This is a genomic window from Staphylococcus gallinarum (genome assembly GCF_000875895.1).
GTDB lineage: Bacteria > Bacillota > Bacilli > Staphylococcales > Staphylococcaceae > Staphylococcus > Staphylococcus gallinarum.
The window spans coordinates 1-45506 of the sequence record NZ_JXCF01000050.1 but is presented as its reverse complement, the minus strand read 5'-3'; the positions used below and the strand labels follow the sequence as shown (position 1 = coordinate 45506).

Annotated in this window: 42 protein-coding genes and 4 tRNA genes; 11 read left to right on the top strand and 35 right to left on the bottom strand. The window is 30.1% G+C overall.

Annotated features, from left to right (window positions below; all coding sequences use genetic code 11):
- Positions 1 to 19 precede the first annotated feature (19 nt).
- The 7 genes from SH09_RS12865 to hemE form a co-directional block, all read right to left on the bottom strand.
- Positions 20 to 92 (bottom strand) — tRNA-Phe (locus tag SH09_RS12865).
- 11 nt (positions 93 to 103) lie between these two features.
- Positions 104 to 179: transfer RNA gene (locus SH09_RS12860), tRNA-Asp, on the bottom strand.
- Between the two features lie 13 nt (positions 180 to 192).
- Positions 193 to 266: transfer RNA gene (locus SH09_RS12855), tRNA-Met, on the bottom strand.
- Between the two features lie 422 nt (positions 267 to 688).
- Entirely contained in the window at positions 689 to 1243 is a 555-nt protein-coding gene (locus tag SH09_RS12850; protein ID WP_042740039.1) for an RBBP9/YdeN family alpha/beta hydrolase, read from the bottom strand.
- Between the two features lie 169 nt (positions 1244 to 1412).
- Positions 1413 to 2816, bottom strand: a complete 1404-nt coding sequence (gene hemY / locus SH09_RS12845; protein WP_042740038.1) for a protoporphyrinogen oxidase — start codon at positions 2814 to 2816, stop codon at positions 1413 to 1415.
- Positions 2817 to 2833: 17 nt separating this feature from the next.
- Positions 2834 to 3757 (bottom strand): ferrochelatase, encoded by a 924-nt coding sequence (gene hemH / locus SH09_RS12840; RefSeq protein ID WP_042740037.1) that lies wholly within the window; start codon positions 3755 to 3757, stop codon positions 2834 to 2836.
- 83 nt (positions 3758 to 3840) lie between these two features.
- Positions 3841 to 4875 (bottom strand): uroporphyrinogen decarboxylase, encoded by a 1035-nt coding sequence (hemE, locus tag SH09_RS12835; RefSeq protein WP_042740036.1) that lies wholly within the window; start codon positions 4873 to 4875, stop codon positions 3841 to 3843.
- Between the two features lie 263 nt (positions 4876 to 5138).
- On the opposite strand from hemE, the gene SH09_RS12830 reads away from it, so the two are divergent.
- Positions 5139 to 5642, top strand: coding sequence for a signal transduction protein TRAP (locus SH09_RS12830; RefSeq protein ID WP_042740035.1), 504 nt, complete (start codon positions 5139 to 5141; stop codon positions 5640 to 5642).
- A 59-nt stretch (positions 5643 to 5701) separates the two neighbouring features.
- Here the strand turns inward: SH09_RS12830 and ecsB are convergent, their stop codons facing one another.
- Together ecsB and ecsA are read right to left on the bottom strand one after the other, a co-directional pair.
- Positions 5702 to 6925 (bottom strand): ABC transporter permease EcsB, encoded by a 1224-nt coding sequence (ecsB, locus tag SH09_RS12825; protein ID WP_042740034.1) that lies wholly within the window; start codon positions 6923 to 6925, stop codon positions 5702 to 5704.
- The gene (gene ecsA, locus SH09_RS12820; RefSeq protein WP_042740033.1) at positions 6922 to 7659 is read right to left on the bottom strand and encodes an ABC transporter ATP-binding protein EcsA; all 738 of its coding nucleotides are present in this window, start codon (positions 7657 to 7659) and stop codon (positions 6922 to 6924) included. Before ecsA ends, ecsB begins: the two co-directional genes overlap by 4 nt.
- 127 nt (positions 7660 to 7786) lie before the next feature.
- On the opposite strand from ecsA, the gene SH09_RS12815 reads away from it, so the two are divergent.
- The 4 genes from SH09_RS12815 (at position 7787) to prsA (ending at position 10766) form a co-directional block, all read left to right on the top strand.
- The gene (locus tag SH09_RS12815) at positions 7787 to 8212 is read left to right on the top strand and encodes an HIT family protein (protein WP_042740032.1); all 426 of its coding nucleotides are present in this window, start codon (positions 7787 to 7789) and stop codon (positions 8210 to 8212) included.
- A gap of 78 nt (positions 8213 to 8290) precedes the next feature.
- The gene (locus tag SH09_RS12810; RefSeq protein WP_042740031.1) at positions 8291 to 8662 is read left to right on the top strand and encodes a YtxH domain-containing protein; all 372 of its coding nucleotides are present in this window, start codon (positions 8291 to 8293) and stop codon (positions 8660 to 8662) included.
- A 237-nt stretch (positions 8663 to 8899) separates the two neighbouring features.
- Complete coding sequence (locus tag SH09_RS12805; RefSeq protein WP_042740030.1) at positions 8900 to 9460, top strand: DUF3267 domain-containing protein; 561 nt, start codon at positions 8900 to 8902, stop codon at positions 9458 to 9460.
- Positions 9461 to 9773: 313 nt separating this feature from the next.
- Positions 9774 to 10766 carry a peptidylprolyl isomerase PrsA gene (prsA, locus tag SH09_RS12800; RefSeq protein WP_042740029.1) on the top strand — a complete coding sequence of 331 codons (993 nt, stop codon included), beginning with the start codon at positions 9774 to 9776 and terminating at the stop codon, positions 10764 to 10766.
- A 424-nt stretch (positions 10767 to 11190) separates the two neighbouring features.
- Here prsA and SH09_RS12795 read toward each other — a convergent pair whose 3' ends face one another.
- On the bottom strand, positions 11191 to 12132 hold the full coding sequence (locus SH09_RS12795; protein WP_042740028.1) for a helix-turn-helix transcriptional regulator: 942 nt from the start codon (positions 12130 to 12132) through the stop codon (positions 11191 to 11193).
- An 82-nt stretch (positions 12133 to 12214) separates the two neighbouring features.
- On the opposite strand from SH09_RS12795, the gene SH09_RS12790 reads away from it, so the two are divergent.
- Positions 12215 to 12853 carry an FMN-dependent NADH-azoreductase gene (locus tag SH09_RS12790; RefSeq protein ID WP_042740027.1) on the top strand — a complete coding sequence of 213 codons (639 nt, stop codon included), beginning with the start codon at positions 12215 to 12217 and terminating at the stop codon, positions 12851 to 12853.
- A gap of 113 nt (positions 12854 to 12966) precedes the next feature.
- On the opposite strand, the gene yhaM is transcribed toward SH09_RS12790, so the two are convergent.
- From yhaM to xdrA, 6 genes are all read right to left on the bottom strand, one after another.
- Complete coding sequence (gene yhaM / locus SH09_RS12785) at positions 12967 to 13908, bottom strand: 3'-5' exoribonuclease YhaM (protein WP_042740026.1); 942 nt, start codon at positions 13906 to 13908, stop codon at positions 12967 to 12969.
- Complete coding sequence (locus tag SH09_RS12780; RefSeq protein WP_042740025.1) at positions 13908 to 16841, bottom strand: ATP-binding protein; 2934 nt, start codon at positions 16839 to 16841, stop codon at positions 13908 to 13910. Before SH09_RS12780 ends, yhaM begins: the two co-directional genes overlap by 1 nt.
- Before the next feature lies 1 nt (position 16842).
- A complete protein-coding gene (locus tag SH09_RS12775) occupies positions 16843 to 18027 on the bottom strand; it encodes a metallophosphoesterase family protein (RefSeq protein ID WP_042740024.1) in 1185 nt (394 codons plus the stop codon).
- A gap of 312 nt (positions 18028 to 18339) precedes the next feature.
- A complete protein-coding gene (locus SH09_RS12770; protein WP_042740023.1) occupies positions 18340 to 18684 on the bottom strand; it encodes a YlbF/YmcA family competence regulator in 345 nt (114 codons plus the stop codon).
- 68 nt (positions 18685 to 18752) lie between these two features.
- On the bottom strand, positions 18753 to 19883 hold the full coding sequence (locus SH09_RS12765; protein ID WP_042740022.1) for a DUF445 domain-containing protein: 1131 nt from the start codon (positions 19881 to 19883) through the stop codon (positions 18753 to 18755).
- A gap of 271 nt (positions 19884 to 20154) precedes the next feature.
- Positions 20155 to 20619 carry an XRE family transcriptional regulator XdrA gene (xdrA, locus tag SH09_RS12760; protein WP_042740021.1) on the bottom strand — a complete coding sequence of 155 codons (465 nt, stop codon included), beginning with the start codon at positions 20617 to 20619 and terminating at the stop codon, positions 20155 to 20157.
- A gap of 428 nt (positions 20620 to 21047) precedes the next feature.
- Here xdrA and purU point away from each other — a divergent pair, with 428 nt between their 5' ends.
- A complete protein-coding gene (gene purU, locus SH09_RS12755) occupies positions 21048 to 21899 on the top strand; it encodes a formyltetrahydrofolate deformylase (RefSeq protein WP_042740020.1) in 852 nt (283 codons plus the stop codon).
- 587 nt (positions 21900 to 22486) lie between these two features.
- Here purU and SH09_RS12750 read toward each other — a convergent pair.
- From SH09_RS12750 to SH09_RS15835, 4 genes are all read right to left on the bottom strand, one after another.
- The gene (locus SH09_RS12750) at positions 22487 to 25132 is read right to left on the bottom strand and encodes a CDP-glycerol glycerophosphotransferase family protein (RefSeq protein ID WP_042740019.1); all 2646 of its coding nucleotides are present in this window, start codon (positions 25130 to 25132) and stop codon (positions 22487 to 22489) included.
- Positions 25133 to 26144: 1012 nt separating this feature from the next.
- On the bottom strand, positions 26145 to 26540 hold the full coding sequence (locus SH09_RS12745) for a replication initiator protein A (RefSeq protein WP_042740018.1): 396 nt from the start codon (positions 26538 to 26540) through the stop codon (positions 26145 to 26147).
- Between the two features lie 63 nt (positions 26541 to 26603).
- Complete coding sequence (locus SH09_RS12740; RefSeq protein ID WP_042740017.1) at positions 26604 to 27533, bottom strand: proline dehydrogenase family protein; 930 nt, start codon at positions 27531 to 27533, stop codon at positions 26604 to 26606.
- Between the two features lie 780 nt (positions 27534 to 28313).
- Complete coding sequence (locus tag SH09_RS15835; protein WP_052495454.1) at positions 28314 to 29171, bottom strand: hypothetical protein; 858 nt, start codon at positions 29169 to 29171, stop codon at positions 28314 to 28316.
- A gap of 178 nt (positions 29172 to 29349) precedes the next feature.
- Here SH09_RS15835 and SH09_RS12730 point away from each other — a divergent pair, with 178 nt between their 5' ends.
- Positions 29350 to 29658, top strand: coding sequence for a hypothetical protein (locus SH09_RS12730; protein ID WP_052495453.1), 309 nt, complete (start codon positions 29350 to 29352; stop codon positions 29656 to 29658).
- A 158-nt stretch (positions 29659 to 29816) separates the two neighbouring features.
- Positions 29817 to 30617 carry an ABC transporter permease gene (locus tag SH09_RS12725; RefSeq protein ID WP_042740016.1) on the top strand — a complete coding sequence of 267 codons (801 nt, stop codon included), beginning with the start codon at positions 29817 to 29819 and terminating at the stop codon, positions 30615 to 30617.
- Positions 30618 to 30748: 131 nt separating this feature from the next.
- Here the strand turns inward: SH09_RS12725 and SH09_RS12720 are convergent, their stop codons facing one another.
- Both SH09_RS12720 and SH09_RS12715 read right to left on the bottom strand, forming a co-directional pair.
- The gene (locus tag SH09_RS12720) at positions 30749 to 31156 is read right to left on the bottom strand and encodes a sporulation protein (protein ID WP_042740015.1); all 408 of its coding nucleotides are present in this window, start codon (positions 31154 to 31156) and stop codon (positions 30749 to 30751) included.
- Positions 31157 to 31380: 224 nt separating this feature from the next.
- A complete protein-coding gene (locus SH09_RS12715) occupies positions 31381 to 32673 on the bottom strand; it encodes a dicarboxylate/amino acid:cation symporter (protein WP_042740014.1) in 1293 nt (430 codons plus the stop codon).
- Between the two features lie 317 nt (positions 32674 to 32990).
- Between SH09_RS12715 and SH09_RS12710 the strand changes: the two genes are divergently transcribed.
- Complete coding sequence (locus tag SH09_RS12710) at positions 32991 to 33206, top strand: hypothetical protein (RefSeq protein ID WP_042740013.1); 216 nt, start codon at positions 32991 to 32993, stop codon at positions 33204 to 33206.
- Positions 33207 to 33386: 180 nt separating this feature from the next.
- Here SH09_RS12710 and SH09_RS12705 read toward each other — a convergent pair whose 3' ends face one another.
- Together SH09_RS12705 and SH09_RS12700 are read right to left on the bottom strand one after the other, a co-directional pair.
- Entirely contained in the window at positions 33387 to 34010 is a 624-nt protein-coding gene (locus SH09_RS12705) for a response regulator (RefSeq protein WP_042740012.1), read from the bottom strand.
- A gap of 2 nt (positions 34011 to 34012) precedes the next feature.
- Positions 34013 to 35140, bottom strand: a complete 1128-nt coding sequence (locus SH09_RS12700) for a GAF domain-containing sensor histidine kinase (protein ID WP_042740011.1) — start codon at positions 35138 to 35140, stop codon at positions 34013 to 34015.
- Between the two features lie 170 nt (positions 35141 to 35310).
- Between SH09_RS12700 and SH09_RS12695 the strand changes: the two genes are divergently transcribed.
- Positions 35311 to 36138 carry an RluA family pseudouridine synthase gene (locus SH09_RS12695; RefSeq protein WP_042740010.1) on the top strand — a complete coding sequence of 276 codons (828 nt, stop codon included), beginning with the start codon at positions 35311 to 35313 and terminating at the stop codon, positions 36136 to 36138.
- A 227-nt stretch (positions 36139 to 36365) separates the two neighbouring features.
- Here SH09_RS12695 and fumC read toward each other — a convergent pair whose 3' ends face one another.
- The 11 genes from fumC to SH09_RS12640 all read right to left on the bottom strand — a co-directional run bounded on the left by fumC (position 36366) and on the right by SH09_RS12640 (position 45504).
- On the bottom strand, positions 36366 to 37751 hold the full coding sequence (gene fumC, locus SH09_RS12690) for a class II fumarate hydratase (RefSeq protein ID WP_042740009.1): 1386 nt from the start codon (positions 37749 to 37751) through the stop codon (positions 36366 to 36368).
- Positions 37752 to 37937: 186 nt separating this feature from the next.
- Positions 37938 to 38357, bottom strand: coding sequence for a hypothetical protein (locus tag SH09_RS12685; protein WP_042740008.1), 420 nt, complete (start codon positions 38355 to 38357; stop codon positions 37938 to 37940).
- Between the two features lie 176 nt (positions 38358 to 38533).
- Positions 38534 to 38722 carry an SAS053 family DNA gyrase inhibitor gene (locus SH09_RS12680; protein ID WP_042740007.1) on the bottom strand — a complete coding sequence of 63 codons (189 nt, stop codon included), beginning with the start codon at positions 38720 to 38722 and terminating at the stop codon, positions 38534 to 38536.
- Positions 38723 to 38743: 21 nt separating this feature from the next.
- On the bottom strand, positions 38744 to 39343 hold the full coding sequence (locus SH09_RS12675; RefSeq protein WP_042740006.1) for a sugar phosphate isomerase family: 600 nt from the start codon (positions 39341 to 39343) through the stop codon (positions 38744 to 38746).
- Between the two features lie 179 nt (positions 39344 to 39522).
- On the bottom strand, positions 39523 to 39993 hold the full coding sequence (gene trmL, locus SH09_RS12670; protein ID WP_042740005.1) for a tRNA (uridine(34)/cytosine(34)/5-carboxymethylaminomethyluridine(34)-2'-O)-methyltransferase TrmL: 471 nt from the start codon (positions 39991 to 39993) through the stop codon (positions 39523 to 39525).
- A gap of 4 nt (positions 39994 to 39997) precedes the next feature.
- On the bottom strand, positions 39998 to 41125 hold the full coding sequence (gene queG, locus SH09_RS12665; protein ID WP_042740004.1) for a tRNA epoxyqueuosine(34) reductase QueG: 1128 nt from the start codon (positions 41123 to 41125) through the stop codon (positions 39998 to 40000).
- Between the two features lie 155 nt (positions 41126 to 41280).
- Complete coding sequence (locus SH09_RS12660) at positions 41281 to 42003, bottom strand: amino acid ABC transporter ATP-binding protein (RefSeq protein WP_042740003.1); 723 nt, start codon at positions 42001 to 42003, stop codon at positions 41281 to 41283.
- Positions 41996 to 43459, bottom strand: a complete 1464-nt coding sequence (locus tag SH09_RS12655; RefSeq protein ID WP_042740002.1) for an ABC transporter substrate-binding protein/permease — start codon at positions 43457 to 43459, stop codon at positions 41996 to 41998. Before SH09_RS12655 ends, SH09_RS12660 begins: the two co-directional genes overlap by 8 nt.
- A gap of 168 nt (positions 43460 to 43627) precedes the next feature.
- Positions 43628 to 44692, bottom strand: coding sequence for a PTS transporter subunit IIC (locus SH09_RS12650; protein WP_042740040.1), 1065 nt, complete (start codon positions 44690 to 44692; stop codon positions 43628 to 43630).
- A gap of 214 nt (positions 44693 to 44906) precedes the next feature.
- A complete protein-coding gene (locus SH09_RS12645; RefSeq protein ID WP_119198946.1) occupies positions 44907 to 45224 on the bottom strand; it encodes a hypothetical protein in 318 nt (105 codons plus the stop codon).
- A gap of 196 nt (positions 45225 to 45420) precedes the next feature.
- Positions 45421 to 45504 (bottom strand) — tRNA-Leu (locus tag SH09_RS12640).
- Positions 45505 to 45506: the final 2 nt, after the last annotated feature.

Below are 45506 nucleotides of genomic sequence, written 5' to 3'. Positions count from 1 at the left end.
CCGCCACAAAAATCAGTAATGGTTCAGGACAGAGTCGAACTGCCGACACATGGAGCTTCAATCCATTGCTCTACCAACTGAGCTACTGAACCATAATATGTAATGGCGGTCCCGACGGGAATCGAACCCGCGATCTCCTGCGTGACAGGCAGGCGTGTTAACCGCTACACTACGGGACCAAAAACTATGTAATTGCGGGAGGCGGATTTGAACCACCGACCTTCGGGTTATGAGCCCGACGAGCTACCGAACTGCTCCATCCCGCGTTAATATTATTTATAACGCCTACCCAATTAATATATCATGTTTGTTAAGTTAATGTCAACACTTTTTTAAAAATAATTTACAATCACTTAATAACTTATTAAATATTAAATGCGATAATTGTCGTTTGGACATCGCGTCTATCTCTTAAGACTTTATTAGTATATAAAGTTTTCGGCGTATAGTCAACAACTTCAAGAAAGTATTTTGTGTAAAAAAGGAACATAACAATATATTTTTACTTTTAGTTCCTTATTTATACAAAAATTATTGGTAAATAAGGATTAAAACCCTATTTTTTTCTAATTTTTTAGCTTTAAATGAACATGACATTTTAGTTCAAAGCTATTTTTCGTCATATATTATATTGAAATGAGTTACTTTTTCTTTTCAGATTATAAAATTATTCATATTTATTAATACTTTATTTCGTCATTATAGCTTGCATTTTCATTTGTAACGCATTAAAAGTGTCAAAGCCATCAGATTCTAAAAAATGTCCCCCATGGCTCGTAATTTTACAGCTACCACCTAATGTATCCATCAAACGTTTTGTTTCTTGATAGTTAACATATTTATCATCGACTGCACATAATCCATAAAATTGTTCTACTTTAGACTTAACATCTTTATAATCAATAGATACATCTAACTCTATATTTTCATCTATATCATGGGCATCCTCTTTGAAACCTGAAATACTGAATAACCCTTCAACCTTGCCAATCGCTGTCTTTTCAATATATTTTAGTGCTGCCAATGTTCCGTATCCGTGAGTTACAAAATATGTTTCATATTTTTGTACTTGTATTTGCTCTTCCATTCGCTTAACCCAAGTATTCATATTTTCTCGATCTTCTACCGGTATATTGAATAAAGTCACATTATACCCCTCTAATATTAAATTATTGGCTAACCATTCGTACCAATGATTTGTTGCATCGCCATATTTTGAATGGACTATTATTATATCTGTCATTATAAGTCCCCCGCATCACTAAATTAAAGCCTATCTTATCCTTTTTTATTACTATATTAATATGTATATCACTTTATTATTATCTCATATCTTCTTTATGTTTTTAAATTTTTTAATTAAAAAAGTCATTTCTAACTCTTTTAAATATTGAGTAGAAATGACTGTCTGTTTATAAATTCAAATCTATGAATAATTCTTCAACTGCATCTTTACCTTGTCTAATACAGTCAGGTAAACCGACTGCTTCAAATGAAGCGCCTGTAATTCGTAGGTTTGGATAAGTTTTTTTCACATGCGTTTGAATGTCTTTTATTTTATCTATATGGCCAACTTTGTATTGAGGCATACTTTTTGGCAATCTATTTACAATACTAAATTCTGGATCACCTTTAAATTTCATCATTTGACTTAAATCACGTCTCACAATCGATACGATTTCTTCATCTGTATGATCTTGAACTACTGTATCACCTGGTTTACCAATATAGGCCCTTATCAATACTTTTCCATCCGGAGTAGTAAAAGGCCATTTCTTCGTTGTCCATGTACAAGCTGTAATATCAGTTTGACTTGTACGCGCAATTACGAATCCAGTACCGTCATGAGTGTTTTCAATATTCTGCTGATCAAATGCCAAGACAACAGTAGCCACTGAAGTCGAATCCATCGATTTAAAATAATCAAATACTGGGTCGTTTTCAAACCATTTTGTAAATGTTTCATGAGGTGTAGTAATTAGTAATCCATCATGACTAAATGTAGAATTGTCATCTATAACTAAGTCATAACTTTTTTGATTTTTACGTATTGTTGATACTGGCGTATTATATTTTATTTCAACACCTTGTTTAATAACATAATCAACTAAATGCTCAATAAATGAACTTAAACCATGTCTAAATTGTTTAAATTGACCTTTTGGTGCACCTGGATATAATTGACGCTGTTTTTGACGTTGTTCCTTTTCATATTTCATACCTTTAATTAGGCTACCAAATTGTTCTTCTCTTTGTTTAAACTCAGGAAAGGTACTCATTAAACTTAAATCATCAATATCTGTACCATATATGCCACCCATCAATGGTTCAATTAAATTTTCAAGTATTTCATCGCCTAATCGTTCACGGAAAAACTGACCTACAGAGATATCATTATCGATATTTAATGATGGTTTAATTAAATCTTTACCCGCACGTAACTTACCTAATGGAGAAATTAATTTTGTCTTTAAAAAAGGCTTTATATCTGTTGGTATACCAAGTATTGAACCACCGGGAATTGGATATAGTTTATTTTTAGCATAAATATATGATTGCCCTGTTTGGTTTGTGATTAAATCCTCACCTAATCCAATCTCTTCAGCAATTTCTGTCATAATTTGCTTTCTGCCTAAATACGATTCTGGTCCCAATTCAATCGTATATCCATCTTTTCTATAGGTTTGTATCTTACCGCCTGCTCGATTCGATGCTTCATAAATTGTCACCGAACATTCTGGGTGTTGCTTTTTAATAAAGTAAGCACTAGACAAGCCAGTGATACCTGCACCGATGATTGCAATATTTTTACTCACAGTATTTCACGCTTCCTTTAATAAACATTTTTAACTTCGTCTACGATTGCACCTATAAATAAGGGGTCTGTATTTGGCATAGTCGGTCTATAATAATTTACTCCTAATTCATCACAGACGACCTTACATTCATAATCATTATCAAATAGTACTTCTAAATGTTCACACACAAATCCAACTGGTGTGTAAATAAAGTGTTTGTATTTATATTCATCATACAATTCACGTGTAAGGTCTTGCACATCAGGTCCTAACCAAGGTGTTCCAGTATTACCTTCAGATTGCCAACCTTCAGCAACATGTATAATATTTGAATGTTGTTGCAATAATTCTGCAGTATGATGTAATTCTTGTGGATATGGATCATTATTTCTTTCGATTAATCCTTTAGGTAAACTATGTGCAGATACTACAAGCACTGTATCTTCATGTTCAGTTGAAGGTATCTGTGTCAAAGTTTCGTTGATTTTTTGAGTCCAGTATTGAATAAATTTCGGTTGTTCATAATAATGTTCAACATGTTTGAAAGTTATATTATATTGTTCTGCTGCTTCTACTGCACGTTTATTATAAGAGCCTACAGAAAAGCTTGAATAATGAGGCGCTAAAACAACTGTAACCGCTTCAGTAATACCATCGTTATGCATCGCTTTTACTGCATCTTCGATAAATGGATGAATATGTTTCAATCCGATATAAAGTTCAAATTCGACATCTGAATATGCTTCATTTAATGCTTTACATAATGCTTCTGCTTGATTATTTGTAGTTCCCGCTAATGGTGATAAACCACCGATGAATTTATATCTATCTTTTAGGTCTTGCAACTCAGCTTCAGTTGGTTTTTTACCATGTCTAATATCAGTGTAATAAGCTTCAATATCACTTTCTTGATATGGAGTACCGTACGCCATAACTAATAAGCCTATTTTTTTTGTCATTTTAATATCATCCTTTGTATTGTTTTTATAGATGGACATGACATAATTACTTGTCTTTCTTGCTCGTTATATTTTATGCCTTACTATCTTTGTGTATATTGGTGAACAAACTGAGTTACCTTTTTCAAGGTCTCAGGATCAACTTGTGGGAATACACCGTGTCCCAAATTAAATATATGTTTACCGTGATTTAAACCTTCATCTAGTATCGGTTTCAATCTTTCCTCTATTACATCCCATGGTGCTAATAAAATAGAAGGATCTAAATTACCTTGTAACGTCTTATTAATATTCAAATTATTTGCTTCTTTAATCGACATTCTCCAATCCAAGCCCAACACATCGATAGGCAAATCATTCCATTCATTAACTAAATGACTTGCACCAACACCGAATAGAATAACAGGGACATCATGTTTCGCCTTTATGCCACTAATTAATTTGTTCATTGCTGGTTTGATATAATAACGATAGTCTTGGACATTTAATGCACCAACCCAAGAATCAAAAACTTGAATTAACTCAGCGCCTGCTTCTATTTGAGCAGATACATAGTTAATTGACATTTCTACAAGGTGATCCATTAAAGCAAACCACGTAGCTTCATCTCTATACATCATCGCTTTTGTGAAATTGTAATTCTTAGAAGGTCCTCCTTCTATCATATAACTCGCAAGTGTAAAAGGCGCTCCAGTAAATCCGATTAATGGTACATTTAATTTTTCTTCTGTTAATAATTTAATTGTATCTAATACATATGGTACATCTCGTTTTGGGTCAATCATCCCTAACTTTTCGACATCTTGAATGTTTTTAATAGGATTATGAATAACAGGGCCGATACCTGATTTGATTTCAACATCTACACCAATGGGTTGCAACGGTGTCATGATATCTTTATAAAGCACTGCAGCATCTGTATTGTAATTGTCTACAGGTAAGTGCGTAACGTATGCACATAACTCTGGTTGATGCGTGATTTCGAATAGTGAATACTTTTCTTTTAACTTTCTATATTCTGGCTGTGACCTTCCTGCCTGACGCATAAACCATACTGGCGTGTGAGTGACATCTTCACCATTTATCATATTTAAAATTGTATTATTTTTGTTATGCACCTTAATGCCCTCCTACATTATAATCATTCTTATCTATAATACCACATTGGCATATATTGCGTATTTCTTTGTGCTTAAATGTCATAAAAAATTCAAATCAACTTACATATATGTCTCAATCATTTGACTATTGTTTTCTAGTGAAAATCTATTATAATGTTATCTAAGCATATTTTATAATTATTTGGGAAAATAGATAGAAGTATATAAAAAGCATTTTATTCCTATTATATATTGTAAAACAAAGCAAGGGGGAAAATCTCATGAAAGTTTATGCATCATATGGTACATTTGGTTATTTAAATCAAATTAGACTTAACAATCCTGATCACAATTTATTACAATTCTCAGCATCTGATTCTTCAGTTATTATAGAAGAAACAGAAGACAAATCAGTGTTAAAACAGCCATTAGTTTACGATGTGTTGAAATCAGAAGGTGAATTAAATAAAGATCATTTCTTCTCAGTGATATTTATTCCAACATCTGATGATCACGCATATCAATTAGAGAAAAAATTAGAAAATGTTTCTACAGATTTTAACCAATACGCTGGTTATCGAAGCTATCGCTTTTTAAAACCCGAACAAGGTCTAACTTACAAAATTTATTTCGGTTTTGAAAGTAGAACAGCATATGAAGATTTTAAAGCATCTGATGTATTTAAAGATAATTTTGACAAACTTGCTTTAAGTCAATATTTCGGTTCAAGTGGTCAACATTCAAGTTACTTTGAGCGTTATTTATTCCCGATTGATGACAATTAATATTTAAAAATCAAAAAAAGTGGTTACTATTCATTTAAAATGAGTAGCAACCACTTTTTTTAGTCTCTTAAAAGTGTTTCTTGATATTTTAATTTTTTCACTACATTTCTAACTGTAAGCCAGCCTACTAGGAAAAAGATTACCCCAGCAAAACCATAAGTAGGATTTACAATAAAGTAAACGATTAGGAATATGATCCCTATAATGAACATAAGTCGATTTAAAAATTGCTCATATCCCCTAATCACTTTACTATCAGGAACTGGCCATACTTGAGGCCAAAGCCCATATGCTTGTTGTGTATAGAATTGTGCCATTTGCAGTAAGATAATATACATAAACAAACTACCTATGATGAGTGCTACCACTGGTTGTTGTAACCAAATGATTAATATAATTGCAATCACTACAAGACGCAATATAATATGAAATGCATCCTTCCCCCTAGCAAAGCTGCGCGTAAATAAATATAAATACATATGCTGTGCATTGAACTTTTTCTGTTTCGGTGTAGTTAATAATGGATCTAAATAACTTCGTCTTACCGCAGTCTCTTTTAAATGTTTGACGTCAGTAAACATATTTACAAATTTATAATAATTCATGTGATGTTGTTGTTCTATTTTAATTAATTTTTCCCAAGGGAATAAATGTTTATCTGTACTTTTGTATAAAATAATGGCTAACCCAATAAGGATAAATACTGCTACTATACTTGCTATGCTTTTCACTCCTAAAGCAACATAATAACTCGATGTATATATAATCAGGAGTAAGGTATATAATGACCAGCTTTCTAGTTTATATTTATACCATAACCATTTTAATACAAGGCCTAATAAAGGTAATAATAATGCCAAGATTGCAAATATAACGTAAAAACCAAATGTTTGACCATTTAAGACATAGAATAATGGAAACAATATCACTATCATTAATATCTGTAACCCAATTCGAGTAAAATAACTATAACTTATACTTTGTTTCATATATTCTGACATGTGTTTTTCAAATGGTAGTAAGAATAATCGATCTGCGTCTTTTAATAATGTTCTAATTGGAAAAATTGAAATCACAGCCATAACTACGCTAGCAATTAAGGCATAATTTATATGTTTAGGTATCGATTGTAACCAACCAGCATACCCCATAATAAAGGCACCGAGTAAAATAACTAGAAATACAGAGAAGTGGCCATTAAAAATAAATTTATTATAATATCTCTTCTCTTTTGCTATTTCACGTTTGCGTTGGATAAATAATTGTTTCGCATTTGTGGTCATCTATCGTGTCCACCCTGTGTAACATGAATATATATTTCATCTAATGTTTTTCCATGTAATCCAGTTTGTGCTCTTAATTCTTCTAAATTTCCAAACGCAACACGTTCACCTTTATCCATTATTAAAAATTGGTCGCAATATCGCTCGGCTGTAGCTAAAATATGCGTACTCATTAATACAGTTCTGCCTTCTTCTTTCTTTTCAACCATTAAATCTAACATTGATTGAATACCAAGTGGATCAAGACCTAAAAACGGTTCATCAATGATATATAACTCTGGATCGACGATAAAGGCACAAATAATCATCACCTTTTGCTTCATGCCCTTTGAGAAATGACTCGGAAAAATATTGAGTTCGTTTTCTAAGCGAAATGTTTTTAATAAAGGTAGTGCACGCTTCATCGCTTCTTCCTTATCTATATCATATGCCATAGCAGTCATATAAATATGTTCTTGTAAAGTCAATTCTTCATAAATAACGGGCGATTCTGGTATATAAGATAATTTCCTTCTATATGTTTCTACATCTTCTTTAATATTTATATCAGAAATCGTTAATTCGCCTTCCATTGGTGTCAACAATCCAAGCATATGTTTGATAGTTGTACTTTTTCCTGCACCATTGAGTCCAATTAAGCCTACAATTTCACCTTTTTTTAATTCAAAATTCATATTTTTAATAACAGGTCGTTTACCATAACCGCCTGTTAAATTTTCTACTTTTACTGTCATGAGGCACCTCCATAAATTATATTGTATCAAAAAATGCGTGTTCTTCATAAATTTACAATGATAAATGACGGAAAGAAACGACTAATGCTATAATAGTCAGTAACTATCATAGAAGGAGTGAAGATTTATGTCAGAAACAATCTTTAGTAAAATTATAAATGGCGATATTCCTAGCCATAAAGTATACGAAGATGATTATGTTTATGCTTTTTTAGATATTTCACAAGTAACTAAAGGTCATACATTATTAGTTCCGAAAAAAGTTTCTGCTAATATTTTTGAAACAGATGAAGAAACTATGAAACATATTGGGGTTGCTTTACCAAAAGTTGCAAATGCAATTAAGAAAGCTTTTAATCCTGATGGACTAAATATTATACAAAATAACGGTGAATTTGCCGATCAATCTGTTTTCCACCTTCATTTCCACCTGTTACCAAGATATGAAAACGATGTTGATGGTTTTGGTTATAAATGGACAACACACGAAGATAGTATCGATGATCAACAAAAAGCAAAAATTGCAAAAGAAATCGCTGCTCAATTCAACTAAACATGCTTACCACATAGTATAATGGGTATATAAAAAATGTTAATGAATAAGAGATATTTAGAAATGAGGAGAATTTTTATGAAAACAGCTCAAATTTTATTAGGAATTAGTGCTGGAGTTGCAACTGGTCTAGGTGTTGCATTAATGAATCGTGATAAAAAAGAGTCGATTGAATTAAACGCCCAAACTAGAAAGCCAACTGGCGCTGAATCAGAAGTAAGCAGAGAAATTAATTCTATCAAACAAAATATTAATGATATTGTAAATTATGTAGCTCAAATCAAATCTGAAAGTACAGAATTTGGTAGCTCAATAGGCGACGAAGTAAAAACAATGATTGGTGACTTTAAATCAGATATTGATCCTAATATTAAACGTCTGCAATCTCACATTGAAAACCTTCAAAATCGTGGCGAAGAAATCAGCAAAACATTTGAAAGTGATAAATAACTCTTATTGAATACTAAGCTACATCGTTTTATTATTATAAATCAAATCCAACTTACTCCTATTCTCTATGGAGTAAGTTTTTTTATTTCAATTTTAAACACTAATTTTCTATGAACACATTAATACCCTTTCGCTTGTAATTTGTAGGAAATTATAGCTTGACGTTTGAGACTTTAAGTTAGATAATACGAAAGTATATTAACTGTTCTTATTAATCAAAAGGAGTATGGTGTTTAAATGTATTTATGCTCTCGTCAAATTGATATAAATGCACGTTTCGGACTACCTAGAATTGCATTTCTAAGTATCGTTACAACGATTATTACTTTTTTAATTGCTTATGAAATTTTGTACTTCTTTTCAGATACAAAGTTAACGGATCGATATTTTATAATATTTTTAATTTTCGTCGTTTTTTTATATCCAATTCATAAGGCCATTCACTTAGCCTTTTTATTTCCGTATTATAAATCCTTTCGAAAATACAAATTAATTAGAGGTAAGTATGTCCCATTTTATAATACCTATGTAAACACTCCTGTGAATAAGTATTATTTTTGTTTTGATTTAATCACACCTGTGTTAGTCATCACACCGATTTGTGCATATATTAGTGCTTTATTTCCACAATATGGTCATTACCTCATGTTTATCATCGCTTTAAATATGGGTTACTCAGTGATGGATTTTCTTTATTTAAAAATAATTCTTTTTTCTAATGAAGGAAAATTTATCGAAGAGCACCAAACAGGTATAAATATTTTAAATAAAGTAGAAATGAATCAAAATTTACAATAACAATTTTATGTAACAAATTATCTGTTAACATAATTACAAAGCAACTTCTATTACATGGATATAGAAGTTGCTTTTTTTGTTTTTTAATTGTCATTAATACTTTGCTCAATTTATTATTTATTAATATTACGCAAACACTATCAAATTATCGCTATGCTATATCTTCTAACTAACTTTAGTACATTTATTTAAATTACTTCCAAAATTGCAATTCCTCCTAGTACTATAGTCTTATTAACGGGGTTTCTAATTGGTGTATAATCAATAATATGTTATATTTACGTTGTTATTATTACAAAAGGAGTTTCCAACTATGAAATCATTTAAAAAAGTTTTACTTCCAATTACGGCAAGTGCCTTATTATTAAGTGCTTGTGGTAATAGTGCTACAGATTCTAAAGATGATACAATTATTTCTTCAAAAGCTGGCGACGTTAAAGTCGAAGATGTAATGAATAAATTAGGCGACGAACAAATCGCAAATAGTTCATTCTCTATCTTGTTAAACAAATTATTGGCAGATAAATACAAAGATAAAGTTGATACTAAAGATATTGATAAAGAAGTTGAAAAAGAACAGAAGCAATATGGCGGTAAAGACCAATTTGAAAGCATGTTAAAACAACAAAAAATGACACTTGATGACTACAAAGAACAGAAAAAATTACAAGCTTATCAAAAGGCATTGTTAAATGACAAAGTAGATATATCTGACAAAGATATTAAAGAGAATACTAAAAAAGCTTCACACATCTTAATCAAAGTTAAAGAAAACAAAGATGATAAAGAAGGCCTTTCAGATAAAAAAGCAAAAGCAAAAGCTGAAGAAATTCAAAAAGAAGTTGCTAAAAATCCTGATAAATTCGGAGAAATTGCTAAGAAAGAATCAAAAGATACATCATCTGCGAAAAAAGATGGTAGCTTAGGTTACGTAATCAAAGGTCAAATGGACAGCACATTTGAAAAAGCATTATTTAAATTGAAAGAAGGCGACGTATCTAAAGTCGTTAAAACAGATTACGGTTACCACATCATCAAAGCTGATAAAGAATCAGACTTTGATAAACAAAAATCAAAACTTAAATCACAATTAATCCAACAAAAAGTGCAAAAGAATCCTAAATTACTAACAGATGCATACAAAGAATTACTTGATGAATATAAAGTTGACTACAAAGACAGAGATATTAAAAAAGCTATTGAAGATTCAATCTTAGATCCAGATAAGATTAAACAACAGCAGCAACAGCAGCAACAACAACAAGCTATGCAACAAAGTGGTTCTAGCATGTCAACTGGACAATAACGTATTATATCAAGAAATTATTGGTTCATTAGACAAGACGCTTATGCTACACATAGTAGACACTAAGACAACTTAATAAATATATACGTATGATATATATAATACAAATCAAATCATTAAAATCATTAATGTAGTCAGTGACTTAATTACTTCTAACTACAAAATAAACGTCAATTTCTATCTTTTACTAATAGAAATTGACGTTTTGTTTTTCTGAACAGTTATTTTTCGTCACACTGCCCTAGTCTGATACTATACAACAAAATTGAACAATTTATAGATCAGTACATAGCGATATCTAACATAAATCAGATATGTACAATATATAATTAAGCTGTATACAGATTAGCATACTATCCTTTTAAAATTCACGTACCTTCAACCATGCTCTACACATCTATTATTATCAGCTAGCTCCAAATCATCATTTTTGATATTGATTCAATATCGCCTTCAACTTCGTCATATAATTTATTTTTAATGATTCAGGGTATAGAATTTTAACATTTTCACCAAGTGATATTAAATAATCAATCATGTACTGTAGTTCACCTTCATTATATCCACCAACAATAAATGGTTTGTCCTCAATATATTCTAATGACATATTAGGATAGGACTTTTTTAAAAATAATTCCACTCCAAAGGCTGTTAATTCACATTTAAAGTTTATATCGTGATAGTTCTGTTCATAGTCAATTTCTAAATCAGACAATTGTGAGCGTGTATATTTAGCTAAATTATCTTCTACTTTTTCAAGCATATCTACATAATCACAGCGATATATGCCCCACTGACCACGAATCAAGTCCATGCCACTAAAAAACCATACACCACTTCTATAAAATAATTCATAAATCTGTATACGTTCATAAATAATTGGTTCATGTTGGGAATAATGTATCATTACAACATCATTACTCTGGATAACTTCTAATATCGTAGCTAAATATTTTGTTTTTTTCACAGGTGAAACTGTATGAAAATGTATGTAATTTAGTGTTTCAGTAATTTCATCCCTTAAATTTGGCGATATTGTTGCGGACAATTTTTCACTAAGTTGAGCATACGTTTTTTCAAAAGGAGTTGTAGTTAATGCGCTCATTGATTTTAATGCATAAAATATTGCCAACATCTCATTATTATTGAAGTAAATTGGAGTCAATAAATTTTCAGAAATTATTTTATAACCACCGAATCGACCATTTTCAACATACAATGCTAATCCCATTTCTTCTAAAGCTTTTATATCTCTTATCGCTGTACTTTTCGAAATATTAAATTCGACCATAAGATCCTTTAAATGAAAGCTTGATTTATCTTTTAAAAAAATGAGCTCCATATTTAAACGTTCTGATTTTTTCATAAAATACTCCTTTCAATGGTTTCATATTCTGACACCTTTGAATAATATACTAAGTATATCAAATGAATAAGGAGCTATTACAATGAAAACACTATTAATTAATGCACATCCAAATTACTATAATATGAATACGTATTCTGCTAAATTACAAAATTTATTCAAGCACGAAATCGCAACACACTTCCCTGATACAGAAATAACTACTTTAAATATATATGAAACTGTAATTCCTAAGTTAGATAATCAACAATTATTAAACATTTGGGAAAAGCAAAATAATCATCAAAAACTTGATACCATTGAATCTCAACTGTTTAATATTTGGACCGAATTAATTACTCAATTTAAAGAGCATCACCGTATTGTAATTGTGATGCCTATGCACAATTTTAATATACCTTCAAAATTGAAGGACTATATGGACAACATTTTAATTGCTCGAGAAACATTCAAGTATACTTCTGATGGTTCAGTAGGATTAATGACTGATAATTATAAAGGCTTATTATTACAAGCGAGTGGATCCGTCTATACTAATAATGATCGTTATACCAAACTTGAATTTTCATATGACTATTTAAAAGCGATGTTTGAAGAAATAATGGGCTTTGATTCATTTAATATCGTTCGTGCAGAGGGTACAGCGATTTATAGCGATAATGAAGTAATGACAAATGCCCAACGAGAAATGTTTAACAAATTGCCAGCATTTTATAAATAAAAAAGTAACAATCGCTGTTTAAATGACTTATAACGCTTCTACAACAACTTATTTAAGCACATAAAAATCCCACTATAATCTATAATAATCACAGTTTATAGTGGGATTTTGTATTAATCGATTGACTTCGGATTATAAAATTGACGGCCTTCTAAACCAAAGATACGTTCAGTAAATTGACCTTTGTCAGTCTTTTTATAGGCTTTTTCAAACATATTCATCTTAGCATCTATGTTATCGATAAAGAATAATATTTCCGCTTCCTTTAAATGTGGTAATTTCGGTGATCCGAACTCCATTTTACCATGGTGGGCCAATATCATGTGTCTTAGTAACATAACTTCTTCACCATCAATTTTCAATTCTCTCGCTGCTTCTGCAACTTCATCACTCGCAATTGAAATATGCCCAAGTAAATTCCCTTCTACTGTATAAGAAGTAGCCACTGGACCACTTAGTTCTTTTACTTTACCTAAATCGTGCAAGATAATCGAACTGTATAACAAACTACGATTAAGTAACGGATAAATATCACATATTGACTTAGCCACACGTAACATTGTTAACACGTGATAGCTTAGACCACTAGAGAAATTATGATGATGCGTACTCGCAGCTGGAAATGTGAAAAATGCCTCCTGATACTTTCGGATTAAATGACGTGTAATACGTTGTAAACTCGCATTTTCAATTTCTAACATAAAGTGAGCAATTTCATCTTGTATTTCATCTGGCGATAATGGTGCTCCATCAATAAAATCGTGTGGTTTAAGGTTTTCTTCAGATGTTGCAAGACGAATTTTATTGATCTTCATTTGCTTTCTACCACGATAATTAATGACATCACCTTGTACATGCACAATTTTTTCTGGTTCTAATATTTTCATATCATCCTTAGTAACTGTCCACAATTTCGCCTCTATATCACCACTTTTATCTTGCAAGTAAAGTGTCATATAATCTTTCCCTTGTGCAGTAACACCCTGTGTCGCTTTGTGAATTAAGAAAAAGTGATCTACAGCATCTCCTGGGTTTAATTTCTCTACATTTCTCATTATTTACCGCCTTCCTCATATTTGTTCAGTGTGATTATTTGTTTTGAAGGCACACTTGTATCTTTCACACAAGTAAAGTATAACATTTGATAATTTGACGGCATTTGTCTTAAATAGTTCATCATGATTTCCTTTCTGCGCTTATCAAAATGAACAAATGCATCATCTATGATAATTGGAAATGGATAGTATGGTTTTAACGTCTTAATTAAACTAAGTCTTAATGCAATATATAAAATTTCTTTCGTTGACTGACTCAATTCAACAGGCTCATACATTTGTCCATTATAATGTTTAACCATTAATTCATCATTGGCATAAGTTACTTGTACATAATTACCATTTGTTAAATGACTAAAAATATCTGTTGCTTCATTTATCACTTGTGGCAAACGTTTATCTTTTATTTGCTTAATGTGGCCTTCTACTAATGACTGTAAGTAACTTAGGCTAGCCCAATCTTTGGCTTCATCATTAACCTTATTTTTGAGAATGTGGAACTTATGACGTAAGTCTGCTAAAGTCTTATCGGTCTCCATATCTGTAATTTTAGCATTTAAGTCACTCACTTCTGCCTGCATTTCTAAATATTGGTCATTATAATCATCTACTTGACGTGATAATGTTTCATCCTCTTCTTGAAGTTGAGCCAATGTTTTCTCACTCAATTTAGAACTCACATCATATGAATAATTTTGATTTTCAAGATATTTAGATAAATCATTAAATCTTGACATTTGTTGTTGATACGTTTGATATTGTACATGGTGTTGATAGTAGTCCTCTTCATTTTGAACATTTACAAATCCAAAGAGTTCACTAATTACATTATTATTTTCTGTCAAACGCTTTTGTAATTGACCAAGTTCACTTTGTAATAATTTAATTTGTTCATCATTGCGGTTCCATTTATCAACATTATTTGTCTCTTCTTTCAACCACTGATTCACATCGTGAAATAATGACAAATCACTTACATAAGTAAACTGATTTTTAGTAACTTCCTTTGCATGATTATAAAATGCTATAATTTCTTCTTTCAATTGACGCGCCTGTTCAGATAACTCAATAATGTGCGTGTCATGTTCTTTTACTTTATTCATTGTTGCAATACTATCTATGATTAATTCATCTGACATTTTATCAGAAAGGTATAAATCGGCTTTCACACTATTAATATTATTATCAGCAGTTTGATAGTGTTTTTTAGCTTGTTCTAAATTCGTCGTTAAATAGTTTGCTTTTTTATCTAATGCCTCTTTAGTCTTAATTGCATTTTGTAATTGTTCTCTAACTCTATATTGATCATCTAAGTCAAAGTCTAAATCATAATTATCTTCTAAATGCTTAATTTTATGTTGTAGGTCATCAATTTCTTTAGAAAAAGTTTCACTATGTCCAACTTCTTTTGATTTAACCATAAAAATACCAATTATAAAGATTACAGATAAAAATGCAAATATAACACCGAAAATGATATTTGCTGATACAAATGAAAATATAGTTAATCCAATGCCTATAACCGCTAAGATAATTAAACTCATACGGAATAGATTTTGTTTCCTCTCATTTTCACGTTGTTCAATATCAAAAGCTTCTTTCATTTTCTGATATAAATTATTTTTTTCTTGTAATTCAAATACACGCTTATTATATTGTTTCTTTTTCTCAAAGTTTTCTTCAGGAACAATATCCTTTTCTAATGCATCCATCTCTGCATTATTCGTATCTTTATCTATTTTATTTTCTTCAATATTGCGTTCTAACTGTTGAATAATAGCTGTTTGTTCTTGTTTATGCTTAATTTGATTACTAATATGACTCTTCATTGCTTCAGAACTATCAACGTGATGATGTACATCTTGCCAACCAATATTTGATTTTAAACCTGTTTTTTCGCGTTCTTTATCTGAAATGTCTTTTTCTAAGGATTTTAATTCATATTCCTTTTGCTTTATTTCATTTTCTTGTTGCTGAATATGATTAAATGAATCAATATCACTTTGCTTTGGTAAGTTAATTTTGTCGTTTTCTGCTGTTAAATGCGCTAAGCGTTCTTCACGTAAACCAATATCTCTTTTTAAGTTTTGTGTTTGAAGTTTAGCAGCTTCATATCGATCAATACCTTGTTCTGGAAATTGGATTGGTTCTATATTTAAATCCGCTTCCAATGCTTTCCATTCTTGAGTTTGTTCATGTAAAGCTAATTCTTTTTGTTTTTGATCGTGCATTTTAGATAATTGGGTTAAATTTTGTTTCAAATGATTCAAACGGCGTTCTGACTTATCTTTATCATCGACATAACGTTTATAGTTTGTTAGCTTTGCTTCTTCTTCTCTAATTTGAGTTTCTAATTCTCTCAATTGCTCAATTTGTTGATTAATTATAGGGTTACGACCATTTTTCTTATACAACAATTCCTTCTTCTCATTCACTAGTTCACGCATACTTGTGAATTCTGTCGAACCTAAAGCGCCTGCTTGTAATAAATAATTTTGAAGCTGTGTTTCATCCATTTTCTTATGAATATCTTGTAAGCCCAATACATCAAAAGAAAATATGCCTTGATATGTACGTTTAGAGATATAATTCAACTCTTTTTTCAGCCATGCCTCATCTTTAATCATACCATTTGGTAAATAAACCTTTACATCGCCTACTGCACTACCTTTAATACGTTCAACCTCTACTTGTGAGCCATCATCTTGGATTAAGGTTAACTTTCCACCATATTGATTGCCCATACGTGGTTCTAATCTTGGTTCATTTTCCTTTTTAGTCGGGAAACCGAATAGTATTGAGTGAATAAAGGCTTGTATTGTAGACTTACCAGTTTCATTTTCACCATAAATCTCCGTAAAATGATCATCAAAATCAATTTTCCTCTCTACAAAACGACCATAACCATAAATTTCTAATGATTTGATTTTCATTTTATTCCCCCCTCATATCTGACTTCAATAGTTGTTCAGCGTGTTCAATCAACTGACGTCGATCAAAGTCATTATAATTTTCAAGGTACTTAGAAGCTTTAGGGTTTAAATATAAGTCATTCATCGCTTGATCGAAAACACTATTGTCTGCTATAAGTTCTGGCGCAAACTCTTTAACTAACGTATTTTGATCTTCAAATTGGTTGCGGATAGTCAAGTCTTCAATAAATACAAAATTATGTTCATTTTCTTCATAATCACTAATCATTTCTTCAACTTGAATTAAATCTTGTTCAGACACAAATTGGTCAGTGGTAATTTCTACTGTAAGTTGATAAATTGATTTACCATTCTTTCTTACTTGTTCCTTGAAGGCCTGTATCACTTCAAATAAACCTTGCTTCGAGGTTTTATCCGTTTCTATTGTTGCCTTTTCAAAACGAATAAATTGAGTAGGTACAAATGTTACGTTTAGCTTTAAATTGTCTCCTTCTACTAGTAAGCAGCCTTTCTCGCCAAGTTCCTTAAAATGACGACCTTGAATATTACCAGCATAATGAATTTGAGGCATATCACTTAATGCTTGCCTTTCATGAATATGACCGAGTGCCCAATAATGATATAACTTACTATTTAAATCTTCTAATCTAAATTCCGTATATCGATCTTTTGAATTTGTCTTACTGTATGTTCCATGTAAGATACCTATATGAATACCTTTTTGACCTTGACTTGATGGATAAGCATCTATTTTATTTTCATAACTGGCATCATTTTGGTAACTGAAACCATGTAAATAGATTTCTTCTCCACTTTTAGTAATAGTTTGATATGTTTCAACATTTTCAGAAAACACCGACACATTTTCTGGCCATTCAGTACCAATATTTGCAGATAATGGATCGTGGTTTCCATGACATATATATACAAAAATTTGCTCTTTTGCTAATCTATTAAATTGTTCTTTTAAAAATACTTCTGCTCGCAATGTACGATTCTCTTGATCAAATAAATCACCAGAAATAATTAGAAAATCAACTTCTTCATTCAATGCTAAATCTATAATTTTTTTAAAGCTTTCATAAGCACTATTTTGCATATCTTCAAATATAGACTGACTCAAATAACTTCTAGATTTAAAAGGGCTATCTAGATGTAAATCAGCACAATGAATAAATTTAACCATATGATATATGTTCTCCTTTATAGAAAGGTATTTGTAGCTATGTATGCTATGCTATAAAATTAATTTTAACAAAAATAATTTGCTTATTAAAAAGCACACATGTCACCACCTAGTATCTATATATTTTACCACAATGGTAAAGCATCAGTCGATAAAACAAGTAATGACAATATATTACATTTACTGTTGATGAAATCACTCAATACAAAAAAAGCTGTCGACAAAGTTTGAAACTTTGTCGACAGCTTGAAAGTTGTACAATATTAACTATATGTTAACTTTCACAAATCATTTCCACGATAAAATTTTGTATTAGTCAGCGTAGATTTCGTCTAAAGGTTTAACGATGATTTGGTTGATTTCTTGGAATACTTGGCTCATGTTTTGCTCAGCAGCCATTAATTCAGAAATATTAGAGTCATTTTCGATTTTTTGAGCTTGTTCTTGTGCTTTTTGTAGCTCTTCTTCACCGATTTCTTCACCTTGCATTTGTTTTTGTTGGAAGCTTAATTGAGTTTCACGGAACTCATCGAATAAGTCTTTTGATTCTTGATTTTCTTTAACTTTAGTATAAGCGTTTTGAATTGCTTTGTATTCATCACTTTCTCTTAAAGCTTGTTCTAATTGATTAGCATGATCGTATAAATTTACTGCCATTCTGCTTCACTCCTTTTGTGTTTATGTGTTAAAACCACATCGCTATTACAATAACATAATTTATTATGTTATACAAAGATAGCAATTACGCCTTGTAATAGACCAATAATACCACCCAATAAAAAACCAAGAAACATGATTAATTTTAATTCTTTATTGGCGATATCAATAATTAATTTTTCAATATAGTCTAAATCGAATGTGTTGATTTGTTCCTCTACCAATTGTCTTAAATTGATCTTTTTCATTATTGGTGAAAGATGTTCTGATGCATTTTCTATAATTACATCTGTTAATTTCTTTGCTACTTTATTTTCTAAGAAAGATATAAAGTTTGGCATTAATTGATGTAATGGTTGTTGCGCTTTGTCATCTATAGCTAGATAGCTTACTGCTAAATCACTTGCTGACTGCTTAAACGAATCAAATTGAGTGGCAGTCACTAATTCAGATAGGTGTTTGGTTTTCATCGTCTGATATTCACTATCAATCACTTGAGTTGCAATTGACTTCGCTTTCGGATGCTGTGTCAATCTAATTAATTCTTGCTGTATACGTTCAGCGATACTTTCCTTCGTCATAAACATTTGTAATAACCCTACGATTTTCCCCTTTTCTTGGAAAAATGTATCTAACATCGATGCAATATCTGTTGCACCTTTATCAGATTGTAAATAAACACGTGCCCTCGAAAATAATAAATCCGGTAATAACGTAACTTTTTCATCAATTGCTTGTTCAATTTCTTCAGGCAAAATCATATTCACTGGTTGGTCTTTATGTTCTAAATAAAATTTATCCAAATTAGTATGAACTAACTGTTGTAATTTATCGTTTGTATAGTCAGTGACATCAACGTCTAACTTATTTGCAAAATATTGTATTGTTGTAGAATCTTGTTTTAATTTAGCTATTTGTTGTAGTAATAATGCCTCTATCGCTTCTTTAGAAGACGGTGCATTTAATTTTGATTTAAATACTGATTCTGTAAGTAAATGCTCCTCTACAACTTGTCCTATTTTATCTGCGATTTCACCACGTCTTTTAGGAATAAGACCTGGTGTGAATGGTACTCTTTTTTTAAATATATAGTATGTTTTAAAAGGATGGAATAACATTCGAACTGCAATAACATTTGTTACACCACCAATTAACGCACCTATAACCATCATAAATATTATGATCAGAAATGCATGCATTTACATAAACTCCTTTAAATATTATCTTTATAAGTCTTATTAATACGTAAAACTATTTTCACATTGTATAACATACCATACTTAAATGTGTAGCATAACACCTTTTTATGTTTATTAATTTGTTTATAAAAATAAAAAAGACCTAAATCTCTGTTTAGGTCAAATTTATAATATAGTGACTAAATCATTCAAATATAATTTAAGCACTTTCTTTTCTTTAAAACTAAATCATATAAATAATGATTCTTCTATCACTTTATAATGCATTCATTTATACGTGCATTAATTCTTCTTTAGAAATTCTACCGAAATATGTTTCCGCTTCTCTCATTTTTGAAGTACCAAAAATAGGTTGCGTTTCTTTATTAAGCACACGATAGATATCGCTAACTTTGTTACTTTGTAAAATAAAACCATTTCGAGTATCTACAGTATTCCAATAAATATCACTTGTAGTTGAATGATTTGGATATGCACAATGGTTACGAGAAATTGTTTGTACCATTTCTAATGGATCACAGCCAAACGTACTATTTAGCACATCTGAATCTCTAAATAATGCACAAATTGACACACATGTTGTCCAGTTAGGTAATACTCTCTCTTTTTCTATTTGAACTAATGTCTTCTTTGAAAGACCTATAGTCTGAGCCATAGTATCTTGCGTATAACCCGCTTCGATACGAACCATTTTAAATTTTGTTTGAATTAAATCTGTAAAAGTCTGTCTATCCATTACTTTAATCTACCTTTCATAAAAGAATATTTTATCCGGACACAAGAAATTGCAAAAATACACGCTTCTTGAAACACAAATTACATCTTAATATAAATTTTAATAAAATAAAAGAGTGAAATGAAATTTTCATTGTTTTTAATTATTGGCGAAATTATCAAAATAATCAATCTTATTCCCTATATTGCCTTAACAAGCGACAACAGGCATTGTGAAAGCGTATTAATTCATTATGTAGTATCGCATCCTGATTACTTTTTACTTTTTTGAAGTAAAAAGACCATAATTATTATAGCCTAATTCACTACGTCTCGTACAGTTAAAAATTAATTTCTTATAAAATTGCAAAATACAATTATATTGATTTACTTTATTCAGAATCTTCATTATAATTTGAATTACTTTTAAAATTTGAGGTGTCCATATAAATGAAAGATAAATACATATTATTAGCAACTTGTTCAGATAAAGTCGGCATTACGTCACTCATTACCAACATTATTGCTAAACATAATTCAAATATTTTACACCTTGATCATTTTACAGAATATGATAGTGATCAAGATTCAGAAGGTAAATTATATTTAAGATTTGAGTTTGAAAAGGTTGATACATTGAAACAAGCCTTAGAACAAGAGTTGCAAGACAATAATATCGAATTTGAATTATTTGATAATAGTAAAAAAACAAAAATTGCATTATTTGTTTCTAAAGAAGACCATGCTTTTAACGAAGTATTATTAAGAGTACAACGTGGTGAAATTCCTGCCGAAATCGTTTGTGTTGTAAGTAACCATGAAAATAATAAGCATTTTGCTGATGCTTTCAATATTCCTTTCTTCCATGTACCAAGCACACAACCTAAGGAAGAAGTTGAACAAAAAATCTTAGATATATGTGCGCAACATGAAGTAGAATTAATCATTTTAGCAAAATACATGCAAATATTAACAGATAACTTTGTTAGTCACTATCCAAATCAAATTATAAATATTCACCACTCATTCTTACCTTCGTTTATCGGGGCAAACCCTTATAAACAAGCTTGGGAACGTGGTGTGAAACTTGTTGGTGCTACAAGCCATTATGTTACTTCTGATTTAGATGAAGGGCCAATAATTGATCAAGATGTTACACGAATTAACCACAGATATAATGTTAAAGATTTACGTAAAATTGGCCGTCATGTAGAATCACGTGTCTTAGCTCAAGCTGTTGAGTTACATGTACAACATAAAGTTATTGTCACTGAAGGTAACAAAACAATTGTATTTGCTTAAATCTACATTCTAACAATATTAAATATAACACAACTGTTTAATTATGCATTTCACTATTCATTAATTGGAATAAATACATGAGTTGTGACACTGTTTTATAATAAATTGTCTATCTCGCTAGATATTAATATCAATGTCTGGCGAGGTCTTTTTTTATTTAAAATGAATTTCGACATTAAAAACATTGACAACTAAATGATTTAAAGCGCATTCTTTTTAGTAATAATATTGTTTTAGTTAAAATTAATATTTAACTATTTGAAAAAACCTGATAATATAAAAAAATTTTCTAAGTTTAAGCACTATCATATTATTGTAAATCTGTATTTCGTTTGATACATATATGCATAATTATCCATACAATTTTATATTACTTGTTATTGGTCACTTTCAATATATTAGTCTTTTTATAAATATTACTCCCCTTTAACTCGCTTTTTTTACTAATTAAGAAGATTTTAACGACCATTTATACTTAAAATATTTCGTTTATTTTCTATTATGTATTAAACTATTTGAAATATAAAAACCAACCCACTCGATTGCTTTAAGTAGGCTGGTTTAAATTCGTTCTGTCTTATCCTATATCAATTTTTATTATTGAAATTAGCTTGCGTTTCTGATTCTAAGCGTTGTAATATATTTTTATAAATTCTTAAATTATTGCTTTGGTCAATATTTGTAAAGATAGATTGCTTATTAACCGGTTTAACATCATTTGTTCCTTCAACATATGATTTAATTAAAGTCACCAGACTTTTCTCATCATTTACAATATCTCCGAGGAAGGTTTCATGAATCGGTCTTAGAATTCCTTTTCTAAAGAAGCGTTTAACGTCGAAATGATAGAATATTACTGGTTTATTCATATAAGTAAAGTCAAAGCTCACACTGCTATAGTCGGTAATTAGCAAGTCATGTTCAATTAACAATGATTGTACCGTACGTTCACCCAACTCTACATATTTCACTCTAATATGGTTATTCGTTAAGAATAATTTGAAATAATGCTGCGCTCTATAATGTGGATAAAAATTAATTTCTATATTGTTATTTTCAATTAATTGATTTAGATCTCTATTTTTTGTTAAATTCAAATATCTCTCTAAATATTCACTATTTTCAAAGGCAATATCACTATTCAACCAGTCTCTCCATGTCGGCATAATTAATACCTTTTTAATTTGTTGATTATCTTCGTTAATTGGTAGTTCATCAAATCTCGACAATCCTGTCACATATACGTTTTGTGGAGCGTATCCCATTTGATTCACTACAACGTCTTGCTTCTCACTTTCACTACTTACATTAAACATATCAAATGGCAAATCATAGAATGCTTTATGATATTCAACATTTTTACGACCTAACACACCATGCTGTAAAAATACTTTCAATGTATGCTCATAACCATAAAAACCTTTCGCAGGCTTATATGGAAGTACATTTTCTAAATCGTGTGTTGAGATTAATACCTTCGCTTTATTTGCAATTTCAAAGTGTTTCAACGAACCAAACTCTAAAACATTATCATAATCTTTTATTTTTGAATAATCTGCTGATTCCGTATCTATTACATAATAAGCGTCAATATTCGTATATTGCTGCAACCATTTAAAGAACACAATGCCATTATCTTGAGCAGTATCAAATCTTTCAGAAATCAACCAAGTATTATTATCTTTTTTAGCAGCATTCATAACATTCATTTGTTCTTTTGTAATAGAAAATCTCTCTAATTTTATATTTTTGAATGGCGTAATTGTGCTTAAATAAAATACCCTCTCATTTATTGAATCAAATACATGTTGCGAGAAAAATGCATCCTTCTTATAATTAACGGTTCTATATCGTATTTTTTCTTTTCTTACAATTGTGTCCTCTTCTTTTATATTAATAAATAAGTCCACAACAGTTTTTGATTTTGACACTATTTGATCTATTGCTTCATAATCTAATTTTAGTTCAGTCTCACCAACATCAATTTGATATTCAACACAATCATTCGTGTATCTATCTTCAAATGTAAGCGTAAATGTACAATGTGAATACAAATCATCCGCTTTAATGAAGAAATTGATTTTATCATTTTTAATATAGTTTATTCCATTTTTGAAAAAAGGCTTCCTATATAATAATTCAATGCCTCTTTTAGAATAGAATTCCATAATGTAATACTGATTGTTAATACTAATATTTGATTGATAAACGGCCCTATCAGCATATTGTTCGCGTATACTATAAATTACACTTCGTTCCGTATCTCCATCAATTTCAATACCTTCTATATATAGTTTCTTTTTAGATGCATTTTCAGTCAATGTCTCAAAAGGTATTTTCGCTGTTAGATGATCATTAAATGTTCTTACCGGATAAGTTTCAATTGTATGATTTTCATTATTCATTAAAACTAAATTTTCGAATTTAATTATCGGTTCTGTTTCAGTTTTATTAATTTTAACTATATAGCCAGTCTTGTTTGGCGCCTCGTTAATAACAATATTAGAAACGTTCAATATTTTGTGATACACATAGAATTGTCTATCATTTATTTGAATATGATAGTGATATAAATTAAACTCATATTCATCATTAAATTTAACCCTATAGGCAACGTCATCTTTGATTAAAAATACTCGATCAAATTCTTGCATAACAAGGGATTCGATATTCTCAATTGGAATTGTAAATTGAGCGTCACCAATCTGTTTTATATCAATTAAAATATTATCTGATTCTTTTACCAACAGTAATTGGTTGAAATTAATATTTTTGCTCGTATTAAAAATCAAATTGGAACCTTCAATATATGCTCTACTTTTAACATATTTATTTAAAAATAGTTGAGATTCATTGACCTTTTTAATAAACATATCTTTGCCCGTTTTAAATTTACACAGTACGTTATCTAAAGAAAGGTATAACTCATTTTCTACAGTATTCTTAACCCATAACTTTTCATTGTTATAATATAAATTCAATTTCAAAAAAGGCTCATATTCTTGAAATACTAAATCCGCTTTATCCACTTCCATTACTAAATGATTGAGTTTAGCTTTTCGAAATTTAGCAGCAGTCTTTTTATTTTGAACTCTTAGCTCAAAACCTGATTCCTTAGGTAAGATGAAATTTTTATATTTAAAAAGAATTTCAATCTTATGACCTTTATCATATAGATCTATACAATCAAACTTTTTAATTAATAAGTTCTTTACGTTATATAGTATCCCCATTAACATCTCTCCTATTCATATTTAATAATTTAAATATCGTAGTTGCAAAGAGACATAATTTTAATTATCTATATTTCACTTTTATAACTTCCCAGTTACTTCGATGTATAACATGTTTATTCCCGTTATTAAAAGAATTTATATAATATTTTAGTATGAATTAAAATATTCCCTAATTTCAACACAACTAAAATAAAATGTAATATAAAATCATTTTTCAGGACTTTCATCAAAATTTAAAGTTTTATATCCATCAAAATTATATCATTCAAAAATTTATCAAAAACATATATTTTCATATGTGGAAAATGACACTAAAACATATTATCACTATCTCAAATTATTTCCAATACATTTTTTTGTTTTTATAAATGTATACGATGAATATAACGTTTTCATTCAAATGTTCTCTATTAAATATTAATTAAAATAATCAAATTCACTAAAATAAATATAATATTCTTTATTTGTCGAAAGAGCATATAGTACTTCTATGATGTATAAAAATTGGTTTTTATTATTTTTGACCATATTTACTTGTCCACTATCGTTTCGGTATAGCTAGTTAAAGAAACTAACCCTTAATTGTTCAGTGTTTTTAATTTTTAATATCCTATAACATGATTCATATGTCTATTATTTTTGTTCATATGGTACGCAAGAATAGTTTGTCTTCTATACTATTTCATTTGAGTGTCACACTTTACAGAATCTAAAATTTTAACGGTTTATGGAGTTTAAGACCAAAAAAAGCACTCAGATGAATGAATTTATCTGAGTGCTTTTTATTAAATGTTTTCGTGTTTTTGGCTCGCTTTCCTAGGGGGAGCAGCTTCAGCCTCTAGTCTTCTGTCCTGTCCCCTCAGGAGTCACGCCACAATACAATCTAAAAATGATAATTTTACTTTAAGATGCATTAAAAAATAAGACCCTTTCATATAATTTAATAAACACTACACTACTAAATTATCAATACTGCTTATTTTTAACATGCATTGTTAAGTCAATAATACTAATTTGAATGAACTAACATTTTTTCATAATTATTATGCTCTAATTGCGAACATTTACATTTTTTTAAATATAGTAGGTTTTCTTTGTGATGCTCACTAAGTACTTCACATAATAAATTATATGACTTTAATTCTTGCTTTAACTGCTCAAACTCTACTTTTGACCAGTGAAATAGTGCTTCAGCTTCTGCTATAGACATGTGGGTGTAGTATTGATTTTTATTATTTTTAAGCCCTTTTTGAATACTCACTTTTAATCTATCATGTAAAAAAATATATAATTTAAAAGCATTGGTACTCATATTAATGTAATAGTCCGTATACATTAATATTTTTGGTGCTAAACAATAATCTAAGTTATTAGTGTCATTATCCGTATAATATATATTTGACATGGTTTACACCACTTTCTTTAATTTATGAAAAACTTTCCAATAATTTCCCTGTAAAAGCCAACGCTAAAGTCTTCCCTTTAACCAAAATTTGCTGAGCGATTGTTTTATTACTAAATTAATGTTTTGTGGTCTTTCAGCCAATCTCCTCATAAAATAACCGTACCAGTCCTTGCCATAAGGCATATATACACATACTTGGTAACCTTGTTGTGCCAATTGTTGTTGCAGGTTTGTTCTAAATCCATAAAGCATTTGGAATTCAAAATTCGATTTAGAAATTTCATTTTGTTCAATATATCGAATCAACTTAGTTATTAAATCATAATCATGCGTAGCGATTGAGGTAAATTTCCCATCTTGTAGATGTGATTTGCATAATTCTAAATAATTAATGTCAATCTCCTTAGATGTTTGATATGCAACCTTTCCGCTTTCTTTATATGCACCTTTTACAATTCTTAGTCTTAAATACTTATGTTCACGTCGATCCTTTTTTGCTCTTAGTAGAGAGGCTTGAATTACCGTTCCAAAATTATTAAAAACTTGCTCACAGTCATCAATTATTTGCCAGCTTGATTGAATATGACCATAATCTTCCATATCAATATTTATAAAAATATGTGCTTCATTGGCTTTTGCTAAAATGCGCATTAAATTTTGTTTGCAAATTTCTGAATTAATATCTAAACCAATTTGTGTTAACTTTAAAGATATATGAGCATTTAAATTTTGCTCATTTATTCTTTCTATAACTTTAATTATGTGATAAGTGGCATTGTAAGCTTCTGACTCTGAATAGACAAATTCACCTAGATTATCAACAGTTACCGCTATATTTTGTTTATTTAAGCGCACAATATTCATTTCTAATTCATCTAAAGTAGTGCCAGCTATAAATGATTTAATTCCTATTTTTGGTCCCATTTTAGTGGCTAATTTATTTATATTACTATTTTGCGATAATGAAAAGAGACAAGATTTAATAACTGTCATAGAACTACCTCCCTTAATCTTTGAAACAGGTATTTTTTTACTATAAAAAGCTATTAATAAAGATTTTATCTTTATTGAATACATCATATATTAAAAATATGTAAAAATAAAATTTGTGTGAATATATATAACATAAATTGTAATATTTTTTGACATAAGCGTTTCATAAATAAATGAGCGTAACATTTCCTCACACTGCAATTTATTGTGTTGATAAGGTTTTTACATCACCTGACTATTTTAAATCATTGATTTACATCCATTTATCTTGCCAAGTTACAACTTTAAATTATATCGTTAGTTTTTACTCAACGGAGCGTAATTTTCATTGTTATTAAAATTATGAGTACTTTAACATTTCGTACTCAAGAGCGCTTTACAATCTTAGAAAATTTATTTTTGTGGAACAAAAGTATGAGATTTCTACACTTGCTTCGAATTAGTTCTCAGTATTGGATGTGTATCAATACTTTGGTTCGACTTAGCCCTTGGTATGCTTGCTAGTCAATACAAAGTCTAATAAAAAAAGTCAGTAAATGAGTTAATATAAACTCACTTACTGACAAGTTCTCTAGTAGCTTTATTACAAAAACATGTTAAATACTAATATTTCCATATTTAGCTAATACTTTGATCAAAATTATTGATATCTACTCTATTTCCTTTTTGTAATTATTTAACAATAACAAAGAAAATAAAGCATATTTTTATCGTGTCATAACTCATAGAATACACCATTACAGACATGTAATTATATTTAACGTTAATATATACCTACTATTAATTACTAGCAGTTGTGTCACCTGTTGTTAGACCATCTGTTTTCCTAATAGTTAAGACCCTATTTTGGTCCGCTTCATCCTCTTTACCATATTTCACTTTATATACAGAGCCATCATCTTTAACCGAATCTACATTAATATTAATATTTCTAAATCCTAACACTCTTTTTGCAACAGCTTTTGCTTCTGATTCATTTTTAACACCATCACTAAAATCTACTTGATTATCTGTTGCCTTAATATTTTCAATACCTTTAATTTTATTATTTTCGACATATACTTTGATCATAAAATCATTTTGCTTATTGTCGTCAAATGTATATATACCGGAATTATTTATATTAGTAGCTTGACCGTGGTAACTAATAAATGATTGAATCGTTGTCTCTTTAGGAATTACAAAAATATGTCCAACTTTATTATCTTTATATGACACACCTAAATTTCCATATTTCAATACATTTTGATCATTTATTCTACCTATTTTTTCACCCTTACCATATTTCGCTACAATTGATTTTTTACTTGCGCCTATTTCAAAGCCTTTATATCCTTTTACATGATTACGATTCATATAATTATCATGAAAATCTTGAGAAAGTACATCAATTTTTGGTGATGCTACTTTCCTCTTTGGAGTATGATGCTTAGTATCTTCATTATTATGATTTAAACTACCTGCTACAAACCGGTATGCGCCAAATAAAATGCCAATTACAATCAGAAAAAAACAAAGACTTGCAAGAATAATCATTACTAATTTAGTTACGGAATTACTGTTTTTCGAATGTCTTTGCTTTTCATAATTATGTTGTCCTTTATTACTAAATTCATTACGAATATGTTGTTTTTTCACACTTTATGCCCCTTCACTTTTTATATAATAATCATATTATAATCTTACACTTTAATAGGAACAACCTTTGAACGTCTTTATATTTTTATAAATAAATGACGTAATATATATTATTTTTACATTGCATTACTTACATAATAAATTATAATGTTGAATAAAGAATGGAGTTGATTAAGTGATGATGACGAATAAACCAATTATTTCAATCTATGTAGCACTTCAAATTTTTACGACCCAAGCTATTCCTGGAGAATTAATTTTATATTCGGATCATATTAAGTTTAAAGCTTCTGGAATGGTTGAAGGTAATGAAGTTAAAGATACATTCTTGTTGAGTGAAATTAATGAAATACAACTACAAAGAGGCATTATTTTACATAAATTGGTTATTATAGATAACGAAAATGATGTATGGCGGTTTAAACAAATAAATAAATCAGATGCACAGCACTTTATTACTCAATATAAAAAGTTAATGACTAATTAACTTAATCACTATAAGTTTATCCTTTTATTTATAAATACACTTAGTTAATACGATGCAAATTTGTATATAAATGGTTAACTAAAATGAACTCTAATTTCAATTATTGATTTTTTATAATATAATTGTTTATGAAGTTAAACGAAAGTGAGTTTTTAACAATGAATGCAGTTTGGACTGTTTTTAAAGAACATTTTCAAAATGTCTACTTAATAAAAAGATTAGCAGAATTTCAATTACGTATATCTAATCACAGTAATTATTTAGGCATTGCTTGGGAACTGATAAATCCGGCTATGCAAATCGCTGTATATTGGTTTGTCTTTGGTTTAGGCTTTAGAAGTAATCGTCTTATGGAAGGCGTGCCGTTTATTTATTGGCTAATAGTTGGTATTAGTATGTGGTTCTTTGTAAATCAAGGTGTATTGGAAGGAACGAAAGCAATTGCTTCAAAGTTCAATCATATTGCTAAAATGAATTTTCCTATTTCAATCATACCTAGTTATATCGTAGTCAGTCGATTTTATGGACATCTTGGCCTACTAATATTGGTAATGATGATATGTTTCTTTGGAGGTTATCACCCTAGTATTTATACATTACAGTTATTACTCTATGTCCCATTTTCTTTATTATTGACTATGTCAATTGCATTAGTTACATCTACTTTAGGAGTACTTATTAGAGATACTCAAATGGTTATGCAGTCTCTGATGCGAATAATTTTCTTTGTATCGTCTATATTATACTTACCTAATAATGTAATTGTTGAAAAGGTAATGCAATTTAATCCTATTTACTTTTTAGCTGAAGGCTATAGAGCTGCTGTATTACACCATGAATGGTACTTTCTGACTCATTGGCATATCGCTATTTACAATGTAGTGTTAGTACTTATTTTGTTTATTGTAGGATCATTATTGCACATGCGTTATAGAGACCATTTTGCTGATTTTATGTAAGTGTTTTGGCTCAAGGCATCAACTTATCACAAATTACGATATATAAAAATTTATACTAAAACAACTAAACACAAAATAGCGACTTAATTCATTTACTGGATTAAGCCGCTTTTTCTATTTTTTAAACTGAACTAACGATATACAACTTTTATTTCATCTTCATCATAATTATCTATTGAACTCACAAGATAGACATGTGTTTTTAACACTAATTTTTTAGGATTATGTTTTAAATCGTTAGTATTTACTTTAAAGGTAAATGATTGCTTATAGTTTTCCTTTTCACCTATTTTAATTAACTCTTTAATTTCAAACCGTTCAACCTCATTTTCTAAAATTTGAAAATCACTCGTAGCATCGCTATTCTCTATTTTCTCAATTAAAGTCAGTTCAATTTTATCAATCACTTCTTCAGTTGACCCTCCTTTAATATATATTGTTCCAGTTAATTGGCCATGTATATTAAATTTATCCCCTTTTACTTTAGTATCAACCTTTAAGTTACTAACGCCAAAAGAACTTAATAATTTTTCAAACATCGTACATCACCTCACTTTACGCTACCCACTTATATCTCTGTTTAATCAAGGTAGATTTCAACGTGAATTTCTTAATTTTCTTAATTATAAATAAAAACAGACTATGATATTTTAACATCATAGTCTGTTTCAAGTTTGTTTCATAGTTAGCTTTGCTGTTGTTTTTGGCTAACATTTTAAAATACTTTCAATTGTTAACTTAATATGCTACTAGCAAAAGTACATTATGGTTTAGCAGCGCCTTTTACTTTAGCTAGTTTCTTTTCTTCAGAGTTAGATACGATTAGCGCACAAGCTGCATCCCCAGTTATATTTACTGATGTACGTGTCATATCAAGCAGTCTGTCGATACCTAATATTATACCAATAGCAGCAGGGTTTAAATCGACTGCGTTTAATACCATCGCTAACATAATTAAACCCACCCCTGGTACACCGACTGTACCAATTGATGCCACTACTGCCACAATAACAACAGTAATTAATTGTCCGAATGTTAAATTGGCACCTGAAATTTGTGCAATAAATATTGTTGCGACCCCTTGCATAATTGCGGTACCATCCATGTTGATTGTAGCTCCAAGTGGTTGTACAAATGAAGCGATTTCTGGTCTAACTCCCATCTTTTTCGTACAATTCATGGAAACTGGTAAGGCAGCATTCGAACTTGAAGCACTAAATCCAAGTGTAATAGCAGGTATAAAACCTTTAAAAAACTTGGCAGGACTATACTTTCCAAGGAATTTTACCGCTGCACCATAAACGACAAAGAAATGAATTGCTAATGCTAACAACACGATAAAGAAATACATGCCGAGTTGTTGAATTGCACCGAAACCTGCACCAGTGAATGCATGAGCAACCAAACCAAACGTCCCAATTGGGGCAAATAAATTCATAATCATTGTAATTATAAACATCAAGACTTCATTTGTCTGATCAAATAGCCGGTAAACCGCATCAGCTTTAGAACCTACCATAATTATTCCTATACCTATAAATATCGCAAAAGTTATAATTTGCAACATATTTCCATCAGTCATGGCCTGAATTGGATTTTTTGGAAATAGATTAATTAATGTTTGATCAAAAGTTTGCTTTGCTGGTGAATCTTGTGCTTCATTTTGCTTATTTAATGTTTGTTGATAACTTGAAACATCATCACTCTTCAATAATTCAGACTTCCCTGCTCCTGGTTTAAATATAAGTGCAAGTGCGATACCAATAATAATTGCAAGCGCAGTTGTGGTTAAAAAGAATGTTATAGTCTTTAATCCAATACCACCTAATAACTTTGGATCCCCTACTCCAACTACACCTAATACAATAGAAACAAATACGACTGGGACAACTAACATAAATATTAAATTCAAGAAGATTTGTCCAATAACATTAAAAAAGTACTTATCAATATTAGTTACAAATGCTGAACCTTCAAACATATTAAAAATTGATCCTGCAGTGATACCTAATACCAAAGCAATAACAATCCTTAATGAAAGATTTTTTGTTTTCATAGCAACATCCCCTTTGCTTTATTACTCTTCATTATATAGTAAATATACACAAATTAAAGTATTTTTTCAGAAAATTAAAAAAATAAAATTGCATGTTGCTATTTTTCATTTACTAACACTATAATTTAAAAATTAAAACTAACATCATGCTATTACACCCATTCCTATTACTATCAATGTTTGAACAGCATGATAGAATTCAGTATATTATTCCACAAAAAATAATAGTAATTATATACTATTTTCAAATTTTCAAATGCAATATGTTTTGCAAAGTTATATAATCTTAATTATAAAATTAAGAGGAAGTAACTAATATGGGATTAACATTGATGATTTTAGCATTTTTACTATTTTGTTTAGTTATTGCGATTATTGTATTATTATCAATATTTAACTTAACTAATTTAGGTAAAAATTTTGCAATTATTGCACTTATAATTTTAATGATTTCGATTATTTTTCTATATGAAAAAGGGTCTAGTATCAGAAAAACTGAAATTGATCCTCTAGAATATAGTGAAAAATTTTAAGCATTAATATTTTTATTTATCTCATTTCCTTACTAATAAGTAATTGGAAACTAAATCGAATAACCAACAAAAAGTAGTAATCCGTATAAACATTGATGGATTACTACTTTTTCGCTTTCACTTACTGAATATTATTTTTTATAAAATATAGAACAATTTTTAACAAGTATAATTTGTACTTTAAATCAAATTATTTTGCATTGCATAAATGGCAGCCTGTGTTCGGTCTCCTACTTCTAATTTACTAAATATATGACTGACATGTGTTTTTACAGTCTTTTCTGAAACAAATAAGGTTTCTGCAATTTCCTTATTTGTTTTACCTTTAACCATTTCCTTCAACACTTCTGACTCTCTGTTTGATAACTTATTTGTAAAATGTGGTTTTTTCCTTACTGATTCAATAACACTCTGTGCTTGAGGATGAATTATTTTTTCTCCAGCTATAACACTTTTAATCGTTTCAATTAGCTGTTTTGGTTCTACATCTTTCATTTCATATCCATCTGCGCCTTTATCGATTGCTGAAATTACATGTTCATCATCTACATAACTCGTCAATACCAGAATTTTAACTTCTGGATATTGTTGTTTCATAATTTCAGTAATTTCAATACCATTCATTTCAGGCATTACCAAATCTAACAACACTAGATCTGGTAATTCATTTTCCTCCAGATACTTAAAAAATGTATTTCCATCAGAAAATCCACCAATTACTTCTATATCTTCAACTGTAGACAGTAAAAATTCTAATCCTTGTCTTACAATGTGATGATCATCTACTAATATTATACGGTACATGTCTAACTTCCTTTCACATTCGTCAAAGGAACATTGATTTCTATCGTAGTTCCTACTTTGGGTTCAGAAATAATATTTAATTTGCCATCAATTACTTTGGCCCTCTGTCTCATATTACTTATTCCATGAGACTGGTATATATTTGTGGATTGTACATCGAAGCCACAACCATTATCTTTCACTGTTACAACAATATAATCGCCTTGTTGATTTAGTATTAATTCTACAATGTTAGACTTACTATGCTTTTGAGTATTGTTTATTGCTTCTTGAATAATTCTATATAAATTTTCTTCAATCATATTAGGTAAATTAATTAAACCATCAACATGGACCTGTAAATCAATTTGTAATATATCACTATAATTTTTCAACGCGTTAATTAATCCATGTTCTAATCCAACTGGTTTTAATTGCCAAATTAATGCCCGCATCTCATTAACAGCTTGTTGACTCGTTTCTTCTATAACTTTAAAAGCTTGTTTTGAAACAGATTCTTGACTCATTTCATTAGCTGCATGTGCTGTTAACTTTACTGAGAATAACATTTGATTTACCGAATCGTGTAAATCTCTTGCTAATCTATTACGTTCACTCACTCTAGCCGCTTCTTTTTCTTGATCTGTCAATAGTATACGCTTAATTGCAGAACCAATTTGAAAAGCTACAGATTCTAATAATTCCAAGTCTTCCTCACTATAATGACTTGTATGTGGTGTTGCAACATTTAATAATCCAAATAATTCTTCACCTGACCTTAAAGGCACTGTAGCATGATGTGTAATACCATTGGTTTCTTCATGGTATGCATGATTCGCAAGATTAATTCTTGAGCAATTTATAATATTTGAAGCCTTAGTTAAGCGCTTATTATGATAAGCTTTTACACACCAACATGAACCTTCCTTCATATATTTGCAATTATGTTTGGATAACGCTCCCGGTAATTCAATATCTGAAACTAATTCATGTTGTCCTGATTCATCAATAAAGAAAATCCATCCAGTAGTAAAATCACTACCATTTATTAGTGACTTTAGCGCACCATTTAGCATCGTATATGTTTCAGTTTCTTCATTTAAAAACTCTGCAATTTCCTTTAATAATGCCAATCTCGTTGGTTTTTCCATTTAACCATTCCTCTTTTTACGAAATCACTTATATTACCTATTTTATGCTATGACTTGAAATTTACACAAGCATAGCGTTTAAATTAATAGATTTTGAGAAATTGAAAAGATCAATATTTTTAAATAGTCGTATGTGGTATGATTATTAGTGATAAATTGAGGAGGATACTATGAAATTTGAAATCCCAAGTAAATATAATGCATTAACATTAAGAGAAATATTCCAAAGTTTGCATTTACCGAAAAAAGATTTGCACAATTTAAATATGTCAAAAGAAATAACACTAAATGGTGAAGCAGCAACCTTAATGACTAAGGTACAAACTGGTGATATCGCTTATATTCCTACACCAGAAGAAAAGAGTAATTACGTACCTAGTTATCGCTTTGCTCAAATCTATTTTGAGGATGATGATATTGCAATTGTTATGAAACCTAAAGGTGTTAAAACACATCCAAATGATTTAAAAGAAAGTAACACATTGATGAATCATGTTATTTATACTATCAAAAGTGACTATGTAGAGCCTATACATAGATTGGACCAAGAAACAGTAGGATTATTAATTGTTGCTAAAAATCCATTAATGAAGAAAATTCTTGATCGCATGTTGGAAGAAAATGAGATTAATCGTATTTATAAAGCAAATGTTCACAGTCTATTACCAATTAAGCCACAAACGATAGATAAACCTATTGGTAAAGATAAATTTCATTCAAATCGACGTCGTGTTTCACCAACTGGGCAACGTGCTATCACACATATCTTAAGCTCTAAAATGGTTAAAGAAGGCGTTTGTGAATTAGAATTAAAACTAGATACCGGGCGAACACACCAAATTCGTGTTCATCTTGCTGAAATTGGTCATCCAGTAATCGGCGATCCATTATATGGTGACTCTACTTTGAGACAATTACAACTAAATAGTTACAAAATTGAATTTACACATCCACTTACACAAGAACAAATTTCTATTAGCTTAGATGATGAATTATAATTGATTTATTACCTATAAAAATTCAAATATTACTGTGTAGAATAAATTTTCAAACATTAATAATCGACAATTTCTATTAACACACTAAAGAAATTGTCGATTATTTTTGTACAAAAAATTTAGAGCAAATCCAAATTTTCGGATTTGCTCTATTATTCATCGATACTTATTTATGTTCTTACTTTAAGTTAGTAAAGTTATAGCTTAATTTACACTATATAATGTTATTATTTTGGTTCAACCATATCTTCAGGTTTTATCCATGCTTCAAATTGTTCTTCTGTTACATAGCCAGATTGAATTGCTGATTCTTTTAACGTTAAACCTTCTCTATGTGCCTTTTTAGCAATCTTCGCAGCATTTTCATAACCAATATGAGGATTTAATGCTGTAACTAACATTAATGATTGATTTAAATAATTATCAATATTTTCTGCGATAGGTTCAATACCAATAGCACAATTATCATTAAATGTTTGCATACCATCAGCTAATAAATAAATTGATTGTAATGTGTTGTGTAAGATGACTGGTTTGTAGACATTTAATTCAAAGTTCCCTTGTGAACTAGCAATACCTACTGCAGTATCGTTACCCATAACTTGTACAGATACCATTGTTAACATTTCACATTGTGTTGGGTTCACTTTACCAGGCATAATTGATGAACCTGGTTCATTTTCTGGAATCGAAATTTCTGCTAAACCAGCTCTTGGACCTGATGCTAACCATCTAACATCATTAGCAATTTTCATTAAGTCTGTTGCTAAAGCTTTTAATGAACCATGCAATTGTACAACTTCATCATGAGCAGTTAACGCATGGAATTTATTTTCAGATGATACAAATGGATAGCCTGTATTTTCAGAAATGAATTTAGCAACTTTATCACCAAACTCAGGGTGTGCATTGATCCCTGTGCCTACCGCTGTACCACCAATTGCCAGATTTAAAATATGAGCTTTTGACTCACTTAACAATGTTTCACATTTATCTAACATATAACGCCATCCACTTATTTCTTGTCCTAATCTAATAGGTGTAGCGTCTTGTAAATGTGTGCGTCCAATTTTAATAATGTCATTAAATTTTTCTTCTTTTTCTTTAAATGTGTTGCGCAAATTATTTAAAGCGGGTTCTAATTTAGTTTCAACTTCATTATACAATGCGACATGCATTGCAGTTGGAAATGTATCATTAGAACTTTGTGATTTATTCACATCATCATTTGGGTGAATTGTTTCATCGCTACCATTCTCTTTTAAATAAGCATTAGCCACAAAACTTACAACTTCATTGACGTTCATATTGCTTTGTGTACCACTTCCCGTTTGCCATACAACTAGAGGGAAATGTTCATCTAATTCCTTGTTTAAAATACGATCGCAGGCATGTACGATTGCATCTTTTTTAGCATCAGAAATTTTTCCTAATTCGTGATTTGCTAAAGCAGCACCTCTTTTAAGTTGTGCAAATCCGTATACGACTTCAATAGGCATTTGCTCTTTACCTACTGGGAAATTACGTTTACTTCTTTCTGTTTGTGCACCCCAGTATTTATCTGCAGGTACTTCAATTTCACCAAATGTATCATGTTCAATTCTTACTGACATTACAAATTCTCCCCTTTATCTTTACTATGTTCAATTGTAGTATATCATTATTTAATTTACTGGGGCAATCGTATTATATAGCGTTTTCATAAACTTTTAATTTGCATTTAATCTCTACTATAAATTCTAGATTTCACTGTAAAAAAAACGCTATTTACATTTGAATATGTAAATAACGCTGTTTATTTATTCGCTATCTTTAACTATTTGTATATCTTTAAAATGCGCTTTTGCAGCTTGAATAACACCAATCGCAGTAAGAATTAACAATATTGCACCTATAATCATCGTTGCTGGACTAATCAAGACTAACATGCCTAATATCCCATCTAAACTGTTATAAAATGAACCCAGCGGTTTAAATAAAACCACAGTGACTAAAATACAACATATCACACTAATAATGACTCCAGTTTGATTACTTTTTACAAAGGTTGAAGCATTTACTTGATCAACTAATCCCTTTGATAAATTAATTTGTAACTTTATTATTTTGAATAATATTGGTAAATATAGTGCGCCTATTGCCATAGGAAACCCTTTAATTGAAATTAAACTTATAATGGCTGCACTAATCATAAAAACTTTCCAATACTTACTTAACATAGTACGTATCTCCTTATAATAAATCGAATTGCTCTAATCATAACATATTCAAATTTAACATTGCATAACTTTTTTAGGAATGAACGAGGTCATAGCCAACAAATAAAAATCCTACCAACATAAAAGTTAGTAGGATTTAGTTCATTTTATTAACAAAATATCAGTTAAACTAGTAATTAATGAGCATCATCAGATAAATCTGAACGCACCTTTGAATCATGAGATTGATTTAACTTCTCTTCATCATTTTGTTCAGATATTTGTTCCATTTCTTTTCCTAATTCAACAACATCTTCGTAATCATCAACCATTTCATTATCTGCTTGATGTTCTAGTTTTTTTGAAAATTTATTTTTGTCGGTCATTTCCATCACCCATTTATACTTTTAAGCAAAACGTGCAGTAAAGTAGTGTCTAACATCCTCAGGTAGACCTTGAGCTGCCGCTTCATCTAAAACGACATTTACCATTCTATGTGCTTTTAAATCTGAAGGTTCGAAACTTGTTTTACCATTTTCTTCATATAGTTTATGCACTAATTCTTGCTTCTCACTACCTGTTATTACTAAAATAATTTCACGTGCAGAGAATAAACCTTGTCTAACACTAATATCTAAATTACCATTTGTATCAATAGATAATACTTGTGTGATAAGTTTACCTTTGTTTTCTTTCGTTTTAATTTTGTCACCAATAAATGATTCTGTATCCTCATTAAAAGATACTTCATAAATTTGACCTTCTGGTACGCCTAAAGCTTCATAAAATGATTTATTGTTGTCATAATCTAAAATATTAATTTGACTAAAATCAACTGCATGTTTATCTACATTCTTTTTCAATTCATCTAATACTGGTGAATTATCTTTAGAAAGGTGTACACCTGCAATTGTTGTAGGATTGTTGTTAAATTGCTTTCTTAAAATATCTGCTGTATATTCAGCTACAATGTTTTCATTTTTTAAAATTTTAAAATTCATTGCCATAGTAATTACACTCCTCTTATTCTATTCAGACACGTTCTAGCATTATTTTTTATTACCCTTGTTGTTACAGTCATAAACAACCTTGAATACCTTCAAAAAATTTCATTTATAAAAATTTTCAAAGTCTTACGTCTATTATACAAATGTCGAGCAATATTTTCATTCATTTACTAAAATTATTAAATTAAATCAGGAAAATTTTGTTGTCTTAATGCTTCGTAGATTAATAATGAAGCTGTATTAGATAAATTTAATGATCTAATATTGTCATTCATTGGAATACGCAACGCCGTTTCATGGTATTCTTCCTTAACCCAATCGGGCAAACCAGTTGTTTCTCTTCCAAAAATAAAGAAATGATCTTTTTCAATATCTGTAAAGTCAAAATCAGAATACGTCTTCTTGCCAAACTTTGTTATTAAATAGTATGTACCTTCTGTTGACTCAAAAAATGCCTCAATACTTTCATGATAAGTAATATTGACTGAATCCCAATAATCAAGCCCTGCACGCTTTAGCATTTTATCGTCTGTACTAAATCCCAATGGCTTAATTAAGTGTAAGTTTGTGTACGTACCAGCACAAGTTCTTGCAATACTCCCTGTATTACCTGGTATTTCTGGTTGAAATAATACAATATGATTTGTCATTCTGTTATTCGCTCCTCATTTCCAGTCCTTTTATCATTTCTTGTTGGACTTCTTCAATTTCTTTGTCATAATGTGCTTCTATAAAAGGTCTAGCTAGTTCTCCTTGTATTTGGCCAATCGCCCAATATGCCGTTGCACGAATCATTGGTCTTGGATCCTCAAGCGCAACATCTTGTAATTCAGGTATAGCAGACTCTTCCTTAAAATGTGCTAATGCAATAATTGCATTTCTTTGTATTGGTTTTTTACCTCTCCACGCTCCAGCTAGATGACCATAAGTATTATTAAATTCTTTATTACTCATTTTCAATAACGGTACAAGTCTAGGCTTTAATATTTCTGGTTCTAGCACAATATCATCATGCTGTGTATTAATGCCTCTATTTCTAGGACAAACTTGTTGGCACGTATCACAACCATATAAGCGATTACCTATTTTATAACGATATTCATCCTGCAAATAACCTTTTGTTTGAGTCAAAAAGCTGATACATTTTTGACTATTCAGCTGTCCATCTCCTACAAGTGCACCAGTAGGACATCGATCAACACATAGCGTACATTCGCCACAACTGTCTAGCAGTGGATCATCAGGTTCAAATGGAATACTAACTAACATTTCTCCTAAATAAGTCCAAGTACCCAAATCAGGATTAATAACAAAGCCGTTTCGACCAACGTAACCTAAGCCTGCTCTTTCTGCAACTGCTCTATCAGATAAGACACCCGTATCAACCATTGATTTGATTTCTACATCTTTCACTCTTGACTGTAAATATTCCGATAATTTATCTAACCTATTACGCATAATAGAATGATAATCTTGTCCCCAAGATGCTCGTGCAAACATACCTCTTCGATCTCCTCGAACACTTTTTGGAGCACCTTTTAATTTATTTGGATATCCAACAGCAATCGCAATGATAGATCTTGCAGTAGGTAACGTTAACTTTGGTTCTGTTCTTAAATTAATATCTGATTCTTCAAACCCAGATGCATAACCTTTAGCATGGTAATCTACAAGCTTTTGTTTCAGTTCATCAAAAGGATCTGCCGTCGTAAATCCTATACTATCTATACCAATTGAATGTGCATAGTCAATAACATCTTGCTTTAATTGCTTTAAATCGATTTTTTACACCCCACATCAAAACATACATCCTACATTTTAACATAATCGTATCAAATTGAACGTCTATAAATCTCACTTTATTAAAATTTATAATAAAAAAATAGTTAATACTTGGTCTAGAATTAAACCTGTGTATTAACTACTTTTTATTTAACTTATAGAACACGCGCTAAAAAGTTTTTAGTTCGTTCGTGCTGCTGATTTTCAAATATTTCATGTGGATTACCTGATTCGACGATGACACCATCAGCCATAAAGACTACTTTATCACTGACATCTCTTGCAAAGTTCATCTCATGCGTTACAACAACCATAGTCATGCCTTCTTTTGCTAGATCTTTCATAACCTTCAACACATCACCAACTACTTCTGGATCGAGGGCTGATGTTGGTTCATCAAATAATAATACTTCTGGATTCATTGCCAACGCTCTCGCAATAGCTACCCTTTGTTTCTGTCCACCTGACAATTGTGCTGGATAAGCATCTGCTTTATCTTCTAATCCAACTTTTTTCAATAATGCTTGTGCCTCCTGTTTCAAATTGGCCTGTGAACCTTTTTTTAATAAACTAGGTGCTAAAATTATATTATCTATGACCTTCTTATGTGGAAATAAATTAAAGTTTTGAAACACCATACCCATTTGTTGTCTTAATTTTTCTAATTCTGTATGTTTACTATTTAATTTATTTTCTTTAAAAAGTACATCTCCACTCGTTGGTGTCTCTAATAAATTCATACAACGTAACAAAGTACTTTTACCACTACCAGAGGGACCAATAATCGCTACAACTTCACCTTTATCTATTGTTAAATCAATACCTTTTAATACTTCGTTTTTTCCAAAAGATTTATATAAGTTTTTAATATTAATCACTGACTTTCAATCTCCCTTCGAAGAAATACATTACTCTAGATAACGTAAACGTAAGTATAAAGTATAAGATAGCTGCTACAATTAAAGGTGTGAAAGGATCGAATGATGCACCTTGAACTACTTGTGCGTTAAACATAATCTCACTAACACCAATTACTGATACAATTGATGATTCTTTAATAACAGTTACAAATTCGTTACCTAATGCAGGTAATATATTCTTTATCGCTTGAGGTAAAATAACGGACTTCATTGTTTGACCGTAACTAAGCCCTAAACTACGTGCTGCTTCAGTTTGTCCCTTATCAACTGCATTGATACCTGCTCTAATAATTTCTGCAATATAAGCTGAACAGTTAATCACTAGCGCAATCATCCCACAAATTAAAGCTGAAATATCTAAGCCTAATACTGCAGTAGTACCAAAATACACTAAAAATACTTGTACTAATAAAGGTGTACCTCTTAAAAATTCTATATACGCAGAAGCTAACCATCTTAATGGTTTCACTTTGCTCAATTTAAGCAACGCAATCATTGCTCCAAATACTGTACCTAACAACACTCCTACAATTGATATTAATATTGTGTTTTTAATCCCTTTTAGGAAGAAACTACCATATTTTGTAATGAAGTTCCCATCATCTTTTTTCATAGCTTCTGCTGCTTTTTCTTTATAATCTGCAATTAATCCTTTATCTTTAACATCTTTTATTGAACTATTTAATTTATTCATTAATACTGGTGAATTTTTTGGAACTGCAATAGCTGTATTCTTCGTTCCTTCATTAAATTTGACTCCATCAGCAAATTGTAAATCATTATTCTGTTTCAAATAAGCTTCAGCTACTGGTCCTTCGATTACCATACCATCAACTTTCCCACTTTTAAGTGACATGATAACTTCAGGTACTCTTGTTAATGATTGTACTTGCGCATTTTCAATTTCATTTTGAGCAATTGTTTCTTGCTGTGTTTGCTTTTGCACACCTATCTTTTTATTAGCAAAATCATCTATCGTTTTAAGATGATCAGCTTCTGACTTTTTAATAATCATCTTTTGAGTAACTGACATATAAGGATCAGAAAAATCCAATTCTTTCTTTCTCTCCGGTGTTGGTGTCATCCCAGAAATAATTAAATCAATTTTCCCTGTTTTGATAGCACCTAATAAACTATCAAATTGCATATTTACAATCTTTAATTTTAAATTATTATCTTTTGCTATTTTCTTTGCTAATTCTATATCAATTCCTGCATATTCACTTTTGCCATTTACATTATGTTCAAATTCATATGGCGCATAGTCTGCAGATAGCCCCACTCTTAATTCTCCACGCTTTTTAATTTTTTCCCAATGATCATCTTGTGCTGCTTGTGCCTCAGGATTTATGTAGGTAAAAATTGCGCTTACGAATACAACAAAGACTAACATAAGCTTCCCTAGTTGTTTCATATTCTAAACCCCTCTCTATATAATTTATTATTATACACATTAACGTAATATTATTCAATATTAATTTTTAATTAACGCTAACTACAGCCTATATAAAATAAAAATGAGTTAATATGCAATATTTGTGTATAAAAAAAGGTCTAATTTATTAAATTAGACCTTATAATACTAACTTTTAGGAATTTCAAATTTATATATTTCATCTGTATAGCTATGAATAAACTTTTTACATAATTCATGTACAAAGAATGCTGAAACAAAAGGAATTATTAAGTATCCAAAGATTAATAACACAATATTCATTGTTGGGTCTCCAGACATCCTATTAAAAGCATTTATCGGACCTACTAAACCAGTATATCCAAATCCTGCCGACATAGGTGTTCCTTTTATTCCAATAAAGTAAGCTACAATACCACCTATAACGCCGTTTATGATTAAAGGTATTGCAATGATTAAATGTTTAAAGTAAACAGGAATCATCATTTTTGCTGCTCCGATGATTAGTACTAAATTTACACCGGCAGCATTTACTCTCAATGATCCAAATAAAAACGTCACACATGCTGCTACAATACCCATATTTGCTGCTCCACTACCTAATCCAGATAAACCTATCGCAGTTGCAATAGCAACAACAGAAATTGGTGTAACCATTAATAATGAATAAGTAACACATATCAATATAGACATAATCAAAGGATTAAATTCAGTAAATGTACTAACAACATGGCCAATACCCTTTGTAACCTTTGAAACATAGCCTAATGTATAAAGTCCTACAACTCCACTAATTACAGGAATCAAAACTGGGAGTATCAACATCTCTAGTGATCCTAGTTTATTTTGTAAAATTAAATATAAAAAACACGCTACAATAACTACTAAAATCGTATTAATAATATCCCCTATACCATTTAAAACGAAACCATTTGAAGTAACTTTAACAGCACCACTACCTAACATTGCTGAAACACCTATCATAGCTGCTCCAGGACCATTAAATCGGAATTGATGCGCTGCCAAAATACCAATAATAAATGCCATAAAAGACTGTATTAATACAACGAGTTGATAAATACTTTCTAATAATTGATTACCTTCTTTAAAGAATTTAAGTAATTCACCTAATAAGGCATTTGGTATTAATGCAATAACAACACCAGTACCTACAGCCTGTAATATATTACTAAAAAACTGTTTTCCACTATGATTACTCGTTTGTTTTGACATATTTTTTCCCATCTAATATTCTTCCTCCAAATATAACAATAGACTTATAATATTATATTTTACATCAAACCACAATATTTACTTTTAAGATTAATTTAATGTGAAAAATCCAGCTATACAACAAATAAAATGCCGATCTACTTGAGTAGATCAGCATTATTTAAAATAGATTTCAATTGAAGTTAAAAGGATTTAAAAAAATCTCACTTCAACATTATATATTTAAACGATATAGTATCTTCGAAGATAATTGTGAGTCATCAACTAGTTGTTCATTAATTATATTGTTCTTTTTATTCGAAAGTTTAACAGAAATATAATCGCCCACATGCATACTTTCTTGCAAATCATCAGACACTCTTAGATGCTCAATAATATCTCCTTTGTCACTAACTAAATTACTAACAATGCCCTGATTATTTTCAACCTTACCATAATAGATTGTAGATTTATCATCTAGTAAAAATATAAATAACAACACAATTATAAATATTAATAAAAAATAACCGATTATCATAGATGTTCTCATCATAAGCTGTCACCTCAAATTATTATATTAACTGAGTTGTGATAAAAATAAATCAGACTAAAGCATTATAAAATAGCTCTTATATCCATAAAGTGACCAAAATATTTGAATTTTATTTATAGTAAAGCAATGTATAAAAAAAGAACCCCTTTGTTAAGGGGTTCTCTATTACCGTTGATGGCTAATGTTAGCCTAGTTATACCGGCGGTCGGGGTCGAACCGACACTCCAATGAAGGAACGGGATTTTGAGTCCCGCGCGTCTGCCAATTCCGCCACGCCGGCCT

Bases quoted from the DNA above. Each gene is read 5' to 3' on its own strand.
- SH09_RS12850 (WP_042740039.1), bottom strand. From the start codon at position 1,243: ATGACAGATATAATAATAGTCCATTCAAAATATGGCGATGCAACAAAT.
- hemH (WP_042740037.1), bottom strand. From the start codon at position 3,757: ATGACAAAAAAAATAGGCTTATTAGTTATGGCGTACGGTACTCCATAT.
- SH09_RS12830 (WP_042740035.1), top strand. From the start codon at position 5,139: ATGAAAGTTTATGCATCATATGGTACATTTGGTTATTTAAATCAAATT.
- ecsB (WP_042740034.1), bottom strand. From the start codon at position 6,925: ATGACCACAAATGCGAAACAATTATTTATCCAACGCAAACGTGAAATA.
- ecsA (WP_042740033.1), bottom strand. From the start codon at position 7,659: ATGACAGTAAAAGTAGAAAATTTAACAGGCGGTTATGGTAAACGACCT.
- SH09_RS12815 (WP_042740032.1), top strand. From the start codon at position 7,787: ATGTCAGAAACAATCTTTAGTAAAATTATAAATGGCGATATTCCTAGC.
- SH09_RS12810 (WP_042740031.1), top strand. From the start codon at position 8,291: ATGAAAACAGCTCAAATTTTATTAGGAATTAGTGCTGGAGTTGCAACT.
- SH09_RS12805 (WP_042740030.1), top strand. From the start codon at position 8,900: ATGTATTTATGCTCTCGTCAAATTGATATAAATGCACGTTTCGGACTA.
- prsA (WP_042740029.1), top strand. From the start codon at position 9,774: ATGAAATCATTTAAAAAAGTTTTACTTCCAATTACGGCAAGTGCCTTA.
- SH09_RS12795 (WP_042740028.1), bottom strand. From the start codon at position 12,132: ATGAAAAAATCAGAACGTTTAAATATGGAGCTCATTTTTTTAAAAGAT.
- SH09_RS12790 (WP_042740027.1), top strand. From the start codon at position 12,215: ATGAAAACACTATTAATTAATGCACATCCAAATTACTATAATATGAAT.
- yhaM (WP_042740026.1), bottom strand. From the start codon at position 13,908: ATGAGAAATGTAGAGAAATTAAACCCAGGAGATGCTGTAGATCACTTT.
- SH09_RS12780 (WP_042740025.1), bottom strand. From the start codon at position 16,841: ATGAAAATCAAATCATTAGAAATTTATGGTTATGGTCGTTTTGTAGAG.
- SH09_RS12775 (WP_042740024.1), bottom strand. From the start codon at position 18,027: ATGGTTAAATTTATTCATTGTGCTGATTTACATCTAGATAGCCCTTTT.
- SH09_RS12770 (WP_042740023.1), bottom strand. From the start codon at position 18,684: ATGGCAGTAAATTTATACGATCATGCTAATCAATTAGAACAAGCTTTA.
- SH09_RS12765 (WP_042740022.1), bottom strand. From the start codon at position 19,883: ATGCATGCATTTCTGATCATAATATTTATGATGGTTATAGGTGCGTTA.
- xdrA (WP_042740021.1), bottom strand. From the start codon at position 20,619: ATGGATAGACAGACTTTTACAGATTTAATTCAAACAAAATTTAAAATG.
- purU (WP_042740020.1), top strand. From the start codon at position 21,048: ATGAAAGATAAATACATATTATTAGCAACTTGTTCAGATAAAGTCGGC.
- SH09_RS12750 (WP_042740019.1), bottom strand. From the start codon at position 25,132: ATGGGGATACTATATAACGTAAAGAACTTATTAATTAAAAAGTTTGAT.
- SH09_RS12745 (WP_042740018.1), bottom strand. From the start codon at position 26,540: ATGTCAAATATATATTATACGGATAATGACACTAATAACTTAGATTAT.
- SH09_RS12740 (WP_042740017.1), bottom strand. From the start codon at position 27,533: ATGACAGTTATTAAATCTTGTCTCTTTTCATTATCGCAAAATAGTAAT.
- SH09_RS12730 (WP_052495453.1), top strand. From the start codon at position 29,350: ATGATGACGAATAAACCAATTATTTCAATCTATGTAGCACTTCAAATT.
- SH09_RS12725 (WP_042740016.1), top strand. From the start codon at position 29,817: ATGAATGCAGTTTGGACTGTTTTTAAAGAACATTTTCAAAATGTCTAC.
- SH09_RS12720 (WP_042740015.1), bottom strand. From the start codon at position 31,156: ATGTTTGAAAAATTATTAAGTTCTTTTGGCGTTAGTAACTTAAAGGTT.
- SH09_RS12715 (WP_042740014.1), bottom strand. From the start codon at position 32,673: ATGAAAACAAAAAATCTTTCATTAAGGATTGTTATTGCTTTGGTATTA.
- SH09_RS12710 (WP_042740013.1), top strand. From the start codon at position 32,991: ATGGGATTAACATTGATGATTTTAGCATTTTTACTATTTTGTTTAGTT.
- SH09_RS12705 (WP_042740012.1), bottom strand. From the start codon at position 34,010: ATGTACCGTATAATATTAGTAGATGATCATCACATTGTAAGACAAGGA.
- SH09_RS12700 (WP_042740011.1), bottom strand. From the start codon at position 35,140: ATGGAAAAACCAACGAGATTGGCATTATTAAAGGAAATTGCAGAGTTT.
- SH09_RS12695 (WP_042740010.1), top strand. From the start codon at position 35,311: ATGAAATTTGAAATCCCAAGTAAATATAATGCATTAACATTAAGAGAA.
- fumC (WP_042740009.1), bottom strand. From the start codon at position 37,751: ATGTCAGTAAGAATTGAACATGATACATTTGGTGAAATTGAAGTACCT.
- SH09_RS12685 (WP_042740008.1), bottom strand. From the start codon at position 38,357: ATGTTAAGTAAGTATTGGAAAGTTTTTATGATTAGTGCAGCCATTATA.
- SH09_RS12680 (WP_042740007.1), bottom strand. From the start codon at position 38,722: ATGACCGACAAAAATAAATTTTCAAAAAAACTAGAACATCAAGCAGAT.
- SH09_RS12675 (WP_042740006.1), bottom strand. From the start codon at position 39,343: ATGGCAATGAATTTTAAAATTTTAAAAAATGAAAACATTGTAGCTGAA.
- trmL (WP_042740005.1), bottom strand. From the start codon at position 39,993: ATGACAAATCATATTGTATTATTTCAACCAGAAATACCAGGTAATACA.
- SH09_RS12655 (WP_042740002.1), bottom strand. From the start codon at position 43,459: ATGAAACAACTAGGGAAGCTTATGTTAGTCTTTGTTGTATTCGTAAGC.
- SH09_RS12650 (WP_042740040.1), bottom strand. From the start codon at position 44,692: ATGTCAAAACAAACGAGTAATCATAGTGGAAAACAGTTTTTTAGTAAT.
- SH09_RS12645 (WP_119198946.1), bottom strand. From the start codon at position 45,224: ATGATGAGAACATCTATGATAATCGGTTATTTTTTATTAATATTTATA.